The organism is Pseudomonas hydrolytica (assembly GCF_021495345.1).
GTDB classification, from domain to species: Bacteria; Pseudomonadota; Gammaproteobacteria; order Pseudomonadales; family Pseudomonadaceae; genus Aquipseudomonas; species Aquipseudomonas hydrolytica.
The window spans coordinates 3,617,692-3,672,556 of the sequence record NZ_CP099397.1 but is presented as its reverse complement, the minus strand read 5'-3'; the positions used below and the strand labels follow the sequence as shown (position 1 = coordinate 3,672,556).

The 54,865-nt window shown below is 61.5% G+C and carries 56 protein-coding genes and 1 pseudogene (2 of these 57 running past the window's edge); 34 read left to right on the top strand and 23 right to left on the bottom strand.

Translation table 11 applies throughout. From position 1 onward, the window contains the following. A protein-coding gene (locus L1F06_RS17150; RefSeq protein ID WP_230090059.1) for an OprD family porin crosses the window boundary here: on the bottom strand, nt 1-948 show its 5' portion. It extends 318 nt beyond the left edge of the window; 948 of the gene's 1,266 nt are visible here — the first part of the coding sequence; it begins with the start codon at nt 946-948; its stop codon lies beyond the left edge, outside the window. Nucleotides 949-1,215: 267 nt separating this feature from the next. Between L1F06_RS17150 and L1F06_RS17145 the strand changes: the two genes are divergently transcribed. Together L1F06_RS17145 and L1F06_RS17140 are read left to right on the top strand one after the other, a co-directional pair. Next, entirely contained in the window at nt 1,216-1,887 is a 672-nt protein-coding gene (locus L1F06_RS17145; protein ID WP_003245486.1) for a response regulator, read from the top strand. Beyond that, complete coding sequence (locus tag L1F06_RS17140) at nt 1,884-3,281, top strand: sensor histidine kinase (RefSeq protein ID WP_129481533.1); 1,398 nt, start codon at nt 1,884-1,886, stop codon at nt 3,279-3,281. Before L1F06_RS17145 ends, L1F06_RS17140 begins: the two co-directional genes overlap by 4 nt. On the opposite strand, the gene L1F06_RS17135 is transcribed toward L1F06_RS17140, so the two are convergent. The 3 genes from L1F06_RS17135 to ygfZ form a co-directional block, all read right to left on the bottom strand. Continuing rightward, the gene (locus L1F06_RS17135; protein ID WP_129481532.1) at nt 3,264-4,019 is read right to left on the bottom strand and encodes a substrate-binding periplasmic protein; all 756 of its coding nucleotides are present in this window, start codon (nt 4,017-4,019) and stop codon (nt 3,264-3,266) included. The genes L1F06_RS17140 and L1F06_RS17135 overlap by 18 nt on opposite strands. A gap of 65 nt (nt 4,020-4,084) precedes the next feature. Next, nucleotides 4,085-4,921 (bottom strand): HDOD domain-containing protein, encoded by an 837-nt coding sequence (locus L1F06_RS17130; RefSeq protein WP_129481531.1) that lies wholly within the window; start codon nt 4,919-4,921, stop codon nt 4,085-4,087. Between the two features lie 46 nt (nt 4,922-4,967). Continuing rightward, nucleotides 4,968-5,909 (bottom strand): CAF17-like 4Fe-4S cluster assembly/insertion protein YgfZ, encoded by a 942-nt coding sequence (gene ygfZ, locus L1F06_RS17125; RefSeq protein ID WP_129481530.1) that lies wholly within the window; start codon nt 5,907-5,909, stop codon nt 4,968-4,970. Between the two features lie 145 nt (nt 5,910-6,054). Between ygfZ and L1F06_RS17120 the strand changes: the two genes are divergently transcribed. After that, nucleotides 6,055-6,309 carry an FAD assembly factor SdhE gene (locus L1F06_RS17120; RefSeq protein ID WP_003245478.1) on the top strand — a complete coding sequence of 85 codons (255 nt, stop codon included), beginning with the start codon at nt 6,055-6,057 and terminating at the stop codon, nt 6,307-6,309. Continuing rightward, complete coding sequence (locus tag L1F06_RS17115; protein ID WP_129481529.1) at nt 6,293-6,760, top strand: protein YgfX; 468 nt, start codon at nt 6,293-6,295, stop codon at nt 6,758-6,760. Before L1F06_RS17120 ends, L1F06_RS17115 begins: the two co-directional genes overlap by 17 nt. Here L1F06_RS17115 and nadB read toward each other — a convergent pair. Beyond that, nucleotides 6,714-8,345 carry an L-aspartate oxidase gene (gene nadB / locus L1F06_RS17110; RefSeq protein ID WP_003245475.1) on the bottom strand — a complete coding sequence of 544 codons (1,632 nt, stop codon included), beginning with the start codon at nt 8,343-8,345 and terminating at the stop codon, nt 6,714-6,716. The genes L1F06_RS17115 and nadB overlap by 47 nt on opposite strands. A 377-nt stretch (nt 8,346-8,722) precedes the next feature. On the opposite strand from nadB, the gene rpoE reads away from it, so the two are divergent. The 12 genes from rpoE to pdxJ all read left to right on the top strand — a co-directional run bounded on the left by rpoE (nt 8,723) and on the right by pdxJ (nt 19,120). After that, a complete protein-coding gene (rpoE, locus tag L1F06_RS17105) occupies nt 8,723-9,304 on the top strand; it encodes an RNA polymerase sigma factor RpoE/AlgU (protein ID WP_003245473.1) in 582 nt (193 codons plus the stop codon). Between the two features lie 30 nt (nt 9,305-9,334). Further along, entirely contained in the window at nt 9,335-9,910 is a 576-nt protein-coding gene (locus tag L1F06_RS17100) for a sigma-E factor negative regulatory protein (protein WP_012018035.1), read from the top strand. A gap of 8 nt (nt 9,911-9,918) precedes the next feature. Further along, nucleotides 9,919-10,866: a MucB/RseB C-terminal domain-containing protein gene (locus tag L1F06_RS17095; RefSeq protein WP_012018036.1), complete on the top strand. Its 948-nt coding sequence runs from the start codon at nt 9,919-9,921 to the stop codon at nt 10,864-10,866. Next, nucleotides 10,863-11,318, top strand: coding sequence for a SoxR reducing system RseC family protein (locus tag L1F06_RS17090; RefSeq protein ID WP_003245466.1), 456 nt, complete (start codon nt 10,863-10,865; stop codon nt 11,316-11,318). Before L1F06_RS17095 ends, L1F06_RS17090 begins: the two co-directional genes overlap by 4 nt. 35 nt (nt 11,319-11,353) lie before the next feature. Continuing rightward, nucleotides 11,354-12,778 (top strand): DegQ family serine endoprotease, encoded by a 1,425-nt coding sequence (locus L1F06_RS17085; RefSeq protein WP_003245464.1) that lies wholly within the window; start codon nt 11,354-11,356, stop codon nt 12,776-12,778. A 151-nt stretch (nt 12,779-12,929) separates the two neighbouring features. After that, nucleotides 12,930-14,729, top strand: a complete 1,800-nt coding sequence (lepA, locus tag L1F06_RS17080; RefSeq protein ID WP_129481528.1) for a translation elongation factor 4 — start codon at nt 12,930-12,932, stop codon at nt 14,727-14,729. Between the two features lie 6 nt (nt 14,730-14,735). Continuing rightward, nucleotides 14,736-15,590, top strand: coding sequence for a signal peptidase I (gene lepB, locus L1F06_RS17075; protein ID WP_003245461.1), 855 nt, complete (start codon nt 14,736-14,738; stop codon nt 15,588-15,590). An 88-nt stretch (nt 15,591-15,678) separates the two neighbouring features. Beyond that, nucleotides 15,679-16,056: a DUF4845 domain-containing protein gene (locus L1F06_RS17070; protein ID WP_012018040.1), complete on the top strand. Its 378-nt coding sequence runs from the start codon at nt 15,679-15,681 to the stop codon at nt 16,054-16,056. Next, nucleotides 16,053-16,742 (top strand): ribonuclease III, encoded by a 690-nt coding sequence (gene rnc / locus L1F06_RS17065; RefSeq protein WP_003245458.1) that lies wholly within the window; start codon nt 16,053-16,055, stop codon nt 16,740-16,742. Before L1F06_RS17070 ends, rnc begins: the two co-directional genes overlap by 4 nt. Next, nucleotides 16,735-17,634, top strand: coding sequence for a GTPase Era (era, locus tag L1F06_RS17060; RefSeq protein ID WP_003245455.1), 900 nt, complete (start codon nt 16,735-16,737; stop codon nt 17,632-17,634). The genes rnc and era overlap by 8 nt, the downstream gene beginning before the upstream one ends. Before the next feature lie 57 nt (nt 17,635-17,691). Beyond that, nucleotides 17,692-18,381, top strand: a complete 690-nt coding sequence (gene recO / locus L1F06_RS17055) for a DNA repair protein RecO (RefSeq protein WP_129481527.1) — start codon at nt 17,692-17,694, stop codon at nt 18,379-18,381. Then, nucleotides 18,374-19,120 carry a pyridoxine 5'-phosphate synthase gene (pdxJ, locus tag L1F06_RS17050; RefSeq protein WP_003245452.1) on the top strand — a complete coding sequence of 249 codons (747 nt, stop codon included), beginning with the start codon at nt 18,374-18,376 and terminating at the stop codon, nt 19,118-19,120. Before recO ends, pdxJ begins: the two co-directional genes overlap by 8 nt. 103 nt (nt 19,121-19,223) lie before the next feature. Here pdxJ and L1F06_RS17045 read toward each other — a convergent pair whose 3' ends face one another. Next, nucleotides 19,224-20,108: a LysR substrate-binding domain-containing protein gene (locus tag L1F06_RS17045; RefSeq protein WP_129481526.1), complete on the bottom strand. Its 885-nt coding sequence runs from the start codon at nt 20,106-20,108 to the stop codon at nt 19,224-19,226. A gap of 117 nt (nt 20,109-20,225) precedes the next feature. On the opposite strand from L1F06_RS17045, the gene L1F06_RS17040 reads away from it, so the two are divergent. Next, nucleotides 20,226-20,489: a hypothetical protein gene (locus L1F06_RS17040; protein ID WP_129481525.1), complete on the top strand. Its 264-nt coding sequence runs from the start codon at nt 20,226-20,228 to the stop codon at nt 20,487-20,489. A 27-nt stretch (nt 20,490-20,516) separates the two neighbouring features. On the opposite strand, the gene cmoB is transcribed toward L1F06_RS17040, so the two are convergent. The 3 genes from cmoB to L1F06_RS17025 form a co-directional block, all read right to left on the bottom strand. Further along, entirely contained in the window at nt 20,517-21,485 is a 969-nt protein-coding gene (cmoB, locus tag L1F06_RS17035) for a tRNA 5-methoxyuridine(34)/uridine 5-oxyacetic acid(34) synthase CmoB (protein ID WP_129481524.1), read from the bottom strand. Further along, nucleotides 21,482-22,225 (bottom strand): carboxy-S-adenosyl-L-methionine synthase CmoA, encoded by a 744-nt coding sequence (gene cmoA, locus L1F06_RS17030; RefSeq protein WP_012018045.1) that lies wholly within the window; start codon nt 22,223-22,225, stop codon nt 21,482-21,484. The genes cmoB and cmoA overlap by 4 nt, the downstream gene beginning before the upstream one ends. 100 nt (nt 22,226-22,325) lie before the next feature. After that, nucleotides 22,326-22,964, bottom strand: coding sequence for a lysoplasmalogenase (locus L1F06_RS17025; protein ID WP_129481523.1), 639 nt, complete (start codon nt 22,962-22,964; stop codon nt 22,326-22,328). Nucleotides 22,965-23,117: 153 nt separating this feature from the next. Here L1F06_RS17025 and L1F06_RS17020 point away from each other — a divergent pair, with 153 nt between their 5' ends. Then, on the top strand, nt 23,118-24,353 hold the full coding sequence (locus L1F06_RS17020) for an RNA polymerase sigma factor (RefSeq protein WP_129481522.1): 1,236 nt from the start codon (nt 23,118-23,120) through the stop codon (nt 24,351-24,353). Between the two features lie 89 nt (nt 24,354-24,442). Here the strand turns inward: L1F06_RS17020 and rapA are convergent, their stop codons facing one another. Both rapA and L1F06_RS17010 read right to left on the bottom strand, forming a co-directional pair. Further along, on the bottom strand, nt 24,443-27,286 hold the full coding sequence (gene rapA / locus L1F06_RS17015; RefSeq protein ID WP_129481521.1) for an RNA polymerase-associated protein RapA: 2,844 nt from the start codon (nt 27,284-27,286) through the stop codon (nt 24,443-24,445). 722 nt (nt 27,287-28,008) lie between these two features. Further along, complete coding sequence (locus tag L1F06_RS17010; RefSeq protein WP_129481520.1) at nt 28,009-28,683, bottom strand: hypothetical protein; 675 nt, start codon at nt 28,681-28,683, stop codon at nt 28,009-28,011. 106 nt (nt 28,684-28,789) lie between these two features. Here L1F06_RS17010 and L1F06_RS17005 point away from each other — a divergent pair, with 106 nt between their 5' ends. Beyond that, a complete protein-coding gene (locus L1F06_RS17005; protein ID WP_129481519.1) occupies nt 28,790-29,116 on the top strand; it encodes a hypothetical protein in 327 nt (108 codons plus the stop codon). Between the two features lie 227 nt (nt 29,117-29,343). Here L1F06_RS17005 and L1F06_RS17000 read toward each other — a convergent pair whose 3' ends face one another. From L1F06_RS17000 to L1F06_RS16970, 7 genes are all read right to left on the bottom strand, one after another. Next, the gene (locus L1F06_RS17000) at nt 29,344-29,883 is read right to left on the bottom strand and encodes a recombinase family protein (RefSeq protein WP_129481518.1); all 540 of its coding nucleotides are present in this window, start codon (nt 29,881-29,883) and stop codon (nt 29,344-29,346) included. Between the two features lie 1,152 nt (nt 29,884-31,035). Further along, nucleotides 31,036-31,323, bottom strand: a complete 288-nt coding sequence (locus L1F06_RS16995; protein ID WP_129481517.1) for a hypothetical protein — start codon at nt 31,321-31,323, stop codon at nt 31,036-31,038. After that, nucleotides 31,320-33,509: a tape measure protein gene (locus L1F06_RS16990; RefSeq protein ID WP_252576682.1), complete on the bottom strand. Its 2,190-nt coding sequence runs from the start codon at nt 33,507-33,509 to the stop codon at nt 31,320-31,322. The genes L1F06_RS16995 and L1F06_RS16990 overlap by 4 nt, the downstream gene beginning before the upstream one ends. 83 nt (nt 33,510-33,592) lie before the next feature. Further along, nucleotides 33,593-33,919 carry a hypothetical protein gene (locus tag L1F06_RS16985; RefSeq protein WP_129481515.1) on the bottom strand — a complete coding sequence of 109 codons (327 nt, stop codon included), beginning with the start codon at nt 33,917-33,919 and terminating at the stop codon, nt 33,593-33,595. A 13-nt stretch (nt 33,920-33,932) separates the two neighbouring features. Further along, nucleotides 33,933-35,219 (bottom strand): hypothetical protein, encoded by a 1,287-nt coding sequence (locus L1F06_RS16980; protein WP_129481514.1) that lies wholly within the window; start codon nt 35,217-35,219, stop codon nt 33,933-33,935. 349 nt (nt 35,220-35,568) lie between these two features. Next, nucleotides 35,569-36,075 (bottom strand): hypothetical protein, encoded by a 507-nt coding sequence (locus L1F06_RS16975; protein WP_129481513.1) that lies wholly within the window; start codon nt 36,073-36,075, stop codon nt 35,569-35,571. Nucleotides 36,076-36,894: 819 nt separating this feature from the next. Next, the gene (locus L1F06_RS16970) at nt 36,895-38,478 is read right to left on the bottom strand and encodes a recombinase family protein (protein WP_129481512.1); all 1,584 of its coding nucleotides are present in this window, start codon (nt 38,476-38,478) and stop codon (nt 36,895-36,897) included. A gap of 218 nt (nt 38,479-38,696) precedes the next feature. On the opposite strand from L1F06_RS16970, the gene L1F06_RS16965 reads away from it, so the two are divergent. The 7 genes from L1F06_RS16965 (at nt 38,697) to L1F06_RS16940 (ending at nt 43,363) form a co-directional block, all read left to right on the top strand. Then, nucleotides 38,697-38,990 carry an aspartate-semialdehyde dehydrogenase gene (locus tag L1F06_RS16965; RefSeq protein WP_100547471.1) on the top strand — a complete coding sequence of 98 codons (294 nt, stop codon included), beginning with the start codon at nt 38,697-38,699 and terminating at the stop codon, nt 38,988-38,990. A gap of 36 nt (nt 38,991-39,026) precedes the next feature. Further along, a complete protein-coding gene (locus L1F06_RS16960) occupies nt 39,027-39,626 on the top strand; it encodes an alpha-ketoglutarate-dependent dioxygenase AlkB family protein (protein WP_096826043.1) in 600 nt (199 codons plus the stop codon). Continuing rightward, nucleotides 39,623-39,784: a hypothetical protein gene (locus L1F06_RS16955; RefSeq protein WP_177490988.1), complete on the top strand. Its 162-nt coding sequence runs from the start codon at nt 39,623-39,625 to the stop codon at nt 39,782-39,784. The genes L1F06_RS16960 and L1F06_RS16955 overlap by 4 nt, the downstream gene beginning before the upstream one ends. A gap of 201 nt (nt 39,785-39,985) precedes the next feature. Then, a complete protein-coding gene (gene ccoM, locus L1F06_RS24950) occupies nt 39,986-40,102 on the top strand; it encodes a cytochrome c oxidase subunit CcoM (protein WP_012018052.1) in 117 nt (38 codons plus the stop codon). A gap of 213 nt (nt 40,103-40,315) precedes the next feature. Next, nucleotides 40,316-42,304, top strand: a complete 1,989-nt coding sequence (locus tag L1F06_RS16950; protein ID WP_129481511.1) for an FUSC family protein — start codon at nt 40,316-40,318, stop codon at nt 42,302-42,304. Beyond that, on the top strand, nt 42,291-42,494 hold the full coding sequence (locus L1F06_RS16945; RefSeq protein ID WP_003245425.1) for a DUF1656 domain-containing protein: 204 nt from the start codon (nt 42,291-42,293) through the stop codon (nt 42,492-42,494). Before L1F06_RS16950 ends, L1F06_RS16945 begins: the two co-directional genes overlap by 14 nt. A 14-nt stretch (nt 42,495-42,508) precedes the next feature. After that, nucleotides 42,509-43,363: an efflux RND transporter periplasmic adaptor subunit gene (locus tag L1F06_RS16940; RefSeq protein WP_129481510.1), complete on the top strand. Its 855-nt coding sequence runs from the start codon at nt 42,509-42,511 to the stop codon at nt 43,361-43,363. Between the two features lie 34 nt (nt 43,364-43,397). Here L1F06_RS16940 and L1F06_RS16935 read toward each other — a convergent pair whose 3' ends face one another. Both L1F06_RS16935 and L1F06_RS16930 read right to left on the bottom strand, forming a co-directional pair. Next, nucleotides 43,398-43,868, bottom strand: coding sequence for a MaoC family dehydratase (locus L1F06_RS16935; RefSeq protein ID WP_003245420.1), 471 nt, complete (start codon nt 43,866-43,868; stop codon nt 43,398-43,400). Continuing rightward, nucleotides 43,865-44,815: an alpha/beta hydrolase gene (locus L1F06_RS16930; RefSeq protein WP_129481509.1), complete on the bottom strand. Its 951-nt coding sequence runs from the start codon at nt 44,813-44,815 to the stop codon at nt 43,865-43,867. Before L1F06_RS16930 ends, L1F06_RS16935 begins: the two co-directional genes overlap by 4 nt. Nucleotides 44,816-45,190: 375 nt before the next feature. On the opposite strand from L1F06_RS16930, the gene fadD2 reads away from it, so the two are divergent. Both fadD2 and fadD1 read left to right on the top strand, forming a co-directional pair. Further along, a complete protein-coding gene (fadD2, locus tag L1F06_RS16925; RefSeq protein WP_129481508.1) occupies nt 45,191-46,879 on the top strand; it encodes a long-chain-fatty-acid--CoA ligase FadD2 in 1,689 nt (562 codons plus the stop codon). A gap of 405 nt (nt 46,880-47,284) precedes the next feature. Beyond that, nucleotides 47,285-48,973: a long-chain-fatty-acid--CoA ligase FadD1 gene (gene fadD1, locus L1F06_RS16920; protein WP_012018056.1), complete on the top strand. Its 1,689-nt coding sequence runs from the start codon at nt 47,285-47,287 to the stop codon at nt 48,971-48,973. Between the two features lie 120 nt (nt 48,974-49,093). Here the strand turns inward: fadD1 and L1F06_RS16915 are convergent, their stop codons facing one another. Further along, a complete protein-coding gene (locus L1F06_RS16915; protein WP_129481507.1) occupies nt 49,094-49,996 on the bottom strand; it encodes a DMT family transporter in 903 nt (300 codons plus the stop codon). A gap of 85 nt (nt 49,997-50,081) precedes the next feature. Here L1F06_RS16915 and L1F06_RS16910 point away from each other — a divergent pair, with 85 nt between their 5' ends. The 5 genes from L1F06_RS16910 (at nt 50,082) to L1F06_RS16890 (ending at nt 53,053) form a co-directional block, all read left to right on the top strand. Then, complete coding sequence (locus L1F06_RS16910) at nt 50,082-50,582, top strand: MarR family winged helix-turn-helix transcriptional regulator (protein ID WP_096826053.1); 501 nt, start codon at nt 50,082-50,084, stop codon at nt 50,580-50,582. A 116-nt stretch (nt 50,583-50,698) separates the two neighbouring features. Next, entirely contained in the window at nt 50,699-51,001 is a 303-nt protein-coding gene (locus L1F06_RS16905) for an ArsR/SmtB family transcription factor (protein ID WP_003245404.1), read from the top strand. A gap of 148 nt (nt 51,002-51,149) precedes the next feature. Next, complete coding sequence (locus tag L1F06_RS16900) at nt 51,150-52,124, top strand: zinc-dependent alcohol dehydrogenase family protein (protein WP_129481506.1); 975 nt, start codon at nt 51,150-51,152, stop codon at nt 52,122-52,124. Nucleotides 52,125-52,167: 43 nt separating this feature from the next. Further along, a complete protein-coding gene (locus L1F06_RS16895; protein ID WP_129481505.1) occupies nt 52,168-52,512 on the top strand; it encodes an antibiotic biosynthesis monooxygenase family protein in 345 nt (114 codons plus the stop codon). A 283-nt stretch (nt 52,513-52,795) separates the two neighbouring features. Further along, entirely contained in the window at nt 52,796-53,053 is a 258-nt protein-coding gene (locus L1F06_RS16890; RefSeq protein ID WP_129481504.1) for a DUF2790 domain-containing protein, read from the top strand. A gap of 174 nt (nt 53,054-53,227) precedes the next feature. Here the strand turns inward: L1F06_RS16890 and L1F06_RS16885 are convergent. Then, nucleotides 53,228-53,491: pseudogene (locus tag L1F06_RS16885) on the bottom strand (hypothetical protein); the annotation flags it as partial. A 155-nt stretch (nt 53,492-53,646) separates the two neighbouring features. Here L1F06_RS16885 and L1F06_RS16875 point away from each other — a divergent pair. Then, on the top strand, nt 53,647-54,813 hold the full coding sequence (locus L1F06_RS16875; protein ID WP_129481503.1) for an MFS transporter: 1,167 nt from the start codon (nt 53,647-53,649) through the stop codon (nt 54,811-54,813). Nucleotides 54,814-54,856: 43 nt separating this feature from the next. On the opposite strand, the gene L1F06_RS16870 is transcribed toward L1F06_RS16875, so the two are convergent. Further along, on the bottom strand, nt 54,857-54,865 hold the final stretch of the coding sequence (locus L1F06_RS16870; RefSeq protein WP_129481502.1) for a carboxymuconolactone decarboxylase family protein. Its footprint extends 441 nt past the window's final position; only the last 9 of its 450 coding nucleotides appear in the window; its start codon lies off the right edge, out of view; it ends in the stop codon at nt 54,857-54,859.

Here is a 54,865-nt window from a genome sequence, read left to right as displayed (position 1 = left end):
GATCAGGAACGGATCGCTGCCGTCGATGTAGGCAAAGCCGGTATCGCCGCTCATGTCCTGGAAGCCCAGGCCGAACTTGTGTGCGCCGATGCCGTAGCTGAGCATGGCATTGACGGCGCGGTTGTCGACCTTGCCGGCGTTGGCCGCACCACTGTCGCGGCTGACGATGTAACGCAGGTCGCTGCTCAGGGTGCCGGCACCGAGCTTGTGGCTGCTGAGCAGGCCGAAGAAGTGCTGGCGGTAGATGTCGTCCAGATCGGCGAAGTAGTAGCGGCCGGTGAAACCGGGAGCGAACTGGTAGTCGACGCCGGCCAGGTCCAAGTGGTCGGCGCTGACGCCGCTGGTGAAGCGGCGGTTCTTGGCGTTGAGCACCAGGTCTTCGTCATCGGTGGAGGCGCGGTCGATGACCTTGTCCAGGCGGCCGCCGGTGAAGGTCAGGCCGTCGAGTTCCGAGGAAGTCAGCAGGCCGCCTTCGAACACCTGCGGCAGCAGGCGGCTGTCGCTGGCCTTGACCACCGGCAGCTCGGGCACGTGCGAGCCGTAGCGCAGCTCGGTGGCGGAGACCTTGACCTTGGCGGTCAGGCCCAGGCGGCTGAATTCGTCGGCGGAGCGCCCATCGTCGTGTACCGGCAGCAGATCGGTACCGGTGCGGCCGCGGCCCGAGTCGAGCTTGATACCGAGCAGGCCCATAGCGTCGAGGCCGAAACCGACGGTGCCTTCGGTGTAGCCCGATTGCAGGTCGAGGCGAAAGCCCTGGCCCCATTCTTCGCGCTTGTTCTGGCCGTCGCCTTCACGAAAGTCGCGGTTCAGGTAGATGTTGGTGGCGGTGAGGCTGGCCGTGCTGTCTTCGATGAAGGCGGCGCTGGCGAGAGGGGCTGCGCCGGTGGCGGCGATAGCCAGGCAGAGCAGGCGTACAGGCGGCAAAGCCTGGCGTGAGGCTGCGAGCATCATGTGGTCTCCGTTCTTGTTCTTGTAGCGACCCAGCACCACTGCAGGGTCACTTGAGCAGGTGGATCGAGCCACCATGAGACGATGCTATGAGGGCAAGCTTTCGCCAGGCTTTCATGCCAGCAATTTTTTCCGGCGCCATCTACGATGCGTTCTGGCGATGCCCCGGCGCCGGATTCGCTTGCCATCATGGCAATTGGGCAATTCACAGCGGCCATGGCGGCGCTACACTGCGCGCCTCGAACGATGCTGCAGCTGGAGGTGGCAGTGCGGATTCTGCTGGTCGAAGACCACCCGCAATTGGCGGAAAGCGTGGCCCAGGCGCTGAAAGGCGCCGGCTGGACGGTGGACGTGCTGCATGACGGAGTGGCCGCCGACCTGGCGCTGTCCAGCGAGGACTACGCCCTGGCGATTCTCGATATCGGGCTGCCCAGGCTGGACGGCTTCGCCGTGCTGGCGCGCCTGCGCGACCGCGGCCAGCGCCTGCCGGTGCTGATGCTGACCGCCCGTGGCGAGGTCAAGGACCGCGTGCACGGCCTCAACCTCGGCGCCGATGACTACCTGGCCAAGCCCTTCGAACTCTCCGAACTGGAGGCGCGGGTCAAGGCGCTGCTGCGTCGCAGCGTGCTCGGCGGCGAGCAGCTGCAGCGCTGCGGCGATCTGGTCTACGACCTCGGCGCGCGTCGCTTCAGCATGAAGGGCGAAGCCCTGAGCCTGACCGCCCGCGAGCAGGCGGTGCTGGAGGCGATGATCGCGCGGCCCGGACGGGTGATGAGCAAGGAGCAGTTGGCGGCCCAGGTGTTCGGCCTGGATGAGGACGCCAGCCCCGATGCCATCGAGATCTACATCCATCGTCTGCGCAAGAAACTCGAAGGCAGCGGCGTGCGCATCGTCACCTTCCGCGGCCTGGGCTATCTGCTGGAGGCGATCGAGGCATGAGCCGCAGCGTCAGCCTGCGCGGCCGCCTGCTGCGGCGCCTGGCGCTGTTGCTGTCGCTGATTCTGCTGCTGAGCAGCCTGAGCGCCTATTGGAGCGCGCGGCGCGCGGCGGACACCGCCTATGACCGTACCCTGCTGGCCTCGGCGCGGGCGGTGGCCGACGGCCTGTATGCCGACGATGGCCGGCTCAGGGCCAATATTCCATACGTGGCGCTGGATACCTTCGCCTACGACAGTGCCGGGCGCATCTACTACCAGGTGCTCGACCTCGACGGGCAGCAGGTCTCGGGCTACGAGGACCTGCCCCCGGCACCTGCCGGCACGCCCCGTACCGATGACTACCCCGCGCTGGCGCATTTCTACGATGCCGAGTACCGCGGTCAGGGCGTGCGGGTGGTGAGCCTGTTGCAACCGGTGAGCGAGCCGCAGCTCAACGGCATGGCGGAGATCCGCGTGGCCGAGACGCAGGGCGCGCGCGAGCGCATGGCCCGCGAGCTGCTGGTGGGGACCCTGTGGCGCATGGGGCTGCTGTCGGTCAGCGCGCTGCTGCTGGTGTGGCTGGCAGTGAGCCTGGCCCTGCGGCCACTGGAGGCGCTGCGGCGTGAGGTGGCCGAGCGTGCCAGCGACGATCTGCAACCGCTACCGGACACCGGCCTGCCTCGCGAGGTGTTGCCGTTGGTGGAGGCGCTCAACCAGTTCAACGAGCGGCTGCGCGGGTTGTTCGAGCGTCAGTCGCAGTTCATCGCCGATGCCGCCCATGAGCTGCGCACGCCACTGGCGGCGCTCAAGGCACGTATCGCCCTGGGCCTGCGCGCCGAGCAGCCGCAGGAATGGCGCAGCACGCTGGAGCAGGTGGCGCAGCAGGGCGATCGGCTGACCACCCTGGCCAACCAGCTGCTGTCGCTGGCACGCATCGAAAGTGGCGCGCGGGCCATTACCGAGGGGGGCGCGCAGCGGATCGATCTCAGCCAGCTGGCGCGCGAACTGGGGCTGGCCATGGCGCCGCTGGCGCATTCACGAGGTGTGGCGCTGGCGCTGGAGGCCGAACAGCCGGTGTGGATCGACGGCGAGCCGACCCTGCTCAACGAGCTGCTGAGCAACCTGCTCGACAACGCCCTGGCGCATACGCCGTCCGGTGGCAATCTGATCCTGCGGGTACTGGCGCCGGCGATCCTCGAGGTGGAGGACGACGGTCCTGGCATTCCCGAGGCCGAGCACGACAAGGTGTTCGAGCGCTTCTACCGCCGCGGCACGCAGGGCAACGGCGCCGGGCTGGGGCTGGCCATCGTCGGCGAGATCTGCCGTGCGCACCAGGCCCGGGTCAGCCTGCATCAGGCCGTACCGCACGGTTTGCGCGTACGGGTGGAGTTTCCGGTTTCAGTGACTGAGGGTTAGCGGCTGCTGAATCTCCAGCAGGTATTGCGCCACCTTGCCGCTTTCGCGTAGCTGCGCCAGGCCGCGGTTGAAGCGTTCGATGAGTTCGGCGTTGCCGGGGACTTCACGCGACAGCAGCAGATGCAGGTTGTCGCTACGCAAGGGGTGCGGGTGGACGCTCAGGCGCGCTCGCTCGGCGGGGCTGAAGTGGCGGTGGAGCATGTCGAAGCCAACCACCTTGTCCATCGGGAACAGGTCGACCCGCCCGGCCAGCAGTTGGCGAAAACCCTGTTCATCGTTGGTCAGACGCACCACCTGCAGTTCGCCGGCTGCCTCGGCGTGCTGGAAAGCCTCGCCGTAGTCGTAGCCGCGGGTGGCGGCGATGCGCAGATCGCGCAGGTCCTCGATGCTGGTCCAGTCGAAGTCGCGCGTCTTGCGATGAAACAGATAGTAGCCGCTCTCCACCACCGGATCGCTGATATGGAAGAGCCGCTCGCGCTCGCTGTTGTGCAGCCATACCGCACTGCCGTCGCGCTCACCCCTTTCCGCCATCTTCAGCGAGCGTGCCCAGGGGTGGAACTCCCACTGCACCTTGACGCCCTGCAGGGCGAAGGCTTCGGCGACGATGCGCGAGGCGACGCCGTGGTGGGGCAGGTGCTCGCCCAGGTAGGGTGGCCATTCGCCGTTGGTCAGCCGCACGCTGTCGGCAGCCTGGGCGCTGCCGCATAACAGGACGAATAGGAGAAGTGCGAAGCGCATGGCTCTACTTCCTCAGGCGATTGACCTGAGTGTAGAGGCGGTTTGCCATCCGTGGCGAGTCGCTTTTACTGCAGCATGCTCATGGCCGCTTCCATGGCGGCGGACATGTCCTCGTCGGCCTGCATGTCGACCTGTGGGTCCAGGCCGAGCTTGGTGAACGCCGGCACCTTGCTCCAGTCGAGCTGGGTGTAGGGGTGCTCGCTGCCGAGATAGCTCTGCAGGGTAGCGACCTGGACGATGTCCACGTAGTCGGCCTTGGCCGAGTCGCGGGTGAAGTCCAGATACTGGCTGGGCACGATGGCGATGGGCTCGGGGAACTCCCAGGTACGCAGGATCTTGTCGCCGATGATCGGATGGATCTGCTCGATCACGTGGTTGAGGCTGATGGAGTCGGCCAGCAGCTCGTTGTGCTCTTCGGCATAGGTGAGAATCGGCAGTACGCCGATCTGGTGCACCAGGCCGGCGAGGGTGGCCTGGTCGGGCATCAGACGCGTGTAGTGGCGGCACAGTACATGGCAGATGCCGGCGATCTCGGTGCTCTTGTTCCACACTTCGCGCATCTTGCGGTCGACGACGTCGCTGGTGGCCTGGAACATCTGCTCCATCGCCAGGCCGGTGGCCAGGTTGCAGGTGTAATTGATGCCCAGGCGGCTGACCGCCATCTGCAGGTCGGTGATTTCCTTGTTGCTGCGCAGCAGCGGGCTGTTGACCACCTTGATGATGCGCGCGGTGAGGGCGGCGTCGTTACCGATTACCTTGCTGATCTGCGGTATGCCCACATCCGGGTCTTCCGCCGCTTCGCGCACCCGCAATGCCACTTCGGGCAGGGTGGGCAGCACCAGTTCATCGTTCTCGATGGCGTGGATCAGTTCCTGTTGGACTTTTTCGGCAAGCTTGCTCATTTAGGGGCTCTCTTAGGCAAACCGGTACGGCGCCAGGGAAGTTTAGTCAGCGCTGGATTTCCTTGTCGGCATCCAGCTGATAAGGCAGGTCGAGCAGGGCAAGTGTCGGACCTTCACTGCTGCCGAGCTGGATGCGCCCGTCGGTGACGGCGTCCTCCTGCAGAACGGCGAGCAGTTCCACGCCATCTTCGGCCTGTGCCGCCAGTACCACCTCACCGACGCTGGAGGCGTGTACCGGGGAAAACAGTTCGGTGCCGGCAGACGGTACCTCGGTGCCGCCCAGACGCAGGCGATACAGGCGGCGCTTGAGTTTGCCCAGGTATTGCATGCGCGCGACGATTTCCTGGCCGGTATAGCAGCCTTTCTTGAAGCTCACGCCACCCAGGGCCTGCAGGTTGATCATCTGCGGGATGAACAGCTCGCGGGTGGCGCCGAAGACCTGACCGACCCCGGCGCGCACCTGGGCCAGCAGCCAGAGGTTCAGCGGCGCCTGGGGCAGATGTCGGCTCAGCACGGCGTGCAGATGCTCGGCCTTGTCCACCGCTGCCCAGAGTTCGACGCGGCCGTCGCCAAGGCGCACGGCCAGCAGACCCTCGGCACTGGCCAGGGCATCGGCGTGATCGCCCGGAACCAGGCCAAGTTCGCTCAGCACGGCGTCGCCACCGCTCAGGCCGAAGCGTACCCAGGCCGCGCTTTCGTCGCCGAGCTTGGACTTGGAGAACACTGCGTATTTCTGCAGGTCGGTCATCTGCGGTTCGATCAGCTCGCGGGCCATGGCCAGCAGGTAGCCGTCTTCCACCGGCACGATGCGAAAGCTCGATAGCATCCGGCCCTTGGGCGTGCAGCGAGCGCCCAGACTGGTCTGGCTGGCGGAAAGGTAGCTGAGGTTGCAGGTCAACTGGCCCTGGAGAAACTTGCCGGCATCGGGGCCGCGCACGGCCAGCAGGCCTTCGTGGTCGAGGAGAGTGAAATACGCGCTATCGGCCATGGTGGGAATCGAGTCGCTGGATGAAAGTCAGGGGCGTCATCATAGAGGGCGTGGTAGGGCCTTGTCAGCGCAATTGCACAGGGTTGCGGTGAACAGTGAGGCAAATCGCCGTTATACTGCCGCCCTCGTTCGAGGAGTCCGTTGCATGGTTGAGCAAAGTGAACTGAATCGTCTCTTCTGGCATAGCCGTCGCGGCATGCTGGAGCTGGACGTACTGCTGGTGCCCTTCGTCAAGGAGGTCTATCCCAGCCTGGACGCCGAGGATCAGGCGCGCTACCGCAAGCTGCTGGAGTGCGAGGATCAGGACATGTTCGGCTGGTTCATGCAACGCGGCGAGCCGGAAGATGCCGATCTCAAGCGCATGGTGCGCATGATCCTGGATCGTGTCCAACCCAAGTGACGTGTTCGAGTGCCGCTGGCAGCCCTCCCGCGGGCTGCTGAGGCTCTATCTGTGCGTTCTGTTTCTGGCTCTGCTGGCGCCTTGGCTGGCAGAGATTCCCGTCTGGCTGCAGGTGCTTTCACTGCCGTTGTGCCTGGCGCATGCCGGCTGGGTGCTGCCGCGGCATTTCCTGCTCAGCTCGCCTGAAGCCATTCGCGGTTTGCGCCGCGATGCCTGCGGTTGGCACCTGTGGAGTGCGGCCAAGGGTTGGCAGGCGGTGCAGCTGCGCCCCGACAGCCTGGCGTTGCCGCTGGCGGTGGTGCTGCGTTATCGCCTGCCGGGTCAGCGCTTCAGTCGCGGGCTATGCATCGCGCGCGACGCGCTGGCGCCGGAGCAGCATCGGCGCCTGCGCTTGCGTCTGAAGTTCAGCAGGCGACGCTGGGCTGAGCCTGGGGTGTCGGCACCAGAATAGTGTCTTGGGCTTCGGCCAACTGCTCGGGGTAATCGAGGGTGTAGTGCAGGCCGCGGCTTTCATGGCGCTGCATGGCCGAGCGGATCATTAGCTCGGCGACCAGCGCCAGGTTGCGCAGCTCGATCAGGTCGCGACTGACCTTGTAGTTGCTGTAGAACTCATCGATCTCGTCCAGCAGCAGGCGTACGCGATGCTGGGCGCGCTGCAGGCGCTTGTTGGTGCGCACGATGCCCACGTAGTCCCACATGAAACGGCGCAGCTCGTCCCAGTTGTGCGCGATGATCACGTCTTCGTCGGAGTCGGTCACCTGGCTGGCGTCCCAGCAGGGCAGGTTGGTCGGCATGTCCACTGCATCGAGCTGGGCGATGATGTCGGCACAGGCCGAGCGGGCGTACACGAAGCACTCCAGCAACGAGTTGCTGGCCATGCGGTTGGCGCCGTGCAGACCGGTGAAGCTGGTTTCGCCGATGGCATACAGACCCGGCACGTCGGTACGGCCGTACTGGTCGACGACCACCCCGCCGCAGGTGTAATGCGCGGCCGGCACCACCGGGATGGGCTGCTTGGTGATGTCGATGCCGAAACTCAGGCAGCGCTCATAGACGGTGGGGAAGTGGCTGGTGATGAACTCGGCCGGCTTGTGGCTGATGTCCAGGTACACGCAGTCTATCCCCAGGCGCTTCATCTCATGGTCGATGGCGCGCGCGACGATATCGCGCGGCGCCAGCTCGGCGCGTTCGTCGAAGCGCGGCATGAAGCGCTCGCCGTTGGGCAGCTTGAGCAGGCCGCCTTCGCCACGTACGGCTTCGGTGACCAGAAAGCTCTTGGCTTGCGGGTGATACAAGCAGGTGGGGTGGAACTGGTTGAATTCCAGGTTGCCTACCCGGCAACCGGCGCGCCAGGCCATGGCGATGCCGTCGCCGCAGGCGCCATCGGGGTTGCTGGTATAGAGGTAGACCTTGGCTGCGCCGCCGGTGGCGAGTATCACGAAACGCGCGGCGAAGGTGTCCACTTCGCCCTTCTCGCGATCCAGCACATAGGCGCCCAGGCAGCGCTCGCCATCCAGGCCGAGCTTGCGCTCGGTGATCAGGTCGACCGCCACACGCTGCTCCAGCAGCTCGATGTTGGGGCGCTGCCGTGCCTGTTCCAGCAGGGTATTGAAGATCGCCGCGCCGGTGGCATCGGCCGCATGAATGATGCGCCGATGGCTGTGGCCCCCTTCGCGGGTCAGATGAAATTCGAAGCCGCCGTCCTCGCGGGCGGTTTCCGCCTCGCGGGTGAAGGGTACGCCCTGATCGATCAGCCACTGGATGGCTTCGCGGCTATGCTCCACGGTAAAGCGCACGGCATCGGCACGGCACAGACCGGCACCCGCGTTGAGGGTGTCGGCGACGTGGGATTCCACCGTATCGGTGTCGTCGAGTACTGCCGCTACACCGCCCTGGGCCCAATAGGTCGAACCGTTGGCCAGACTGCCCTTGCTCAGCACCGCGACACGCAGGCTGGGAGGCAGGGTAAGAGCGAGGGTCAGGCCGGCAGCGCCGCTGCCGATGACCAGAACGTCGTGCTGGAAATGATGACTCATGAGCGAATTCCGCGGGGAAGCGGGCCCTAGTATATAGAGAGGTCCGGCGGCACAATAGCCGGCTTATGACCGACCGCGGTGCTCGGGAACTTTCTTAGTCGTTAAGGTTCAAAGAGGGGTCGCCCATATAAGGGAGAACGCTTGTGCGTGCCCGTAATCAACCTCGACATAGCCGTCGAATTATCGGGCAAACAGGGGCAATAAGATTTATTCGCGCGAATTGGGAAGGGTCCCATTGGCGCCATTCCTTGTAGAGAAAAAGAACTCTGCAGGAAGCTTGCTTGGAGGGGAGAACTTTTGCGAAAGGCCCGAGTCTATCTTGGCAAGCTGATTCGCTCAGGGACGCAAACCTCCTCCAGGCATCATGAGGAGAATGCATGCTAACCCAGGAAGATGATCAGCAACTGGTCGAGCGAGTGCAGCGTGGTGACAAGCGTGCCTTCGATCTGTTGGTGCTGAAGTATCAGCACAAGATCCTCGGGTTGATCGTGCGATTCGTGCACGATACCCACGAGGCTCAGGATGTCGCTCAGGAGGCTTTTGTAAAGGCCTATCGGGCGCTTGGAAACTTTCGCGGTGACAGCGCGTTCTATACCTGGCTGTACCGCATCGCCATCAACACGGCGAAGAATTATCTGGTGTCTCGCGGACGTCGACCGCCAGATAGTGATGTCAGTAGCGATGACGCGGAGTTCTACGATGGCGACCACGCCCTCAAGGACATCGAGTCACCGGAACGGGCATTGCTGCGCGACGAGATCGAGGCCACCGTGCATCGAACCATCGCCCAGCTACCGGATGATTTGCGTACGGCACTGACTTTGCGCGAGTTCGAAGGTCTTAGTTATGAGGACATCGCCAGCGTCATGCAGTGTCCGGTAGGTACGGTGCGTTCGCGGATTTTCCGTGCACGCGAGGCAATTGATAAGTCCCTGCAACCCCTGTTGCAGGAAGCCTAAGGCAGCGGCGACAGCCAAGAGAGGAACACCATGAGTCGTGAAACCCTGCAGGAATCGCTGTCCGCGGTGATGGATAACGAAGCGGACGAACTGGAACTGCGGCGTGTGCTTGTAGCAGCCAGTGAGGATGGCGAGCTGCGTGGGACCTGGTCGCGTTACCAGATCGCCCGTGCAGCCATGCACCGCGAGTTGCTGGAACCCCGTCTGGACATCGCAGCAGCGGTTTCCGCGGCGCTGGCCGACGAGGCCATCCCGGCTCGCAAGGCATCCATGTGGCGCAGCGTCGGGCGCGTGGCAGTGGCCGCTTCGGTCACCGTCGCCGTGCTGGCAGGCGTGCGCTTCTACAATCAGGACGATTTGAGTGGTGCTCAACTGGCCCAGCAAGGCGCTTCTCCGGTAATCTCGGCCCCGCAAGTGCAGGGCCCCGCATTGCTCGCCGGCTACAACAGCGGTGAAGAAGCTGGCGAAGCAGCCAAGCCGGGCACTGCCAGTTGGCATGAGCAGCGTCTGCCTACCTATCTGCGCCAGCATGCTCAGCAGGCGGTGATGGGTACCGGCGAGACTGCGCTGCCCTATGCGCGAGCCGCGAGTCTGGAAAATCGCTAAGGAGCCACATGCGCGCGATACCCCTCTGTTTGCTCAGTGGTCTGCTCGCACTCCCGGTGCAGGCCACTGAAGTGCAGGATTGGCTGAGGCGCCTTGCCGAGGCCGAGCGCCAGCAAAGCTTTCAAGGCACCTTCATCTACGAGCGTAACGGCAGTTTTTCCACCCATGGCATCTGGCATCGGGTGGAGGAGGGGGGTGAGGTTCGCGAGCGCCTGTTGCAACTCGATGGGCCTGCCCAGGAAGTGCTCAAGGTCGATGGTCAGGCCCAGTGCGTCAGCGGTGCCCTGGCCGACCAGGTCAGTGAGGAGCAGGCCTGGCCCGCTCGGCATCTCGATGCCGAACAGCTGAGCAACTGGTACGACATTCGCGTGGCCGGCCAGTCGCGTGTCGCTGGCCGCAGCGCAGTAGTGCTGGTGCTGGCGCCGAAGGATCAGCACCGCTATGGCTTCGAGCTGCACCTGGACCGGGCAACCGGCCTGCCGCTGAAGTCGCTGTTGCTCAACGAGCGCGGTCAGCTTCTTGAACGCTTTCAGTTCACCCAATTCAATACCGCCATCCCCGACGCGGCTGCGATGCAGCCCGGTTCGCGTTGCCGTCCGGTGCATTTTCGCACCGTCGATACGATGGCCGAAGGCAGTTGGCGCTCCGACTGGCTGCCACCCGGTTTCACCCTCAACACCGCTCAGCTACGACGCTTGCCGGCCTCGGATGCGAAGGTTGCCTACCTGATGTACGGCGATGGGCTGGCGCGTTTCTCGGTTTTCCTCGAGCCCTTGCAGGGCAACGTGGTGGAAGATGCGCGCAGCCAGCTAGGGCCTACCGTGGCGGTGTCGCGGCGCATGGCTACCGAAGCTGGCGACGTCATGGTCACCGTGGTCGGAGAGATTCCGCTGGGTACCGCCGAGCGTATCGCCTTGTCCATGCGTGCCGGGGTGCCTGAACAGGCCAGCCAATGATCGAAGAACAGGGGCGTGTGGTGGCGCTCGAGCCCGGCGCCGTCTGGGTGGAGACGCTACGCAAGAGCACCTGCTCGAGTTGTTCGGCCAATGCCGCTTGCGGTCAGGGGCTGATGGATCGCCTGGGTGTCGGGCGTCAGCGCGGCTATGTGCGCGCCCTCAGCGACAGTCCGCTGTCGGTTGGCGACACCGTGGTGATCGGTGTGCGCGAAGATCTTCTGGTGCGTAGTTCCCTCCTGGTTTATCTGCTGCCTCTGTTGGGGCTGCTGGCTGCTGCACTGGCGGCGGATGGCCTTGGGCTGAGTGAGCCGCTGGTCATCCTGGCCGGTCTGCTCGGCCTGTTCTTCAGTTGGCTACTGGTTCGCTGGCGCGCTTCGCGCGTTGCCGAGAACCCCGCGTTGCAACCGGTTGTCCTACGTACGCTGCTGGTATCCGTGCCAGCGGCGGGTTGAGTGTGTGCGCGTTTTATATGGGGAGTCGTAGTTCGATGAGAAATCTCAAATCCGTAACGCCGCTGCTGATGGCAGCGCTGCTCTGGGGGCAGAGTCTGCTGGCCCAGGCCAGCCTGCCGGACTTTACCGCTCTGGTTGAGGAGGCCTCGCCTGCGGTGGTCAACATCAGTACTCGTCAGAAAATGCCGGAGCGCTCCGTGGCTGCTCAGCCCGGGCTGCCCGATCTGGAAGGCCTGCCGCCGATGTTCCGCGAGTTCTTCGAGCGCAGCATTCCGCAGATGCCTCGCAATCCGGGCGGTCGTCAGCGTGAGGCGCAGTCGCTGGGTTCCGGCTTCATCATCTCCGCCGATGGTTACGTGCTGACCAACAATCATGTGGTGGCCGATGCCGATGAGATCATCGTGCGCCTGTCTGACCGCAGCGAGCTGGAGGCCAAGCTGATCGGCGCCGATCCGCGCAGCGACGTGGCACTGCTCAAGGTCGAGGGCAAGGGGCTGCCCACCGTGCGCCTGGGCAAGTCCGACGAACTCAAGGTCGGCGAATGGGTACTGGCCATCGGCTCGCCTTTCGGTTTCGATCATTCGGTGACCGCCGGTATCGTCAGCGCCAAGGGGCGCAACCTGCCGAGTGACAGCTACGTGCCCTTCATCCAGACCGATGTGGCGATCAACCCCGGCAACTCCGGCGGGCCGCTGTTCAACCTCAAGGGCGAGGTGGTCGGCATCAACTCGCAGATCTTCACCCGCTCGGGCGGCTTCATGGGCTTGTCCTTCGCCATCCCGATGGAAGTGGCCCTGCAGGTTTCCGAACAGCTCAAGGCCGACGGCAAGGTCACTCGCGGCTGGCTCGGCGTGGTGATCCAGGAAGTGAACAAGGATCTGGCCGAGTCCTTCGGCCTGGATCGCCCGGCTGGTGCCCTGGTGGCGCAGGTGCTGGAAGATGGTCCGGCGGACAAGGGCGGTCTGCAGGTCGGTGACGTGATTCTCAGCCTCAACGGTAAGCCGATCGTCATGTCGGCGGATCTGCCGCATCTGGTCGGTGGCCTCAAGCCGGGCGAGAAGGCCGAGATGGACGTGGTGCGTGACGGTTCGCGCAAGAAGCTCAAGGTGACCATCGGCACCTTGCCGGAAGAAGGTCAGGAACTGGCTGCTGCCGGTTCGACCAAGGGGGGCGAGCGCAGCAGCAACCGCCTGGGTGTGACGGTGGTCGAGCTGACCGCCGAGCAGAAGAAGGGCCTGGACCTGCGCGGTGGCGTGGTGGTCAAGGAAGTGCTCAGCGGTCCGGCGGCCATGATCGGTCTGCGACCGGGCGATGTGATCACCCACCTGAACAACCAGGCCATCGATTCGACGGCCACCTTCGCCAAGGTGGCGCAGGAGCTGCCGAAGAACCGTTCGGTGTCGATGCGCGTGCTGCGTCAGGGGCGCGCCAGCTTCATTACCTTCAAACTGGCCGAGTAAATCGCGGCGCAGGTCAGACAAGGGCGCTTTCGGGCGCCCTTGTCATGTGTGCGGCCGGTGCGCCAGACGTGACGTGGAGGCGCTTGATCGGGTACACTCCGCGGCTATTTTCGGCGGGCATATGGCCCGTGGCCTCTTCGAGTGTTGATCTGTGAGTGACCTGAGTCATATCCGCAATTTTTCCATCATTGCCCACATTGACCACGGCAAGTCCACCCTGGCTGACCGTTTCATCCAGATGTGCGGCGGCCTTGCCGCGCGCGAAATGGAGGCTCAGGTCCTGGACTCCATGGACCTGGAGCGTGAGCGCGGCATCACCATCAAGGCCCACAGCGTCACCCTTCACTACAAGGCGAAGGACGGCAAGACCTATCAGCTGAACTTCATCGATACACCCGGCCACGTCGACTTCACCTACGAAGTCTCGCGTTCGCTGGCGGCCTGCGAGGGCGCGCTGCTGGTGGTCGATGCCGGTCAGGGCGTCGAGGCGCAGTCGGTCGCCAACTGCTACACCGCCATCGAGCAGGGCCTCGAGGTCATGCCGGTGCTGAACAAGATGGACCTGCCGCAGGCCGATCCGGACCGCGTCAAGGACGAGATCGAGAAGATCATCGGCATCGACGCCACCGACGCCGTGGCCTGCAGCGCCAAGAGCGGCATGGGCGTGGACGAGGTGCTCGAGCGCCTGGTGCAGACCATTCCCGCACCGACCGGTGATATCGAAGCGCCGTTGCAGGCGCTGATCATCGACTCCTGGTTCGACAACTACCTGGGCGTGGTCTCGCTGGTGCGCGTGCGCCAGGGTCGCGTCAAGAAAGGCGACAAGATCCTGGTCAAGTCCACCGGCAAGGTGCATTTGGTCGACAGCGTCGGTGTCTTCACCCCGAAACATACCGCCACCGCTGACCTCAAGGCCGGTGAAGTGGGCTTCATCATCGCCAGCATCAAGGACATTCACGGTGCGCCGGTGGGCGACACCCTGACTCTGTCCTCGACCCCCGAGGTCGAAGTGCTGCCGGGCTTCAAGAAGATCCAGCCGCAGGTCTACGCCGGTCTGTTCCCGGTCAGCTCAGACGATTTCGAGGACTTCCGCGATGCGCTGCAGAAGCTGACCCTCAACGACTCGTCGCTGCAGTACATACCGGAAAGCTCCGATGCCCTGGGCTTCGGTTTCCGTTGCGGTTTCCTCGGCATGCTGCACATGGAGATCATCCAGGAGCGCCTGGAACGCGAGTACGATCTGGACCTGATCACCACCGCGCCGAGCGTGATCTACGAGCTCGAGCTCAAGACAGGTGAAACCATCACCGTCGATAACCCGTCCAAGCTGCCGGACGTTTCGTCCGTCGCCGATTTCCGTGAGCCGATCGTTACCGCGACCATTCTTGTGCCGCAGGAGCACCTGGGTAACGTCATCACCCTGTGCATCGAGAAGCGCGGCGTGCAGCGCGACATGCAGTTCCTCGGGTCTCAGGTACAGGTTCGCTACGACCTGCCGATGAACGAGGTGGTGCTGGACTTCTTCGACCGTCTGAAGTCGACCAGCCGTGGTTATGCGTCGCTGGACTATCATTTCGACCGCTACCAGTCTGCCAACCTGGTCAAGCTGGACGTGCTGATCAACGGTGACAAGGTCGATGCCCTGGCATTGATCGTGCATCGCGACAACGCGGCCTATAAGGGCCGTGCGTTGACCGAGAAGATGAAGGAACTGATCCCTCGGCAGATGTTCGACGTGGCGATCCAGGCAGCCATTGGCGGCCAGATCATCGCGCGGACCACTGTCAAGGCGCTCAGAAAGAACGTACTGGCCAAGTGCTACGGTGGCGACGTGAGCCGTAAGAAGAAGCTGCTGGAGAAGCAGAAGGCCGGTAAGAAACGCATGAAGCAGGTCGGTAACGTGGAAATCCCACAGGAAGCCTTCCTCGCTGTGCTCAGGTTGGATAGCTAAGGCTCTATGTCGATCAATTTCCCGCTCCTGTTGGTTATCGCAGTCGCCGTTTGCGGCTTTCTGGCTCTGGTGGATCTGATTCTGCTGGCTCCGCGCCGTCGTGCGGCCATCGCGGCGTATCAGGGGCGGGTCGACGATCCCGATGACAGGGTGCTGGAGCGCCTGAGCAAGGAGCCCTTGCTGGTCGAGTACGGCAAGTCATTCTTCCCGGTGCTGGCCATCGTTCTGGTGCTGCGCTCGTTTCTGGTCGAGCCGTTCCAGATCCCGTCGGGCTCGATGAAACCGACCCTGGAAGTGGGCGATTTCATTTTGGTCAACAAGTTCGCCTATGGCATTCGCCTGCCGGTACTGGACACCAAAGTGATCGAGGTGGACAACCCGCAGCGCGGCGATGTGATGGTGTTCCGCTACCCCAGCGATCCCACCATCAACTACATCAAGCGGGTGGTGGGCCTGCCGGGTGATCGCATCCAGTACACCCAGGGCAAGCGCCTGCTGATCAATGGCGAGCCGGTAGCCGAAAAGCTGGTCGGCGAAGAAACCGGCAGCCTGGGCAGTGCGATGCTCTATCAGGAGCGTCTTGGCCAGGTCGAGCACACCATCCGCAAGGAAATGACCCGTATGCGTCGTGAGCCCGGTGGTGAGTGGGTGGTCCCGCAAGGGCACTACTTCATGATGGGTGACAACCGCGACAACTCCAACGACAGCCGCTACTGGCGCGACCGTCATATCCCTCAGGAGCTGTGGGGCATGGTTCCGGACGACCATATCGTCGGCAAGGCGTTCGCCATCTGGATGAGCTGGCCGGAACCCAAGACCAGCAATCTGCCCAACTTCTCGCGTGTCGGCCTGATTCATTGAGCACTGGCGCGCTGCTTTCGGCAGCGCCGCAGGCTATAAATAGTCTGGCCGTCAGGCTTTCCAACAAGACCGTCTATTGGGGATATACATGAATTTCGCGCGCTCGCAGCAAGGGCTTTCCATTCTGGGCTGGCTGGTGGTTCTGGCCGTGGTGGCGTTCTTCGCCAGCACGGCATTCAAGGTGATGCCGCACTATCTCGACTACATGTCGCTGGAAAAGATCATTACCTCGGTGGAAACCGACAAGGCATCGAACGTGCGTACCGTGGGTGAGTTCTACAACCACGTCAGCAAAGGCATGCAGGTCAACAACATTCGTGACCTGAACATGCGCGAGGCCATGCAGGTGAAGGTGGAAAACAACGAGTTCCTCGTCCACCTCAAATATGAAAAACGCGAGCCGCTGATCGAGAACCTCGATCTGGTGGTGAATTTCGACAAAGAATTTCGTGTACGGATGCCGTGAGTCCCAATCTGTCCCGCCTCGAGCGTAAGCTCGGCTATAGCTTCAAGGACCAGGATCTGATGATCCTGGCCCTGACCCATCGCAGTTTCGCCGGTCGCAATAACGAGCGTCTGGAATTTCTCGGTGATGCCATCCTCAACTTCGTTGCCGGCGAGGCGCTGTTCGAGCGCTTTCCGCAGGCCCGCGAAGGTCAGCTGTCGCGCCTGCGTGCCCGCCTGGTCAAGGGCGAGACCCTGGCCGTGCTGGCGCGCGGTTTCGAGCTGGGCGAATACCTGCGCCTGGGCTCCGGCGAGCTGAAGAGTGGCGGTTTTCGCCGCGAATCGATTCTCGCCGATGCGCTCGAGGCGCTGATCGGCGCCATCTATCTGGATGCCGGCATGGACGCAGCGCGAGAGCGCGTGCTGGACTGGCTCAGTGGCGAGCTCGATGGCCTGACACTGATCGACACCAACAAGGATCCGAAGACGCGCCTGCAGGAGTTCCTGCAGTCGCGCGCCTGCGAACTGCCCCGTTACGAGGTGGTGGACATTCAGGGCGAGCCGCACTGCCGTACCTTCATGGTCGAGTGCCAGGTGGCCCTGCTCAATGAAAAGACCCTGGGCCAGGGCGGCAGCCGGCGTATCGCCGAGCAGGTCGCCGCGGCTGCGGCGCTGATCGCCCTCGGGGTGGAGAACGGCAATGACTGATGCACCTGTGAGCCGCTGCGGCTATGTCGCCATCGTCGGCCGCCCCAACGTGGGCAAATCGACGCTGCTCAACCATATTCTCGGGCAGAAGCTGGCGATCACCTCGCGCAAGCCGCAGACCACCCGGCACAACATGCTCGGCATCAAGACCGAGGGCGAGATCCAGGCCGTCTACGTCGACACCCCCGGTCTGCACAAGCACAACGACAAGGCGCTCAACCGCTACATGAACCGCAGCGCCTCCAGCGCACTGAAGGACGTCGACGTGGTGGTGTTCGTGGTCGACCGCACACGTTGGACCGACGAGGATCAGCTGGTGCTGGAGAAGGTGCAGCACGTCAAATGCCCGATCCTGCTGGCGGTGAACAAGGCCGACCGCCTGGAAGACAAGAGCGAATTGCTGCCGCACCTGAACTGGCTGGCCGAGCAACTGCCGCAGGCCGAAATCGTGCCGATCTCCGCGTTGCAGGGGCAGAACCTCGATACGCTGGAGAAACTGGTGGGCGAGCGCCTACCGGAATCCGAGCATTTCTATCCCGAAGACCAGATCACCGACCGCTCCAGCCGTTTCCTGGCTGCCGAGCTGATCCGCGAGAAGATCATGCGCCAGCTCGGCGCCGAGCTGCCCTACCAGATCACCGTGGAGATCGAGGAGTTCAAGCAGGACGGCCCGATCCTGCATATCCACGGTCTGATCCTGGTGGAGCGTGACGGGCAGAAGAAGATCATCATCGGCGACAAGGGCGAGCGTATCAAACGCATCGGCCAGGACGCGCGCAAGGACATGGAGACCATGTTCGACTCCAAGGTGATGCTCAACCTCTGGGTCAAGGTCAAGGGCGGCTGGTCCGACGACGAACGCGCCCTGCGTTCGCTGGGTTACCTGGATTGATCGCGGCGCCGTGCGCATCCTCGGTGTTGCGCGTGGCGCATTCTGGCGGTTACTGACATGACTTCTGCCGCCTACGTTCTGCACAGCCGCCCGTACAAGGAAAGCAGCGCCCTGGTGGATTTCTTCACCGCCCAGGGCCGCGTGCGTGCGGTACTGCGCGCCGCGCGCGGCAAGGTCGGCAGCATTGCCCGGCCATTCGCCCCACTGGAGCTGGAGCTGCGCGGGCGGGGCGAGCTGAAGACGGTGGGGCGTCTGGAAAGCGCCGGCATTCCGCTGTTGCTGAGCGGCGAGGCGCTGTTTTCCGGGCTCTATCTCAACGAACTGCTGATCCGCCTGCTGCCGGCCGAAGATCCGCACCCTGTGATGCTCGAACACTACGGTCTGACGCTGCAGGCTCTGGCTGCCGGTCGTGCGCTGGAACCGCTGCTGCGTGCATTCGAATGGCGCCTGCTGGACGAGCTGGGCTATGGTTTCGCCCTGGATCGCGATCAGCATGACCAGCCCATCGACCCTGCGGCGCTGTACCGCTGGCAGCAGGACATCGGCCTGGTGCCGGTGATACAACTGCAGCCTGGCGTGTTTCAGGGCCGCGAGCTGCTGGCCATGGCCGAAGCCGACTGGCAGACGCCGGGCGCGCTGGCTGCCGCCAAGCGCCTGATGCGCCAGGCGCTGGCACCCCATCTCGGCGGCAGGCCACTGGTCAGCCGCGAACTATTCATGACGCTCAAGGAGTCCAAGCGTGACTGAGGCCAATCGTATTCTGCTCGGCGTGAACATCGACCACGTCGCCACCCTGCGCCAGGCTCGTGGCACGCGCTACCCGGACCCGGTCAAGGCCGCGCTGGACGCCGAAGAAGCAGGTGCCGATGGCATCACCGTGCACCTGCGCGAAGATCGCCGACACATCCAGGATCGCGACGTGCGCGTGCTGGCCGATGTGTTGCAGACGCGGATGAACTTCGAGATGGGCGTTACCGACTTCATGCTCGGTTTCGCCGAGCAGATTCGCCCGGCCCATGTCTGCCTGGTACCGGAGACCCGTCAGGAGCTGACTACCGAAGGTGGCCTGGACGTCGCCGGTCAGGAAGCCCGCATTGCCGCGGCGGTGGAGCGTCTGACGCTGGCCGGTTGCGAGGTGTCGCTGTTCATCGACGCCGAGGAGCGGCAGATCGAGGCCGCCATGCGCGTCGGCGCGCCGGCCATCGAGCTGCACACCGGCCGTTATGCCGATGCCCATACGGCGGAAGAGGCCGCGCAGGAACTGTCGCGTATTCGCGATGGCGTCATCTGCGGCCTGAACCACGGGCTGATCGTCAATGCCGGCCACGGCCTGCATTACCACAACGCCGAAGCCGTGGCGGCGATTCCCGGCATCAACGAGCTGAACATCGGCCATGCCATCGTCGCCCATGCGCTGTTCGTCGGCTTCAAGCAGGCAGTGGCCGAGATGAAGGCGTTGATCGTCGCGGCAGCCTACCGCGGCTAACCTTATGCCGCCGATCAACGACCGGTCGGATGGCTTCTTGTAGGGTGCGCCGTGCGCACCGGCCAGGCTCCGCGGTATTCCCGGTGCGCATGGCGCACCCTACCTAGCCTTGCGCAAAGGCTTGGATCATCTGCGTAGCGAGGGCCTCGACAGCCTCGTTACGCTGATGACCGCGTATCAGCTTGATGTGATATTCGCCCAGCGGCGGCAGCCCCTGTTCTGCGCCGAGTCGGCGCAGTGGCGGCTTGACCAGGCTGCGCGGGAAGGGGGCGATGGCCAGGTCGGCGGTCATTGCCGCTTCCTGGCCAGCGCACTGCTCGCAGGAGTAGGCAATGCGGTAGGCCACCCCCTGGCGATCCAGTGCATCGAGCGCAGTCCTGCGCCAGGCGCAGCCGGGGTTGGCCAGTGCCAGCGGCAGGGGCGAGCGCTGTATGGCCAGGCCTCCATCACGCCCGGCCCAGACCAGCTCCTCGGAATAGATCACTTCGCCGCGGGCATCATCCAGGCCGTCATTGCCGGCGTTGATCAGGGTCAGATCCAGCTCGCCGGCATCCAGCTTGGCCACCAGATCCACGCTGCGCCCCACGTTCACCTCGACCTCCACCGCCGGATGGCTGCGGGCGAACAGGGTCAGCACGCCCGGTAGCACGCGGTCGCCGATATCGTTCGGCGTGCCGAAGCGCACGCGGCCAGTCAGCGTCGGGGTGAGAAAGCGTGCCACCGCCTCCTCGTTGAGCTTGAGCAGGCGCCTGGCATAGCCCAGCAGCACCTCGCCTTCAGCGGTCAGGCGAACCTGTCGTGCCTCACGGATAAACAGGCGCTGGCCGAGAGTTTCCTCCAGGCGCTTGATCTGCAGGCTCACCGCCGCCGTGCTGCGAAATACCTGTGCGGCGGTGCGTGTAAAGCTGCCGCTGTCGGCGATGGCGACGAAGGTGCGCAGCACATCGCTTTCCAGAAGCGGCAGAGCAGTCGGAGTGGTGGCGTTCATGATTGTTAAAAATTACTTAACCTTGACTTTGGTATTTGTCGTTTGTTTGAACGATAGGTGCGTTTCATCCTGATCGCAAGCCCGGCAAAAAGCCGGCTGCGAAACGGAGGAAAGGTCATGAAAGGTTCGAGCAATTGCAACGAGTCGCATCCGCCCATGCCCGAGTTCTATATGCCGGCCATGTGGCCGCTGGATCTGCAGAACGCCATAGTCGACTGGATCGGCGCCTGGTTCTGGCGTCGGCGCATGCGCCGCCTGCTGGCGCAGGACATCGAGGGACGGATTCGCCTGGGCAGCGCCCGCGGTGTGGTGGAGCAGGGTGCTGGTGAGCCGCTGCGGCTCATTGCACAGCGGCGGGCTTACTGGTTGCGCGGGCGGTAACGCCCATTCATTGGTGCAGGTAGTGCGCTACGGCTTGCGTGCAATCAGCACGGCGCGGGTCGGTGCCGGCAGGCCTTCGACGGTGCGGCTGTGATCGGCCGGGTCGAGAAACTCCGGCAGCGACTGGAAGCGCATCCACTCGGTGGCGCGTTGTTCGTCCACCGAGGTGGTGCTGACATCCACGCAACGCACGTCCTCGAAACCGGCGCGGCGCAGCCAGCGTTCCAGCGCCGGCACCGAGGGCAGGAACCAGACGTTGCGCATCTGCGCGTAGCGGTCTTCAGGCACCAGCACCTGTTCGGCATCGCCTTCGACCACCAGGGTTTCGAGTATCAGTTCACCGCCCTTGACCAGCGCGTCCTTCAGATCGAGCAAGTGGTCGATGGGCGAGCGACGGTGGTAGAGCACGCCCATGGAGAACACCGTGTCGAAGCCCTGCAGCTTGGCCGGCAGTTCCTCGAAGGCCAGCGGCAGGTGCCACACCGGTTGCTCCGGCAGGTAGCGCTTCATCGCCAGGAACTGGCAGAGGAACAGCCAGTTGGGGTCGATGCCGACCACGCTGCCCGCACCCGCACCGAGCATGCGCCACATGTAGTAACCGTTGCCGCAACCGACATCGAGGATGCGCTTGCCGGCCAGGTCCAGGTGCGGGGCGACGCGCTGCCATTTCCAGTCCGAGCGCCATTCGGTGTCGATGTGCACGCCGAACAGTTCGAACGGCCCCTTGCGCCAGGGAATCAAGCCCTGCAGAGCAGCCTTCAATTGCGCGCGGCTGGCCTCGTCGCAGGCGCCGCCAAAGGCGAAGCGTTGAACCAGTTCCACCTCGCTCACCGCCAGGTCCGGCAGGGCCTGCACCGCGCCATACCAGCGCGCCAGGTCGCCGTGACCGATGGCCAGCTTGGCATCGAGTTGGCCCGGCAGGTCGGCTGTCCATTCCTGCAGCGGGCTGCCGGCCAGTTGTGCCTGCAGGGCGTCGAGATCCAGATCGCGCATCATGGCAGGGCCACCAGCGAGGCGAAGTTCAGGCACTGGAACCAGGGCACTACCTTGCTGAAGCCGGCAGCCAGCAGGCGTTCGCGATGCTGCTCGAGGCTGTCGGGCAGCATGACCTTCTCGATGGCGCTGCGCTTCTGCGCGATTTCCAGTTCGCTGTAGCCATTGGCGCGTTTGAAGGCGACATGCAGCTCGGTGAGCAGCTCATGCTCGGCGGCGTCCTCGAAGCGCAGCTTCTCCGAAAGGATCAGCGCGCCACCGGGCAACAGTGCCTGGCGAATGCGCGTGAGCAGCTCCAGGCGCCGCTCCGGCGGGATGAACTGCAGGGTGAAGTTGAGCGTGACCAATGAGGTGGGCTGCAGGTCGAGGGCGAGAATATCGGCCTCGATCACCTCCACCGGCAGCAGCTCCTGGAACATGGCGTCCTGGGCATGCAGGTATTCGCTACAACGCGCGACCATGGCCGGGGAGTTGTCCACGGCGATGACCTTGCAGCCATCGATGCGCACATGGCGGCGCAGCGCCTGGGTCACCGCACCGAGCGAGGCGCCGAGGTCATACAGGGTGGTGTGCGGCTGGGCGAACTGGCCGGCGAGCACGCCGATGTTCTCGACAATGGTCGGATAGCCGGGCACCGAACGCTTGATCATGTCGGGAAACACCCGCACCACATCCTCGTTGAAGACGAAGTCGGGCACCTCGGCCAGTGGCTGGGCAAATAGGCGATCGGGTTCTTGGCTCACGGCAGTCGCAACGGGTAGCGGAAAAGGCCGGCATTTTAGCCAAGTGCGGGCGAACAGTCAGGGCTTTCCCGACTGCTCGCTGCAGGGCATTAACGGCCTGCTAGGCCTTGGTGCGTTGGAAGGCCGAAGCGGTGATGCCCCACTGGCCGAGCCAGTAGGTGAGGATGATGGCGTAAGGCGCGGCGTCGAAGCTGGCGACGAAGCGGTCGATGCCGATCAGGCTGTCGGACAGCACGAAGAGCGCCGCACCGCCGGCGGCCAGCCAGGTGGAGCGCGGCTGCAGACCCGGGTGGCCGATGCGGGCCAGCGCGCGCCACAGCATCAGGCTGATCGCCGTGGCATAGCAGGCCACCGGGATCAGCAGCTCGCCCAGGCCGCTGCTGGCCAGCACGGCGAACATCGCGCCACCGGCGATCAGCGCCAGCAGCAGAGCGGGCAGGGCCGGTTGCCGGCTGTCGGAGACGTAGGCGCGCAGGTAGGCCAGATGGCCGAGCAGAAAGGCGCCGAGGCCGAACACGAACAGATCGCCGGGCCAGTCCAGCAGGATGTCGCCGGCCAGGGAGAATACAAGACCAACGGCGATCCAGCGGCGGTAGGTGCCGGCCGGCGCCTGGCGCAGCCAGAGCAGCAGGGCGATCACCGGGATGCCCTTGGTCAACAGGCTGAGCTGGGCATCGCCGGTAATCCGACCGTAGAGAAATACCGCAGCCCCCGCCAGGCCGAGCAGCAACCAACGCATAGCAAGACTCCCTTCGTTCTTGGAATGGCGCGACTATGCCCAGCGACCGAACGGCTGCCAATGCGACGGGCGCCAAATCGAGGGGCGGATCGTGCCGCCACTCGACGCCGCCGGCGGTATTGGGCACCGTATGCGTTCGTTCAGGAGAAGCGCATGTCGATATCGCCACCTGTCACCGAACTGATCGAGCGCCTTTACCGCGAGGAGTCGCGCCGCGTGCTCGCCACCCTGATCCGTCTGCTGGGCGATTTCGACCTGGCCGAGGAGGCGCTGCACGAGGCGTTTCGCAGTGCGGTCGAGCAATGGCCGCAAGGCGGTGTGCCGGACAACCCGCGCGCCTGGCTGGTCTCTGCCGGGCGCTTCAAGGCCATCGACAACCTGCGTCGGCAGCGCCGCTTCCAGCCGCTGGATGAACAGGCCGAGTTGCCCGACGAGGGTGACGCCGAAGGGGGCGAACTGCTCGAGGACGACCGCCTGCGCCTGCTCTTCACCTGCTGTCACCCGGCGCTGGCCAGTGATGCCCAGGTGGCTTTGACCCTGCGCGAGGTGTGCGACCTGACCACCGAGGAGATCGCCCGCGCTTTCCTCTCCAGCCCTGCGACCCTGGCCCAGCGCATCGTGCGGGCCAAGGCGAAGATTCGCGACGCGCGCATCCCTTACGAGGTACCGGGGCGTAGCGAGCTACCCGAGCGGCTGGAGGCGGTGCTGCGGGTGGTTTATCTGGTGTTCAACGAAGGCTACTTCGCCAGCTCGGGTGATTCGCTGACCCGCAGCCAGCTGTCCGACGAGGCCATACGCCTGGGCCGCTTGCTGCTGGAGTTGCTGCCCGAGCCGGAAGTGCAGGGGCTGCTGGCGTTGATGCTGCTGCACGAGTCGCGACGCGCTGCGCGCAGCGGCGTCGATGGTGAGGTGATTCTGCTGGAAGCCCAGGATCGCAGTTTGTGGAATCGCGAATTGATCGCCGAAGGCGAGGCGCTTGTGTTGCAGGCGCTGCACTCGCGGCGTTTCGGCCCCTACAGCCTGCAGGCGGCGATTGCCGCGGTGCATGCCGAGGCGGCCAGTCTGGAAGAAACCGATTGGGCGCAGATCGTCGGCCTGTATGACGAGTTGCTGCGCCTGAACCCCTCGCCGGTGATCGAGCTCAACCGCGCCGTGGCACTGGCCATGCGTGACGGTGAGCAGGCGGGGCTGTTGGAGATCGACCGTCTACTGGCCGCGGGCGAACTGCAGGGTTACCACCTGGCCCATGCGGCGCGGGCCGATCTGCTGCGCCGGTTGGGCCGCCGCGAGCAGGCGATCGCTGCCTACCGCCAGGCCCTGGCGCTGGCGCAACAGGGGCCGGATCGGCAGTTTCTGCAGAGCAGGCTGGAGGAGTTAGGTGACCCGTAGGGTGCGCTGTGCGCACCACATACGAGTGATAGGCGCTGCGGTCGTGTGCACCGAAATTCTTCGGTGCGCACGGCGCACCCTACGTACGGTTAGCCCGCGACCAATACGCGAATCGCTTCCAGGCGCAGGGCGGCCTTGTCGAACATCGCCAGGCTTTGTTCGCGCTGCTCGCGCAGGGCCTCGATCTCGCTGTCGCGTACGCTCGGGTTGACCGCGCGCAGGGCGATCAGACGGGCCAGTTCTTCGTCCAGTTCGGCGATCAGGCGACGCTTGGCCTCGGCCACGCGCTCGACATGGCGCGGCATGACCTTGGCTTCGGCGTCATTGATCTGCTTGGCCAGCACATCGCGCTGGGCCTGGACGAACTTGTTGGCGCTGGCCCGTGGCACGCTTTCGAGCTGGTCGTTGAGGGTCTCGAAACCGACCTTCGGCGCCAGGTCGTTGCCATTGGCGTCGAGCAGGCAGCGCAGCGCGGCTGGAGGCAGAAAGCGTCCCAGCTGCAGCTTGCGCGGGCCGACCACTTCGCTGACGTAAAGCAGCTCCAGCAGCACGGTACCGGGTTTGAGCGCCTTGTTCTTGATCAGCGCCACCGCGGTGTTGCCCATCGAGCCGGACAGCACCAGGTCCATGCCGCCCTGCACCATGGGGTGTTCCCAGGTGACGAACTGCATGTCCTCGCGGGCCAGAGCCTGCTCGCGGTCGTAGGTGACGGTCACCGCTTCGTCGTCGCCCAGAGGGAAGCTGGCATCGAGCATCTTCTCGCTGGGGCGCAGGATCAGGGCGTTGTCGGAGTGGTCTTCGCTGTCGATGCCGAAGGCGTTGAACAGCTCTTCCATGTAGATCGGCAGGGTGAACTGGTCGTCCTGCTCGAGGATCGCCTCGACCAGCGCTTCACCTTCGCCGGCGCCGCCGGAATTCAGCTCCAGCAGGCGGTCGCGGCCGCTGTGCAGTTCGCCTTCCAGGCGAATGCGCTCGGCGGTGGCTTCGTCCACCAGTTGCTGCCACTGGCCGTCGTCGCCGCTTTCCAGCAGCGGCAGCAGGCGCGGGCCGAACTGGTGCTGCAGGGCGTTGCCGGTGGGGCAGGTGGCGAGGAAGGCGTTCAGCGCCTGGTGGTACCACTGGAACAGGCGCTCTTGCGGGCTGTTCTCCAAGTACGGCACGTGCAGCTGGATGCGGTGCTTCTGGCCGATGCGGTCGAGACGGCCGATACGCTGCTCGAGCAGGTCCGGGTGGGCCGGCAGGTCGAACAGCACCAGGTGATGGGCGAACTGGAAGTTGCGGCCTTCGGAGCCGATTTCCGAGCAGATCAGCACCTGGGCGCCGAATTCCTCATCGGCGAAATAGGCCGCCGCGCGGTCGCGCTCGAGGATGCTCATGCCTTCATGGAACACCGTGGCGGGGATGCCGGAACGCACGCGCAGGGCGTCTTCCAGATCCAGCGCGGTCTCGGCATGGGCGCAGATCACCAGCACCTTGAATTTCTTGAGCATCTTCAGGGTGTCGATCAGCCACTCGACGCGCGGGTCGATGCGCCACCAGCGTTGCTCGTCGTCGATCTCTTCCTGTGCCTGGTAGCTGACTTCCGGGTACAGCTCGGCGTGCTCGCCGACCGGCAGCTCGAGGTATTCGTCCGGGCTCGGCAGCGGGTAGGGGTGCAGCTCGCGCTCGGGGAAGCCCTGCACGGCGGCGCGGGTGTTGCGGAACAGCAGGCGGCCGGTGCCGTGACGATCCAGCAGTTCGCGCACCAGGCGGGCGCGGGCGTCGTCATCGCCGCTGTCGACGGCGTCGAGCAGCTCACGGCCTTCATCGCCAAGGAAGCCGCCAATGGCATCGCGTGCCTGGGCGCTGAGCTTGCCCTGGTCGAGCAGTTCCTGCACCGCTTCGGCCACCGGGCGGTACTGGCTGCTTTCGGCGCGGAAGGCTTGCAGATCATGGAAGCGATTGGGATCGAGCAGGCGCAGACGGGCGAAGTGGCTGTCCTGGCCGAGCTGTTCCGGGGTGGCGGTGAGCAGCAGCACGCCGGGGATGACCTCGGCCAGTTGTTCGACCAGCGAGTATTCGGGGCTGGCCTGCTCCGGGTGCCAGACCAGGTGGTGGGCTTCGTCGACCACCAGCAGGTCCCAGCCGGCTGCGAACAGCGCGTCCTGCGCCTTTTCGTCGTCCTTCAGCCACTCCAGGGCGACCAGCGCCAGCTGGCAATCCTCAAAGGGGTTGCTGGCGTCGCTTTCCATGAAACGCTCGGCGTCGAACAGGGCGACGTCGAGGTTGAAACGCCGGCGCATTTCCACCAGCCACTGGTGCTGCAGGTTTTCCGGCACCAGGATCAGCACGCGGCTGGCGCGGCCGGAGAGCAGCTGGCGATGGATCACCAGGCCGGCTTCGATGGTCTTGCCCAGACCTACTTCGTCGGCCAGCAGCACGCGCGGTGCGATGCGGTCGGCCACTTCGCGGGCGATGTGCAGCTGGTGGGCGATCGGCTGGGCGCGCGCACCACCCAGGCCCCAGAGGGACGACTGCAGCAGGCGGCTGTTATGCTCGAGGCTGTGATAACGCAGGGCGAACCAGGCCAGCGGGTCGATCTGGCCGGCGAACAGGCGGTCGCTGGCCAGGCGGAATTGGATGAAGTTCGACAGCTGGGTTTCCGGCATGGTCACCGGTTTATGCTGGGCATCGAGGCCGTGGTAGACCAGCAGGCCGTCGACGTCTTCGACCTCCTGCACGGTGAGCTTCCAGCCCTCGAAGTGGGTGATTTCGTCACCCGGGGCGAAGCGCACACGGGTCAGCGGGGCATTGCGCGTGGCGTACTGGCGGGTTTCGCCGGTGGCCGGGTAGAGCACGGTGAGCAGGCGGCCGTCCTCGGCGAGGATGGTTCCCAGACCCAATTCCGCTTCGCTGTCACTGATCCAGCGTTGCCCCGGTTGATACTGCGCCATGCCTGTAAATCTCCGCAAAATAACAATGTCACTGCACCCGCTGAATTGGGTGTAGGTAATCGACCATTGTAACTCGGCGGCGCTTGGCTTGCCGACCTCGAAGCTGGGGAAATCTTGACGAGGCTTGGCGTTAGAACTCTATACTTGAACTGTATGTATAAACAGTATTGGTGGTGAGTCGTGGGCGGTGGCATGTGGCGCCGGAAGGCATTGGCACAGGCTGTGGTGATCGAGCAGCTAACCCAGGAGCTGGAACGGGCACGGATGCAAATCGGGAAGCTCGTGGCTGATCACAAGATGCACGGGATGCTTATGGCTGAACTGGAGCGGAAGCGCTGGCAGCTATCAGCGGCCAACCTGCGGAGCACGGAGCTACTAAAGGAAGTCGATGCTTTGGAGAGGGTGCGGGGTGCGCTGGAAGCTCGGCTAGCGCAGGAACAAAATAATATATAACTATAAAGTATATATATTCAGACGTTTACGTCTGATTAGTTATATTCTAGAGTTTATAACTATATCTAGTAGGTTCGTTACACTCACAATACTAGATGTTGTTTTATATCTTTTAGTTAGGTTACTAATCAAAGCTCTCGCTTTGGGTGTATCGCGTAGCTCTCTCGGCTTCGCCTCGGTCGCTACGCTCTTATTATATGGGTGTTTCTGTTTCTGTATAGTGCCGTTCGTCAGATTTGTCTTGACGGTGCAGGATTGTGCAATTTCTTTCACTGCGTGACGTGATCGTTCAGTGTCTGGCCCTGCTGTAAGATGTTGCGATACACGGTGTATGCCTCCTCTAACAGGTCGTGCGCCCAGCAGCAGGGAAAGGTGGTCTCAGGCTCATGCTTTTTGAACTGGTACGAGAACTCTTCTACCCGTAGGCCGGTCACGTTGTCCGCGAAAGTAGTCGTGGGCTTGCTTTGCAGTAGACGGCGGTGCTTCGAAATGTTGCTGAAGGCTGCTAGATAGCGGAACCAGTAAGAAGCGTTCAGTTCCTGCATTTTTGTCTTCAGGTCGGACGTCGGTAATCCATTCGCTACCTTGCCGAAATCGCAGTCTCTAATTTCTAACGGTTTCGGCATGGCCAGTGTGTTGGCTAGCTGGGCGAAGATATCGGCGTAATTCCGAACCGTGTGGATTGCTGCAATGACGTTGGCCTCGTGGACTAGGGCAGCTCTGGCAAACTTGGGGTCAAAACTCGCCATGGCTGCGAACATCTCGAAGCCGTCGCTGCCTGTGGGCTGGAATTCCGCGAATGCATCTCGCGCTTGTGTTAGGTGGTAATCGAGAATGTACGCTGATCGGCGGAGGGAGTGGGGAAGCTCGGCAGCGTGCTTGTCGTTCGGGTGATTCGCTTCGATCCAATCCTGTAGTGGTGCCAGATTCCAAGTCGTACCCATGTCCTGATCGGCTTCCTGTGCGTTACCTGCGATAGCCGGATGCTACCAGTGCGGGTGGGAATCTGGGAGACTGGCGGCGTCTGACCTAACACGAAAGGAATTCGTTATGCGGAATATGATCGTTGTTGCTGGCTTGGTTGCTGGGCTGGCTGCTGGTAGTGCACAGGCTGAGTGGGTTGATGTGAGTTACACCGCCACACTCCCAAACGAAGCTGTGTACTGTGAGGGGCAGAAGAACCTCAGAAGCTTTATAGGGTACGTGCAGGATCAGGATGAACGCGGCGCCATGCGGATGATCAGCACAGGGGATTGCCGTATGACCAATGGTCCTCTGAAGATCAGCGTCTTTCAGGAGGAAAAGGACGACGAGTTGATTACCTTCCTCACGCCAAGCGGGAAAGCCTTCTATACGCTCAAGGGCTATGTGAAATAGGCCCAGGTCGGGCGGGGAATAATTACCCAAGACCCCGCCCGCCAGAAAACAGCGCTACAACCGAAGTATTAAGCTCAGCAGCAGGGGGCGTACCCTGAACCGGATATTTGGCCAAATATCTGCACGTCACAGGGCGCTCTGTGAGGCGTTTACAGCGTGTTTCTGCTGAGGTGATACACCGCCAGCACGAGGCAGAGAAAGCCCCGCAACGGGGCTAATTGCTGGCTTTACGCACGCATCGCACGCTGAACAGTGGACAGTGATACACCCAGCTTCTCAGCAGTCTTACGGAATGACGAACCAGCAGCAATCTCTGCACGAATAGCATCGTCATCTACCGTCTTCACGCGCCCTTTGTAGACGCCTTTAGCCTTAGCCTTGGCAATGCCTTCTGCTTGACGTTCCTTGATCATCGAACGTTCAAACTCAGCGAAGCTGCCCATCATCGAGAGCATGAGCTTTTGCATGGCGTTGTGCTCGCCAGTGAAGTGAAGCTGTTCCTTGTGGAAGCGGATGGCTACGCCCTTGGCTGTGAGGGATTCAACCAAGCTCAGGAGGTCAGCCAGGGAGCGAGCGAGGCGGTCAATGGAGTGGACGTGGATGCAGTCACCCTCCCGCACGTAGTCGAGCATGGCCAGGAGCTGGGGGCGGTCTGTGGTGGCGCCGGATACTTTGTCAGTGAAGACCTTGTCCAGGGCGATGCCATCAAGCTGACGATCAGTGTTCTGATCAACCGAGCTAACGCGAACGTATCCAACCTGTGCCATGCCTTGCCTCTTTGTATTCATTTGGGTCTAGATGCAAGCATGGTAGGTGTATTCATTGATTAAGGCAAGTCAAATGAATACGGAATTGTGGTGGTGCGTGTATTCAGCGACAGGTGGTCGTGCGGGTACACCTATATGAATACGGTTAGGTAGAGGGGCGGGTGAAGCCTCGCACCACCCAGCCAATGAGCCAGCCACTGATTAGCAGTAACAGGGAGGGGACGAACCAGAAGAGTGCCGACCGTATAAGGTGGCGGCGCTGATCACGCTCTAAGTTGTTCACTCCCTCACGGTGTTTAGCAACGGCCTCTGCCTTACGCTGGGCAACCACCGCAGGGGCTAACGGGGGACGCCCCCACATATCAGCTCGGCGCTTGTTCGCGTCTGGACTGATCAGAGATAGCTGGAACTCTAGATTGCTATCAAGACGTGCTTTAGTGGGGAATCCGTCGCTAGTTAGCACGACAACTACAACTGCCCACACCATGCAGCACAGCACCCATAGCCGAAGCCAGCCGGCACTGCTGCGAATGTTGAATGCCATGGTGTGTCCTCCGTGATCTTGTGGGAATGGCAGCTATCGTGCCGAAGCGGGAGCTTGCTTGCTAGTGGCTTCTGGCCATCTGGAGTCAAAGTGCGAAAACAGGAGGGAAAACGCTTTGGTTAAATTTTGTACAGGTACATGTAGCGTATTTGCTGGGCTCCAATGAAAAGCCCCAGCTCAACTAAGAGCCAGGGCATAGAGTATTGATCAATTTTTTAACAATTAAACAGGGTGTTTTCTGGGCCTTCCTGGGCCGCGTTTAACGTGGGGCTTGTACTCGCCACGTAGGGCAATCCCGGCGCCTGCAAACAGAGCATCAACGTAGACTGCTGGTTCGCAGTCGTCTGATGGATCGTCAGCGGCTAGACGTACTAGCGGGGTTGCCTGTTTGTAATCCGCGTACCACGCCTGTTGCTGTTCCAGGGTTGGAAACTGGCGCTGGCCGGCGGCGTAAAAGTTTTCTGTAGTCATCTTGAATCCTTGAATATGTTTGTCTGTCACGCATGACGTGACGAATAGGAGGTTGCTCCTAATGAGCGTTACTACCCCGAGGCTCGTTATCCTGAAATTAGCGGGACATTTTAGGAGCACCCCATGGTTGCTGGTTCTCAGCGTTGAATGTTGCTGTCGTTGATCTGAACATCGTGTGAGCCTGTGCGAATGTTCAGGCTTGGAGGGCTGGCGCATAACATCGGAGATTGTAAGATTCCCAGCACCCTGGAAAGCTGCTCACTTTGAATGTCACGCGTGAGGATGAACGCAGCCTCAAGACTGCGTTGGTTATCCTCGATTAATGCTAGCCTCGTGTTAAACGTGTTTGTGGCGATAACTGCAATAACCAAGGCCCCAGCGAATACCACGCTTTGTGCAAATTGTAAGATTTGAAAAATGGTCATTTCTTCGTTTGCACCAGACTGGTTTTAGCTTTATCCAGAGTTTGCTGGAGCATTCCGCGATAAGCATCCTGTGCCATACCCTGAAGCTTGCTTTCAAGTTGGGTGACAACTTCAGCAGCGTCTGCATTTTCAGCGTGGACGGTGATAATCGGGTTAAACTGTAGGACGCCTGTAGTGTTTACAGTTTTATTGTCGATTGCATTCTGTAGCGCTTGGGATGGGCCGGATAGCTGGCTAATACTACGTTGTAACTCTGGTGTGATAGGGGCCGACATGAATGGAAGCTTACTTTGTTGTTCGACATTAGAAGCAATCTGTCTACCTTGTTCCCGCTCCTGTTGGTGCTTTCTCCAACGATCACCCAAGCCCACCATATCGAGAAGCTTGGCTATCATGTTGCGGATGTGATCAACAAATTGTTGTACGGCGTCCGGTATGGTATCGAGGAGTCCTTGCATACTATCTAAGCCATCGGCAAACGTTCCGAAGAATGTTTTCCAACTCTCTGTAAGGGTATCAATGGCAATACCAGCCATGAACGTTACAACGTCACTCAGGAGCGTTAGTACTGGTTCAAGGGCAACATAAAACTTCTGTAAAGTAGAATCGACAGCTTCAACAAATCGCAAGAACTCCGGGGATGGTTCGAAGCTATCAAGCTTAGTTTGGATCATGGCCAACCATTCAACAAAACTAGACGATAGTTCGTAGAATCGTTGTTCAAATCGTAGGCTTGCACTCTCCAGGCTGCTAAATGTCGGGACAAGTTTGTTTAAGCTCTTCTCCAGCTTTTCACGAGCTTGGAGCATCTCATTAGATGCTTTCTTTAGCCTGCCATCGTCAAACTCTGCTGTAGCGATGCTACGGGCTTCTTTCATATTCTGGAGACGTGCGGCGTGTGCATCTGCACTCTGCCTGATTTCATCCAGACGGCCACCAGCGTTAGCCTGTTCTTGTAGGCGAGCGCCGAATACTTTCCAGAATTCAACCAGTTTATCGCCACGAATCTGACGGTCTTCCATTGCATCCGAAAATGCTTGAGATGCCTTATCACCAACTAGACCGGATTTGGTGAGTTGTGCCCAACTGTCGGCCATGGCCTGCCATGCGCCTGGGAGGCGCTCTGCAAGCTGTTGACGAGCTTCTTCGCTCATCAGCTGACCTTTGGACAGGGATTGCTGAATCGCTCTTAGAGCGCCTGCCTGATCGTCTGTAGAGACGCCTGCACCACGACCAAACGACAGCAAGCCTTGAAGCATCTTCGCGGCTTCATCGGGACTCATACCGGCAGCCGCAAGGTTTACCGTGGCCATGGTGTATGGCTTGGCGATCTCACTGCGGACGATGCCCAAATCATCAGCTAGGGCCGACAGGCGAGCCTCTGCTTTTGCGGCTGCTTCCGGGGAGCCCGTAGCCACTTTGAAGTTGGCGCGTTCAACCTTGCGTTCATCCAGGGCTTTCACGTCCTGCTTGGCTAGCTGGTTAAGCTTTGCTGCGGCTAGCGTGGCCGCTGTAGCAACTGCACCGATTGCGATGGCTGCGGGGTGTAGGCCAGCACTGAACATGGCCAGTCCTGGGATGGATGCACCAACTCCAACACCTGCACCACCAGCCAGAACATGGCTCATGCTGGAACCAAACCCGCGACTACCACCACGCCATGGGCTGGCAATGCTGCGAGATGGCCGACGTGCGTCTCCCTGCAAGCTCCGTGGGAGGCTCTTGGAGAGGCGTTCTTCTAGTCGGAGTCCGGTGATACGGGCACGGTCTGCTGCGGCTTGTGTACGGGCTCTGGTGGCTTCCAAGCGGCTGTTGGAAGCTGCCAGCCGGTTTTGTTCTTGGGCGAGACGTAGACGGCTCTGTTCCTGACGCATGCTGAATGTCTGGGCTGCCTGTTCAGCTTTGATATGACCCAGACGGGCCTTGTGTTCGGCCTGTGCTTGCTTGGCCTGGAGGGTCGATGCTTTCGCCTGAACGCTTTGGAGCTTCAACTTATTCTGATCAACTGCAAGTTGGAGCTTCGAAGCCTTCAAGGAATCTTGGAATTGCTGCTTGGTCAGTTTTTGCTGCTGGGCTAGCTGGCGCTGGATGTTTGCTGTGCCCTTTGGGGCGATGCCTAGTTTCTTTTGTAGGCGAGTGGCTTGCTTGTCGAGGGCTGCCATTTTTGCATGGATGCTATCAAGCATCTTTTCGAATCGGCGTAGCCCCGTGGAGTCAACGTCAAATCGGAGCTTGCCGACAAGGGAGGCAATTACTCTTTCACCGGACATTAGGCCCCCTTAACGTATTGTTGAATTAAAGATAGTTCGAAGGTTTTACGGGCTTTGCGAATAACTTCGTCTCGTGTGGAATCATCGAGGGTTGACAAGGTTTCTTCGTGCTGCTCTAACCATTGTTCGAATGTGCGGAATGTCCCAGCACTCTTATATACGCCCTCGGATACTGGGCGAGATACTGCATCTCCGATATCAATATCGGCTTTACGTGGTATCTCTAAAAGACTGGCCAGAAGCTTGTCATACGTCGTTTGCTCTACGGTGTACTTCGATTTTAATAGGGCTGCTGTCTGGGCTTTAGATTCTTGGAAGTTGTACATTAAAAATCTCCTGTCACCCGGTTAGGAACCGGGCAAAAGCTGTTTGCTGTGTTTGTTTTGTCTTGTGGCCTACGCCACGGAATGCGGTTTCCAACTCAGCTTCGCTGAAACATTGGCCGTCTTCTTCATAAAGGTATGCTTGCATGCCTGCGGCCTGCTCTAACGCTTCCAACTCTGCATAATCGTCTTCAGCGAAGACAGGGATTGTTAGCGCTCCTGGCGAGTTACTACTGGCCAGCTTGTTTTCCTCTTTCTTAGCGGGACAAGTTTCAGGAGCAGTAGGCAGCACTAGGCTTTCAGAGGTGAGGAGGGTATTCAGCACAGTTAGAAAATCTTCTACTTTGCCACCGTGCAGCAAATCGAACTGAGCTTGGCGAAGCGGGGCGATAGGGGCGAGGGCTTCCCGGTATTCAGATTCAGACCCGCCAGCTTTTGGACGTGACCAATGCAGAGCATGGAAGTAACCGACGATATCCGGCATAACCTCTAACCAACGTTCTGCCACTTGCTCGAATTCTGGGCGGGAGTGAGAGAGGCGCTTTAACTCTGAGAGGAACACGTCGTTGGCATTGACCCCAGAATCTGGCAGGTATCCGCCAGACTTGCCGCTAATCTCAGACTTCAGTTTGGTTAGAGCTGCGGTTGTCATCTGCTCTAGTTCGGCATGAGCTGGCACGCGGGGATCGTTGCATTGTGTCAACCAATCAAGTGAGGCTTGGCGTTTGGCTGGTTGTAGTTTGAGCTTAACGGCAATGGTTGCGGTAAAGTCTTCGCCGTAGTATTCAACGATTTTCGCCACTACAGAGGACTTTTTGTCCTCAGCCCCTACTTGCCACTTGGCTGACAAATCTAAACGGCTGATCTTGTGACCAGCCGTATGCACGAAAGCATTCCCATGCTTGGCGTTAAGGTCGCGGTAACTTACAACGAGATTATCGGCGTGCATGGTGCCGATGTAGTGCGGATGTTTTACGGGGAACAGGTGGCATAGGCTGAATTGATCGTCTTCACCGTAGCCGTTGGCCTTCAATGAAAACTTGTAGAGGGTGTGCAGCTTTTCAAGTCCGCTCAGGGTTTTTGGTAATACTTGAATAGTGCCACTTCTGCGGCAAGCATCTGCAAGATAAAACGTAAAGGCGCTGGTGCTGAACCGATATTTGCGTTGCTTGTCTAGTCGATTTGTTCTAGCACGTTGCCAAGCTTTCTTGTGGGCTTCTGTGCAGAACTCAGCGGTTTTACGTTTGAACTCGAAAAGCTGGTTGCAGTATTTACACGGCTTTGTTTTGTGTTCGGTGGACATTGGCAGTTCCTTCTAGGTTCACTGTTGGTTTTGGATTGATTAATGTGTAAGCGCGACGGCAAGCACCCGAGCAGAACGGGTAAATCTTGGTTGCGGTGAAGACATGACCGCAGTTTCGGCAAGTGCAAACTTTCATATCTTTATCCTCTGAGGTTGGTCGCTTATGCAGCGGCTTTGTAATCTACTCGGCACCAATAGCTGCAAAACTCAGTGCCGGTTTTATGTGGGTTCGAACAGTTCAAACATTCTCGTTCGTTTGCTTCCGGCTCTGGAGCGTGCCAGCTTTGAATCGGTACGCGGTGGAGATACTGGTTTTCGCCAAGACAACGAAGACGTTTATTCGTAATCATCAAGCAAACTCTCCGCCGAGTGCCTCGGTAGCTTCACGCTCTAACTTTGCAATCAACTTCGCTTCAGCTTCGGCCGCCTTCTTTGCTTCCGCACGTCGAGCCCTCTCTAGCGACTCGGCAACGATAGTGGCTCTGTGGGCTTCAAAGGCTTGACGACGTTGCTCGTTATAGGAGTCGGTCACTTCTGCTTTGATAGCTTGAAAGTCGCGTGCCTGAGCTTCAGCGGGTTTAGCCATATAACAAGAGAATGTACCGTAACCCCCAGTCTGCATTACTGTAACGGGTAACCGCTTATTGAGCGTGTAACCCTGTTCAAGCTTTTCTTGAAAAGTCAGCAGCAATTGAAGCGGGCTATCTGCTTGTACATACTCCAATGCTCCATAAGCAGAACGGCCGGCGCGGTGCGAATCCTCTGGGGTATCTACGGCATAAAAGGACAGTCGATTTTCAATCAACTTATCGACTGTGGCTTGATCGTAAACGTGAGTTATAAGATGCTTGCTCATTGGTTTGTCTCCTGTGTCAGTTGTTGTAGTAGAGCGTCGAGAACTGGGGCGCGTTCATCGTTCGGGTAGTGTTGGGTGTAGTTAAGTGGGGTTTCTTGTAGGATCGTTTTCACGCTTGACCACTGACGTTTAACTTCGGCCCACTGAGCTCTAAGCTGGGCGATTGCAAGTTGCATCTCAGTCATCTGGCGTTCTCGCTTCGGAGCTTCTTTAGCGCGTTTGGCACGGAATGCCCGTAAGTTGCAGTTAGGGGAGCAACGCTTATGGCGGACGTTACGTGGTACAAAGTGTGTGCCACAAACAGGGCATGAAATTTCTATAGACATAGTTTTACCTCGATTGATATCGTGAATTTCGGAAATAGTGAGATTGAAAACAAAGGGCACAGAAGTGCCCGATGCAAACACACAGGAGGAGGAGGTGTTTATAAGTTGGAGTTACAGCCGACTCATGCTGCCCATTCGCAGTAGTCAGTGTCGGCGCTGTGCAGTAACGCGCCCAACAAGAGCCGAGCTGTAACCCCGAACAAGGTAATTAGGTGCCATGTTCAACAGCATGCATGGCGCATGGCTCTCCCAAGCTACCGAGAGGACGAGTCCGGTACTGTCGATTGGAAATCTGGAATTTTGCTAGGAGGGGAGGTGGCGAAGAAAGTTGCTGTTTCTCATTGCGAGAACAAAACCACTTCCACATTTATATATTACCATAGATATCTGTGGTGTCAAGCTTTATTTCGGAAAGTCAAGAACTTTTTCCAATATTTTCAGCTGCCGGAATATAACTAAGCCCCACAACTACAGCGGGGCTTTTTATTGCTGTTCACAGTTCCTCTACATTCTCTCCGGTGGCATCGTCTATCAACTGGCCGTTGCGGTAGGTAATGGTGCGGGTTGGTGCCTTCTCCAGGGCTGCGAGTTCTTCCGCCTCTCGTTCTGGATCGGGTAGTGCCAGATAGAGCTGTTCTCCGTTGTGCTTGAGGCTGTAGGCATTCTGTTTCCGGTCATGGCCGAGATATTCGAATACGTGGGGGCCGGGACGCTCGTAGAAACTGTCAGCTGTGGTTAGCGTTCTACCGTCACACACCAGCGCATAATCGGCGCTCTGAAGCATGGCATTGAGCTTCATAGGGTCGTCGTCTAGCTGGTCCTCGCTCCAATCCATTGTGCTGTCGAAGTCGATCTGAGCGGGGGTGCTGACCACCGCTGCCAACTGGGTTTCCAAGACTCTTCGGCGCTCTACTGCCGCGTCTAACTGCTGCTGCACTTCCGGGATTTCATGCTGTGCCAGGAGTGTCACAAGGCGAGTGATAGTGCGGCCGATGGCTTCAATATCGCCTTCCAGCTCAATTCGGCGTTTGTCATCCGCTGTCGTCTGGCTATGGGCTAAAGCACGTTGAACGGCACTGGCGTAGGTCGTTGACCGGATGTACTCCAAGACGGAAACAGGCCAATTCGTTCTGTTGGTACAGCCAGAATTGCCCAATCGTGCACGCTTACCACAGGCCATGACGTGTGGTGAATGGCTGAGGGCCTTGTAAATGAAGTTCGTCCCGCAGGCTCCACACCGTACCAAACCTGTGAGTAGGTGTTGGGTGGGGGCTGCCTTCTTGCGGCCTCTGTTCCCGATTGCCCGTTGCACGCGGTAGAACAATTCTTTAGATACGACTGGCGGGTGAGCGTCTGGAATGTCGCCCCAATACCCGATGGCCGTGGTGTTGGTGAGCCACCGCTTGACCGTGCTGGGGTTCATCTTGGCAAGGGCTGGGTGCTTGTCCTTGATCCGAAGATAGATTCGGCGCTCGCCCAAGCCGGCTGCATAGTCCTCGAAGGCTGACACGATGATCGGCACCAGTTCGGGAATCAGATTTCCTTCTTTATCCAGCCATACAGGGGTTGAACGTTTCACGCGCTCGCCTGCTGCGGCTTTGGTTCGGCGGTCTTTGTAGCTAGCCCTAATGCGGCGGGAGAGGGCGTCCGAATATTGGTGGGCCTGCTGCACCTTGGCGACTAGAAGAAACAGCCTGTCGTTGTTGGCTGAGGCGCGGTCGTAAACCGCACCGTCGTCGAGAGTGACCACGGAGACGTTTGCTCGGACGATTTTGGTCAGCTGCGTCAGCATCTCTAGCGGCTCCAGCCGGCCTGTTCGGTCGATTGCTTCAACCAGCACAACGTCGCCGGCTTTGATAGCGCCAGCCTCGATAGCAGCCAACAGCTTGCCGAATCCGTTTTCGAGGTGTTGGCCGGAGTAGCCAGACTTGCCCAAATCTTCGAATCGCAGGCCGCTAAGGGTGTAGCCTGGATTGGCTAGGAGCCATTGGCCAATAGCTTCGTTCTGACGTACAAGGCTCGAACCGTGTTGCTGTTTGGCGCTGCTGAATCTGACGTAGGGGATGGCGTTCGGCATGGCTAACTCCAATCAAGGAGGCCCATTATCACATTGCCGATTAATGCCTGTCTCCCGCGTGAAAAAGCCGGCTATGGTAACGGATGCGGCGCCGCGGCCAAAGCGGTCGTGGCACTATTGCCGTTCGGCTTAGTCGAAAGTGTAGCGAGCACCGGCTAACAGGCTGTTAAAGTCGCGGATGACGGGGCCGACAACCCGACCAAAGGAGGTGCTGAAACGTGCTACCGCCTATCCCCCACAGCCTGGTGCCGGTCACTGCCTCGCAGGACGTGATCAAGCCCAAGCCCGAGATTCCTCCGGTGACCCCGGCCGAGGGCAGCGCCAAGGAAAGTGCGCTGAGCCTGGACAAGCGCCATCCGCAGGAAACCGAAGAGCTGCTGCGCGATGAACAGCGTCGGCGGCAGCGCCGTGGCTACACCCCCGAGCAGCTGGCCGAAGCCGAGCCGGAAGAGGTGGAACAGGCGCTGGGCGATCTGCCACGAAAGGGACTTTGGGTGGATGTGGAAGTCTGAGACACTGATTTCATCCTCTTCTTCATAGACCTCACGATGCTGTTCGCCGACCCCTTGCCCGCACTTGCCGATGCCGAGCTGGACTATCTACCCGGCTGGGTCGACGCCGCACTTGCCGACAGCTGGCTGCAAGCCCTGGTCGAGCAGACGCCCTGGCAGCAGCCGGAGCTGTTCATCCATGGCCGTTATCACCGCACGCCGCGTCTGACTGCTTGGTATGGCGAGCCGGAGGCGCGCTATCGCTACTCCGGCAAGCTGCATGAGCCGTTGCCTTGGACGCCGCTGCTCGACGAGATTCGTCAACGGGTCGCGAAAGAGGTCGGTCAACCGCTCAATGCCGTATTGCTCAACTATTACCGCGACGGCCAGGACTCCATGGGCTGGCACAGCGATGCCGAACCCGAGCTGGGGCGCAACCCGCTGATCGCCTCGCTGAACCTGGGCGGCAGCCGGCGCTTCGACCTGCGCCGCGTTGGCAGCACGCGCATCGAGCATTCGCTGACGCTGCAGCACGCCTCGCTACTGGTCATGCGCGGGCCGACCCAGCATCATTGGCAACATCAAGTGGCGAAGACGCGCCAAGCCTGTGCGCCGCGCCTGAACCTGACCTTTCGCCTGATCCGGTTTCCGCTATGAGCAATGACGACAAGCTGGTCGATTTCGCCGCCGAGCGCGACAAGCGTATCCACGACCTCAACGACAAGCGCCTCAACGAGATGCGCCAGGCGTTCGAGCAGGTGCTGCCGCTGGGCAAGGCCAAGAAGAAGTCGAAGAACAAACCGAAGAAGCGCTGATTCTCCCTCCTGAGTTCCGCCCCTGGCGGCCGCTTGGCCGCGTCCGCTGCCGTCGTACCCTCCCGTTTTCTTGACCTGCGTCAGTATTCCCGGCGCATCGATCCCGGCTGCTCCGCCGCGATTGATCCAGGTCAATTTTCCCGCCCCCGGCGCTGCTAACGTGAAGCCATCCCAGACAGACAGGCACAACAGGAGGCAGCCATGTTCGTCGATACAGTGGTTCTCGCCGGAGTCGGCACCGTACTTCTGATGATCGCCTTTTGTGGGGGCGTTGGTTACTTCATCTGGAAGGATGCGCACAAGCGCAAGCAGAGCTGATCCTTCCAGCTCACAGGGCACGCAAGGCAATTTGGGCGACTTCGGTCGCCCTTTTTTTGTTTCCGCGGTTGAGGTCCGGCTTGGCTTTCAGCAAAGCCGTGCAGAAAAGATGGAATTCCATTAATATTGGTAGCTACCTAATAATTAGGTTGGTCTGTAGGCCGGTCATCCGCTCGTCTACGCTTTCCATCTGAACCATAAAGCTGCATTTTCATGCGCAATACCTTGCTGCTCTTCCTGGCCCCCAGTGCGCAGGCCGCACAATTTGCCATCAAGACCCTGCTGGGCGGTGGTCTGGCGCTTTGGCTCGCCTTTCGCTTCGGTCTGCAGCAACCGCAGTGGGCGCTGATGACGGCCTTCATCGTGGCTCAGCCGCTGTCCGGCATGGTGGTGCAGAAGGGCCTGGCACGTCTGCTGGGAACGCTGGTGGGCACCTGCATGGCGGTGTTGATGATGGCCCTGTTCGCTCAGGCGCCCTGGTTGTTCCTGCTTGCCCTGGCGGCCTGGCTCGCCCTGTGTACCGCCGCCTCGACCATGCTGCGCAGCGCCTGGAGCTATTCCTTCGTACTGGCCGGTTATACCGTGGCGATCATCGGTCTGCCGGCCATCGATGCGCCGCTGACGGTTTTCGATCAGGCGGTGGCGCGTTGCACGGAGATCTGCCTGGGCATTATTTGCGCCACGGCAGTCAGTGCCATCCTCTGGCCGCAGCGGGTCGAGCGGCAGTTGGTGCAGCAGGCACGTAGTGCCTGGCAGGCGGGGGTAGGGGCGGCCGCTGCGGCGCTGGCCGGCCAGGCATCGGCGCGTCAGGGGCTGCTGGAGGTGCTGGGCCGTATCGTCGCGGTGGATGCCCAGCGCGAGCATGCCTGGTTCGAAGGCAGCCGCGGCCGCCAGCGCGCCCGTGCATTGCGTGGTCTGAGCCGCGATCTGCTTACCCTGCTGCGTCTGGCACGTGGCGTGGCACGGCAATGGCGGCAGTTGAACGAGGCGCAAAGTCATGCCCTGGCGCCCTGGCTGGAGCAGGTGCAAGCGCAGCTGCAGGCAACAGAGCGCGATCAGTTGCCTGCATTGGCCTCTCGCCTGCGCGAGGCTGCGGAGGATGATGCGCTCGACGCCGCGCAGCGCTTCTGTCTGGAGCGCCTGGCGCTGCTGGTGCTGCGACTGGATACCGCCGGTCATTCTCTGGCGGCGGTGGAGCGCGGTCAGGTGACCGGCGAGGTGCCGCCGGCCTTGTCCTGGCACAGCGATTGGCAGACGGCGGCGGTCTACGGTGCGCGCAGCGCTCTGGCGTTTCTCGCGCTCTCGGCGTTCTGGCTGGCCACCGGCTGGACCGCTGCCAGCGGTGCACTGCTGCTGACCTGCGTGGTCTGCAGCCTGTTCGCCAGCCGCGAGAATGCCGCGCAGATCGGCCTGCTGTTCATGCGCGGGATCTTCTACGCGTTGCCGGTGGCCTTCTTCGTCGGCCAGATCCTGCTGCCACAGCTGAACGGCTTCGCCATGCTCTGCCTGGCGCTTGGCGTGCCGCTTTTCTTTGGCGCGCTGGGCATGGCCAGCCCGGCGCTGGGGGCGACGGCCACCTCGTTCAGCCTGCACTTCATCGTGCTGTGCGCCCCGCAGAACGATATGCACTACGACGTCGCCTTCTTCCTCAACGAGTCCCTGGCCATGCTGATAGGCGTCGGCTGTGCGGTGCTGGCATTCAACCTGGTGGTCCTGCGCAATCCCCGCTGGCATGGCCGCCGCTTGCTGCGCGCGACGCTGCAGGATCTGGCCCGGCTCACGCGGCAGCCGCTGGTCGGCGCCGAAAGCTGGTTCGGTGGCCGCATGGCCGATCGCCTCCTGCAGCTGGCCCGGCACTATCCGGTGCTGCCCAGCCAGAGTCGCAGCCGTTGGGATGACGGCGTCGCCAGCCTCGACCTGGGCGACGAGCTGCTGCATCTGCGCGCCTGTCTGGCAGCGGGAGATCGCGCGCTGGGCGCGGCCGAGACCCAGTTTCTCGAGCATCTGCGCCGGCAGCTGCTGCTCGGGCCGGCACCACAGCGCAGCGCCGCGCTCGACGACGCGCTGAGCGACCTGCTGCAGGCACTGCGCGCTGCGCCGCCGAGCATCGACCGGCGCCTTGCCGAGGCGGCCCTGCTGCAATTGCGCCAAGGCTGGCAGCACTGGTGCGAACAACAAGGGGAAAACCATGGGGTTGCGTGAATGGTCGCTGGGCGGCGTGCTGCTCAGCCCGATGCTGCTGTATGCACTGCTGGCGCTGCTGCTCACCGGGCTGCTGCGTCTGGGCTTGCAGCGCCTCGGTGTGGCGCGCTGGATCTGGCATGAGGCGCTGTTCGACTGCGCCCTGTATGTCTGCGTATTGGCGGCCGTGGTGGCCGTGCTGGGATATTGAACGAGGAGAGTGACATGCGATTCACCCTGCGTGTCGGCATTACCCTGAGCCTGGTGGCGGTGGCCGTGCTGGCCGGCGCCTGGTTATGGCAGCACTACCTGTATTCGCCGTGGACGCGCGACGCGCGGGTGCGCGCCGATGTGGTGACCATCGCCCCCGATCTGGCCGGCTGGGTACGCGAGCTGAAGGTGCGCGACAACCAGCATGTGGCGGCGGACGAGTTGCTGATGAGTCTGGATCGCGAGCGTTACCAGGTCGCCCTCGAACAGGCGCAGGCCGTGGCCGAGACCCGCCGCCAGCAGTTGCTGCTGCGCGAGCACGAGGCCGGCCGTCGTATGCGCCTGGGGCCGCAGGCGATCAGCGCCGAACTGCGCGACAACGCCCAGATCAGCGCCGAGATCGCCCGCGGCGAGTATCGCCAGGCGCAGGTGGCGGTCAGGTCCGCCGAACTGGACCTGGCGCGCAGCGAAGTGCGGGCGCCACGCGCCGGGCAGGTGACCAACCTGCGCCTGGCCGAAGGCAACTACGTGCGAGCCGGCGAGCCGGTGCTGGCCCTGGTGGACGAGTCGTCCTTCTATGTGCAGGCCTATTTCGAGGAAACCAAACTGCCGCGCATCCGCATCGGCGCGCCAGTGGAAATCTGGTTGATGAGTGGCGATCAGCCGCTGCGCGGCGAGGTGGAGAGCATCAGTCGCGGCATTGCCGACCGCAATGCCAGCCCGGATGGACAGCTGCTGGCCGATGTCGAACCGACCTTCAACTGGGTGCGCCTGGCGCAGCGCATTCCGGTGCGGATCAAGCTCGATGAGGTGCCTGCAGGCGTGGTGCTGAGCGCAGGCATGACCGCCAGTGTGCGGGTGATGGAGTAGGGGCGGACGCCGCTGGCAGCGGCGTCCGCGGGGCTCAGCCGACAGTCACTTGCGGCATGGCCGGCATGGTCACGGTCTGTTCGCTCGCCGGGGCGAGGACTTCGGCTTCGCCGTCGACCACCTGCTTGTTGTCCTGGTTGAACACGCGGGTGGCGATGCGCACGCGATTCTTCGGCAGTTTTTCCAGTACTTCCAGCTGCACGGTCAGGGTATCGCCGAGTTTCACCGGGCGAGTGAACTTGAGCTGCTGGCCGAGGTAGATGGTGCCGGGGCCCGGCAGGCGGCAGGCGATGGCCGCGCTGATCAGCGCGCCGGTGAACATGCCGTGGGCGATGCGCTCCTTGAACATCGTCTCGGCGGCGAAGTCGGCGTCCAGGTGCACCGGGTTGTTGTCGCCCGAGACGGCGGCGAACAGTTGCACGTCGCGCTCCTGCACATGCTTCTCGAAACTGGCCTGCTGGCCGATGCTGAGGGCGTCGTAGGGGATGTTGGTGACCTGAGTCATGGACACTCCTTGGTTGGCTTGCGACCGTGGCCGAGCGTCTGCTGCAGCCAGTCGATCAGCTGGGCGGTGACCTCGTCGCGATTGCTCTCGTTGAGCAGCTCATGGCGGGCCTCGGGGTAGATCTTCAATTGCACGTCACGCACACCGGCCTCGCGCAGGGCGCCAGCCAGATCGGCCAGGCGCTTGCCGTCGCTGACCGGGTCGCGCGAGCCGCCAATCACCAGCAGCGGCAGGTCGGCATCGATCTGCGCCAGGTTGCCGGGTGGCGTGATGTGCTGCAGGCCGTCGAGCAGGTCGCACCACAGCTGCGTGGTGCAGACGAAACCGCACAGCGGGTCGGTCACGTACTTGTCCACTTCCGCGGCATCGCGGCTGAGCCAGTCGAAGGCGGTGCGGTTGGGCTTGAAGGCCTTGTTGAACGAGCCGAAGGACAGAAAGTCGATGACCTTGCTGCGCCCCTTGGGGCCCAGGCGCCAGCGTTCGAAGCCGGCGATCAGTCGCGCGGCCTTGTACAGCGCTACCGGTTGGTAATTGGAGCCGGAGAGCACGGCGCCCTGCAGGCTGCAGCTATGGCCCATCAGGTAGGCCATGCCGATGTAGCTGCCCATGCTGTGGCCGAAGAGAAAGATCGGCGTGTGCGGGTGTTGCTGACGGATGTGATGGTTGAGTGTGGAAAGGTCGCCCACCACCTTGTTCCAGCCGTCTTCATCGGCGTAGTGGCCAAGGGTGCCGTGTTCGGCGCTACGGCCATGGCCGCGCTGGTCCAGCGCGTAGAGGGCGAAGCCCGCCGCGACCAGCGCTTCGGCCAGGCGTGCATAGCGCAGGCTGTGTTCGGCCATGCCATGGGCCAGCATGACCGTCGCGCGTGGCGGCGCGTCGCTGTGCCAGTGGTTGACGTGCAGTGGAGTGCCATCGCTGGCGCTGAGAATGAAGGCGTCGTGGCGCATGGCGAATCCTTGTGCCGGGAGTTGCCGCATTGTGCACCTTGGCCGGCATCTGGCAAAGCGCCACGAGGTCGCGCGTTTTCGTAAAGATCGGAAACGAATCGCCGCATTTATATCGAGATTCAGCCCATCAATGACGCCTTCGAGCTATAGGCGACAGGGCTCTGAACTGCTACTTTCCGGGGCAGTCCCGCTGGGCATCCTGAAAAAATCACCTGCGTCGTCAGCGCGGCGTTGCAAGCAGTCTCGTGCACGAGTCCGATGCCCTCATCGAGCACTCATGGGCCTGGCGTGCTGGCTGGCGCTGACTGCCTCGCCAAGGTTTTCAGGACGTGCCTCCTGCGGGCCAGATCACTTCAGGGGAAGAGGACAAGAACAATGCAACCTGATTTCTGGAACGACAAACGCGCGCCCGGTGTGCCCAACGAGATCGACCTGTCCAGCTACAAGTCGGTGATCGAGGTGTTCGAGCGTTCGTGCAAGCGTTTCGCCGACCGCCCGGCGTTCAGCAACCTGGGTGTAACCCTGAGCTACGCCGAGCTGGATCGCCTCTCGGCGGCCTTCGCGGCCTATCTGCAGAAGCACACCGACCTCAAGCCGGGCGACCGTATCGCGGTACAGATGCCCAACGTGCTGCAGTATCCCATCGCCGTGTTCGGCGCCATGCGCGCCGGGCTGATCGTGGTCAACACCAACCCGCTGTACACCGCCCGCGAGATGCGTCACCAGTTCAAGGACGCCGGTGTGCGTGCACTGGTGTACCTGAACATGTTCGGCAAGCTGGTGCAGGAGGTACTGCCGGATACCGAGATCGAGTACCTGATCGAAGCCAAGATGGGCGACATGCTGCCCAGCCTCAAGGGCTGGTTGGTCAACACCGTGGTGAAGAAGGTCAAGAAGATGGTGCCCGACTACCATCTGCCCCAGGCCATCGCCTTCAAGCTGGTGCTCAAGCAGGGCCATGGCCAGGCGCTGACGCCGGTCAAGGCCAGTCACGACGATATCGCCGTGCTGCAGTACACCGGCGGCACCACCGGCGTGGCCAAGGGCGCCATGCTGACTCACGGCAACCTGGTGGCCAACATGCTGCAGGTCGACGCCTGCCTGGCGCAGCTCGGTGACGACGGCAAGCCGCTGATGAAGCAGGGCCAGGAGATCATGATCGCGCCGCTGCCGCTGTACCACATCTATGCCTTCACCGCGAACTGCATGTGCATGATGGTCAACGGCAACCACAACGTGTTGATCACCAATCCGCGCGACATTCCGGGCTTCGTCAAGGAGCTGGGCAAGTGGAAGTTCTCCGCGCTGCTGGGTTTGAACACCCTGTTCGTCGCGCTGATGGATCATCCGGAGTTCAAGAATCTCGATTTCTCCAATCTCAAGGTGACCAACTCCGGCGGCACCGCCCTGGTCAAGGCCACCGCCGAGCGCTGGCAGCAGATGACCGGTTGCACCGTGGTGGAAGGCTACGGCCTGACCGAAACCTCGCCGGTGGCCAGCACCAACCCCTACGGCAACAGAGCGCGCCTGGGCACCGTGGGTATTCCGGTGCCGAGCACGGCGTTCAAGGTGATCGACGACGATGGCAACGAGCTGCCGCTCGGCGAGCGGGGCGAGCTGTGCATCAAGGGGCCGCAGGTGATGAAGGGCTACTGGCAGCGTCCGGAGGCCACCGCTGAGGTGCTCGACGCCGAGGGCTGGTTCAAGACCGGCGACATCGCGGTGATCGACCCCGACGGCTTCGTGCGCATCGTCGATCGCAAGAAGGACATGATCATCGTCTCCGGCTTCAACGTGTACCCGAACGAGATCGAGGACGTGGTCATGGCCCACCCGAAAGTCGCCAGCTGCGCGGCCATCGGCGTGCCGGACGAGAAATCCGGCGAGGTAGTCAAGCTGTTCGTGGTGCCGCGTGACGGCGGCGTGACCATTGAAGAGCTCAAGGCCTACTGCAAGGAGAACTTCACCGGCTACAAGGTTCCCAAGCACATCGTCCTGAAGGACGCCTTGCCGATGACCCCGGTCGGCAAGATCCTGCGCCGCGAGCTGCGCGACATCGCCTGATGTCCGAGCCCCTCCGCTGTTCTGGCGGAGGGGCTTTCCCGTCTTCTGCTGCCGCTACGGCAGTTCAATTGTGGTGATTTCGTAACCGGGCGGACGAGCCCGCAGGCGTTTCATCGACCGCAGCACTTCACCTCCAGCAGATCCAGGCTAGGCTTGGCGCGCCGAGATGGGCGAGCTAGAGGCTTTCTGCCACATTTCGTGACAGATGACGCTTTGTGACTGATACTTTTATTCTGGTCACTTTGCTGACTGCGCAGGCCATGTTTGGTGCTGGTCGGCCTTTGGCAAAGCTGCTACTCTCGGCGCGCTTTCAGGCCTGAAGGCCAATGGAAAAGCGAGCTAAACACACAACAAACAACCGCCTGCGCGCGGTGAAGATCAGCTGTTGCTTAGGAGTGGGCTTCCATGACCGAAAACTTCTGGAAGGACAAGTATCCCGTTGGGGTTGCTGCCGAAATCAATCCCGACCAGTACCCGAACATCCTCGCGGTACTGAAGGAGTCCTGCCAACGCTTCGCCGACAAGCCTGCTTTCAGCAACCTGGGCAAGACGCTCACCTACGGCGAGATCTACAAGCTTTCCGGTGACTTCGCCGCCTACCTGCAGAAGCACACCGATCTCAAGCCCGGCGACCGCATCGCCGTGCAGCTGCCCAACGTCCTGCAGTATCCCATCGTGGTATTCGGTGCCATGCGTGCCGGCCTGGTGGTGGTCAACACCAACCCGCTGTACACCGCGCGGGAAATGGAGCACCAGTTCAACGACTCCGGGGCCAAGGCGTTGATCTGCCTGGCCAACATGGCGCACCTGGCCGAGCAGGTCGTGCCCAAGACCGGCGTCAAGCACGTGATCGTCACGGAAGTGGGCGACATGCTGCCGACCTTCAAGCGTCTGCTGGTCAATGCCGTGATCAAGCACGTGAAGAAGATGGTGCCGTCCTATCACCTGCCGCAGGCGGTCAAGCTCAACGATGCGCTGGCCAAGGGCCGCGGGCAGAGCTTCAACGAAGCCAATCCGAGCAACGCCGATATCGCCGTGCTGCAGTACACCGGCGGCACCACCGGCGTGGCCAAGGGCGCCATGCTCACCCATCGCAACCTGGTGGCCAACATGCTGCAGGTCAAGGAGCTAATGGGCGCCAACCTTGACGAAGGCTGCGAAGTGCTGATCGCACCGCTGCCGCTGTATCACATCTACGCCTTCACCTTCCATTGCATGGCGATGATGCTGATCGGTGGCCACAACATCCTGCTGACCAACCCGCGCGACCTGCCGGCCGTGGTCAAGGACCTGGCCAAGTACCGCTTCACCGGTTTCGTCGGCCTCAACACCCTGTTCGTGGCCCTGTGCAACAACGAAGAGTTCCGCAAGCTGGATTTCTCCGCCCTCAAGCTCACCGTTTCCGGTGGCATGGCCCTGCAACTGGCTACCGCCGAACGCTGGAAGGAAGTCACCGGCTGCGCCATCTGCGAAGGCTTCGGCATGACCGAAACCAGCCCGGTGGCCACGGTCAACCCGTTCAGCGCCATCCAGCTCGGCACCATCGGCATTCCAGTGCCCTCGACCCTGTGCAAGATCATCAACGACGACGGTCAGGAACTGGCCATTGGCGAGATCGGCGAGCTGTGCGTGAAGGGCCCGCAGGTGATGAAGGGCTACTGGCAGCGTCAGGAAGCCACCGACGAGATCCTCGACGCTGACGGCTGGCTGAAGACCGGCGACATCGGCCTGATTCAGGAAGACGGCTACCTGCGCATCGTCGACCGCAAGAAGGACATGATTCTGGTGTCCGGCTTCAACGTCTACCCGAACGAGCTGGAAGACGTGCTGGCGACCCTGCCGGGCGTGCTGCAATGCGCCGCCATCGGCGTGCCGGACGAGAAATCCGGCGAGGCGATCAAGGTGTTCGTGGTGGTCAAGCCGGGCGAGAGTGTGACCAAGGAGCAGGTGATGGAGCACATGCGCGCCAACCTCACCGGCTACAAGGTGCCCAAGGCCGTCGAGTTCCGCGACGTACTGCCGACCACCAATGTCGGCAAGATCCTGCGTCGCGAACTGCGCGACGAAGAGCTGAAGAAGCTGGGCAAGAAGTGATTCGCCTGCGCTGACAAGAACGCCACCTTCGGGTGGCGTTTTTTTTGTTGCGTCACCTTCCCGTAGGGTGCGCCGCGCGCACCACGCTCTTATAGGGGGGCGAATCGGTGCGCACGGTGTTCAGCCTCTGGCTTCCTTCGCCCCACGCCAGGCCACCAGCAGCACGCCGCTGACGATGCACAAGGCAGCCAGCAGCATGGTCAGGCTGCCGCGCTCGCCCAGCAGACCGATGGCGATGGCAGCGCCGACAATGGCGGCCACCGAGCCGATCTGGCTGAGAAACACTGCGCCGGCCAGCTTCTGCAGCACGAAGAACAGCGCGTAGATCATGGCGAACAGCAGCATCTGCAGGACCAGCAGAACGAGCGCTGACGTGCTGTCCAGGCGCGGTGCCAGGTCGATGCCGAACAGGGCCATGGGTACCAGCAGCAGAGCGCCGCCAAGCAGCATGCCCGGCGCTAGCGACAGCGGGCTGGCGCCTCGTGGCCAATAGCGCGAACGATAGATGTTGCCCAGCGCCAGAAACACCGGCACGCACAGCGCGGCCAGAACCCACAGCGACGGGCTGTCACCTGCATGCAGCTTGCCCAGCGCCAGCAGCAGACTGCCAGCCAGGCCGATGCAGATGCCCAGAAGGCGGATGCGGCTGAGCCCTTCCATGCGTAGCGCCAGGGCCAGCAGATAGGTGATCAGCGGGGGAAAGGCGAGGCACATCGAGGCGAAGCCGGCACCGACATGGCCGATGGAACTGAACAGCAGGCCGTTGGGTATGGCAATGCTGAGCAGGCCCGAAGCCAGATAGTAGCGCTGCAGGCGCGGTCCCAGGCCGGGGCGTTCGCCGCGCAGCCAGGCGAACAGCAACAGCAGCAGGCCGCCGCCGAGCAGACTCCAGAGCAGATAGGCCAGCGGCGACCAGCCGGCATTGCCCGCCAGCTTCACCAGATTGCTGGTCAGCCCCATGAGCGCGCCAATGGCGAACAGGAGCGACAGAGCCAGAAGCGGCCGTGAGTTGGAGCCTGACATGCGGATGCCTCCTCGCTATGAATACGTTACGATGGGAACATTCTTTTTGAAAAGTATCTTGATAACAAGATAAATCGAGGGCGACATGCAAGACCGTGCACAACTGGCTGCCAATCAGTGGCAGCAACAGCGTCCCGACCTGGATGGCTTCTCCATGGCCGTGATCGGGCGCCTGGGCGAACTCAGCCAGGTGATCAGTCGAGACCATCTGCTGCCGTTCTTCGCTGCGCATGGCCTGCAGGCCGGCGAGTTCGACCTGCTCGCCACCCTGCGCCGCTCGGGCGAGCCCTATGCCTTGATGCCCACCACCCTTTACGAGAGCGCGATGATTTCCTCGGGCGGCATGACCAGCCGTATAGACCGACTGGAAAAGGCCGGGCTGATCGAGCGGCGCAAACACCCCAGCGACCGTCGTGGCGTGCTGGTGGCACTGACGCCTGCCGGTTTCGATCTCATCGATGGCATGCTTGCCGCCCACGTCGCCAACCTGCAGCGCGTGCTCTCAGGATTGACCGTCGACGAACAGCAGACGTTGCATGAATTGACCGGCAAGCTGCTGGCGGGCTTGGTTCAGCGAGATGAGTGAGGGGGAGGGCGTGAGCCCGCTCGACCTGGAGGTGGAGGATGGATCCGCCTTTTTCATTCCTGACGAACGGTAGATTCCTGCATTGACATATCGGTAAATCTCGATATTATCGGCCCATGGAACTGATCAACGTATTCAAAGCCCTCTCGAATCCTACCCGCCTTGAAATCCTCAAGGGGCTGAAGGACCCGGTGAAGAACTTTCCTCCGCAGGATGAAGGGGACGTTCATACGGTGGGCGTCTGCGTCAGCAGCATTCAGGAAGGCGTCGGTCTGTCGCAGTCGACGGTTTCCGATTACCTGGCAACGCTGCAGCGAGTAGGTCTGGTCGAAGTGCGTCGTATCGGTCAGTGGACCTACTACAAGCGCAACGAAGCGAACATCCGTGCTCTGGTCGAGCTCATAGGCAAAGAGCTGTAATTTTTTAACTTAAAATATCGGTAATTCCCGATATCCCTTTTTACCGAATCATTCGCGATGGAGAGATCGTAGAAAAGACCCGTTAATTTTTTTGACCCAGTATATCGAAAAATCCCTATATCCCTTTTTCCAGAAACGAGGAACTACCATGAAAGCGCAAATTCTCAACTCATTCGGCGGCCCGAACGCATTTGAACTGAGCGAAGTACCCAAGCCCGTGCCGCAAGCAGGGCAGGTTCTGGTGCGAGTGCACGCAACCTCCATCAACCCGCTGGATTACCAGGTACGCCGGGGCGACTACGTCGACTACGTGCCTCTCCCCGCCATCACCGGGCATGACGTATCCGGCGTCGTCGAAGCCGTCGGCCCAGGCGTGACGAGCTTCGTGCCGGGCGACGAGGTCTGGTACACCACGCAGATCTTCGAAGGCGACGGCAGTTATGCCGAGTACCACGTGGCGTCCGAAAGCATCATCGGCAAGAAGCCGGCATCGCTGAGCCATCTCGAGGCAGCCAGCCTGACGCTGGTAGGCGGGACGGTATGGGAAGCACTGGTCGGGCGTGCGGCGCTTAGGGTCGGGGAAAGCATTCTGATCCACGGCGGCGCGGGTGGCGTGGGCCATGTCGCGATCCAGGTGGCAAAGGCCATTGGCGCGCGGGTGTTCACCACCGTGCGTGAAGCGAACTTCGAGTTCGCCCGGGGCCTGGGCGCCGACGTGGTCATCGACTACGAACAAGAGGATTACGTGGACGCCGTCCTGCGGGAAACGGATGGCCAGGGCGTGGATGTGATCTTCGACACCATCGGCGGCGACACCCTGACTCGTAGCCCCGACGCGCTCGCCCAGCTCGGCCGGGTGGTTTCGATCGTGGACATCGCCAAGCCGCAGAACCTCATTCAGGCCTGGAGCAAGAACGCCAGTTATCACTTCGTCTTCACCCGCCAGAACCGCGGCAAGCTCGATGAACTGAAGGCATTGGTCGAGCGCGGTCAACTGCGGCCCCATGTTGGGGCGATCTATTCGCTCGCCGACATTTCAAGTGCGCACGCCTTGCTGGAGACCCCTAACAACGGTCTTCGCGGGAAAATCGCGATTGCCGTCGAGCCCTCGCTGATTTCGTAAGTTCACACTTTTAATTGTCACACTCACTCTCGAGGAATACCCCATGATTTATGAAATCGCACTGTTGCCGGTTCACACCCAACATATTGAACAGTTCAAGCGCGCATTCGCCGAAGTTGCTCCTTTGCTGATACGCGCAAAGGGTTACGGCGGCCACTTGCTCGCGCAAGGGATCGAAACGCCCCATGTTTTCAACCTGATCGTGCGCTGGGCTTCACTTGAGGATCACACGCCGGGCTTCGAGGCGAGTGAAGACCACCGGGTGTTCATGCTGGGCCTGGAGGAATTTTTTTCCGAAGAGCCGACCGTCTACCACATCGAGGAGGCCGCTTTTGCTGCCGGCGGTGGTCAAGGCAGTGCCTTCGACTTGATTCCGCAAGTTTCCTAGAGGCTCAGTAATTGGCCAGCAAGGCGTGCAGAAACGCTTAGCCAATTGTAACGACCGCACCTGAACTGACAGTTATCTGCATTAGACGACTGTCAGGTCAACTTCAGTTTGCAGTGTGGATATTGAGCGCGACGGAGATCGACAAACTCCATGCGCGAGCATGTCGCCCATCTGCACTCGCACCAGCCGCACTTACCTCAAGCTCGTTTGTTCCAGGAGTAGTGATTGCTTGCTTTCTCTTGGAGGCATCCGAGAATTTTTATCCTTAGTTGGAGTTTGAAATATGATCAGCAAGAAGATTAGCCAATATGTTGTCCTCAGCCTTGGCGTACTGTTATCGTTTAACGTGCTCGCGGAAAGTGCGCCGACAACTTACAAGTACGGCGCAAAGCTTGATATTGCAAAGGTTCTATCCATCTCGACGCCCAAAACCCACAGCTGCAAGCCAGTGGATCAGGTCATGACATACGTGGATTCGGCTGGAAAAGTTCAGGTCCTGAAATATAGAGCCCTTTCAGATGCATGCAGCAAAGGGCACTGACACGATCCCAGGGGCGTCCAAGAGGCGCCCTGGTTTTAAATCACTGCGGCTTCAGCCACTCCTGCATCCATCTCTGATAAGCGTTGTCGTCGTGCTTGCTGCGATGTTTCGGCTGGATGACTTCGCTGCTGTTTCTGTCGGATTGATCTTCTCTATTTTCTGATAGCCACGGTATTACTGACCGTACATGGGCTCGGATGACGAATTGGCCACAAGTGGCCGGTGGCCCGACTCATCCTGTCTCGCCAGCACAACGACTAAACCGCCCACGAACACCGCATGAACTGGCTCCCGATCACCGGGGTTGAAGGCTTGCAGCACCGGTACCAGGTCGCCGCGTTGCAGATCCTCGGCCACGCTGAATTCGCCGATGCGGGCGATGGTCCGGCTGACCGCCGAAGGTGTCAGCCCCTGCGCACGGGTGGCGGCCGACAGGCTGCTTTGCTCCGCCACGGTGGCGAACACCGCCATGTCACCTGATCGGCCGCCTACGTCCATTTTTGCTCCGTAAGCAAAGGTGTTTGGCAGAAAGGCCATCTACCGCCGCCAAGGTTCGGCTCCTAGCATTCGCGGCATTGATGAGGAGCCTTTGCATGCGTATCAATCCACCACTCGTTGCACTCGCCATCGGTGCCTTCGGCATCGGCGTTACCGAGTTCGCCCCCATGGGCATGTTGCCGGGCATCGCCAGCGATCTCGGTGTTTCCATTCCCGCTGCCGGCCTGCTGGTCAGCGCCTACGCGCTGGGCGTGCTGCTCGGCGCGCCGCTGATGACCCTGACCACCGGCAGGATTCCCCGGCGCTACCTGCTGATCGGGCTGATGGGCATCTTCACCTGGGGCAACCTGATGTCGGCCCTGGCCACCGATTACTACAGCCTGATGATCGCCCGGGTGGTGACCTCGCTGAACCACGGCGCCTTCTTCGGCGTCGGCTCCATCGTCGCCGCCAGCGTGGTCGCGCCGGACAAGCGCGCCGGGGCGGTGGCGGCCATGTTCATGGGCCTGACATTGGCGACCATCGGCGGCGTGCCGCTGGCGACCTGGTTCGGCGAGGTGTTCGGCTGGCGTACGGCTTTTGCGGGCATTACCGGCCTGGGCGTATTGGCCATGCTCGCGCTGTGGCTCGCCTTGCCCAACGTACCGCTGCCGAAGAGCGACGGCGTGCTGGCGGAAATCCGCGTGCTGGGCCGTGGCCCGGTGCTGGCGGCCCTAGCCCTGACCGTGATCGGTTCCAGCGCGATGTTCACCGTGTTCACCTACATCGCACCGATCCTCAGCAGCGAGACCCAGGCGTCCACCGCCTTTATCACCGCCATGCTGGTGCTGTACGGCATCGGCCTGACGCTGGGCAATGTGTGGGGCGGCAAGGCGGCGGATCGCTCCGTCGATCGCACCCTGATCGTCTCGCTGAGTGCGCTGATCCTGGTCTTGCTGGCCTTCACCGTGCTGATGCGCTGGCCACTGCCAGCCGCCGTGGCCATCCTGATCTGGGGCATCGCCAGCTTCGCCATCGTGCCGCCGCTGCAGATGCGCGTGATGGAAGCAGCCAAGGCCGCGCCCAACCTGGCCTCGGCAGTGAATATCGGCGCCTTCAACCTGGGGAACGCGATTGGCGCGGCGCTGGGTGGTGCGGTGATCAACGCCGGGCTGGGCTACCCGGCAATCTCCCTGGCCGGCGCGGCGATGGCAGGATTGGGGCTGCTGATGGTGCTGGGGTTTGCCTGGCGCTCCCGAGGTGCAGCGGTGGTAGCGGTTTAAGAAGAGACACCTAAGAAGGGGGGATTAAATCTCCCCTTCCGGTTTACGCCTT

What these genes read in the sequence shown, in the direction of transcription:
- L1F06_RS17140 (WP_129481533.1), top strand. Translation starts at nt 1,884, where the DNA reads ATGAGCCGCAGCGTCAGCCTGCGCGGCCGCCTGCTGCGGCGCCTGGCG.
- L1F06_RS17135 (WP_129481532.1), bottom strand. Translation starts at nt 4,019, where the DNA reads ATGCGCTTCGCACTTCTCCTATTCGTCCTGTTATGCGGCAGCGCCCAG.
- L1F06_RS17130 (WP_129481531.1), bottom strand. Translation starts at nt 4,921, where the DNA reads ATGAGCAAGCTTGCCGAAAAAGTCCAACAGGAACTGATCCACGCCATC.
- ygfZ (WP_129481530.1), bottom strand. Translation starts at nt 5,909, where the DNA reads ATGGCCGATAGCGCGTATTTCACTCTCCTCGACCACGAAGGCCTGCTG.
- L1F06_RS17120 (WP_003245478.1), top strand. Translation starts at nt 6,055, where the DNA reads ATGGTTGAGCAAAGTGAACTGAATCGTCTCTTCTGGCATAGCCGTCGC.
- nadB (WP_003245475.1), bottom strand. Translation starts at nt 8,345, where the DNA reads ATGAGTCATCATTTCCAGCACGACGTTCTGGTCATCGGCAGCGGCGCT.
- rpoE (WP_003245473.1), top strand. Translation starts at nt 8,723, where the DNA reads ATGCTAACCCAGGAAGATGATCAGCAACTGGTCGAGCGAGTGCAGCGT.
- L1F06_RS17100 (WP_012018035.1), top strand. Translation starts at nt 9,335, where the DNA reads ATGAGTCGTGAAACCCTGCAGGAATCGCTGTCCGCGGTGATGGATAAC.
- L1F06_RS17095 (WP_012018036.1), top strand. Translation starts at nt 9,919, where the DNA reads ATGCGCGCGATACCCCTCTGTTTGCTCAGTGGTCTGCTCGCACTCCCG.
- L1F06_RS17090 (WP_003245466.1), top strand. Translation starts at nt 10,863, where the DNA reads ATGATCGAAGAACAGGGGCGTGTGGTGGCGCTCGAGCCCGGCGCCGTC.
- L1F06_RS17085 (WP_003245464.1), top strand. Translation starts at nt 11,354, where the DNA reads ATGAGAAATCTCAAATCCGTAACGCCGCTGCTGATGGCAGCGCTGCTC.
- lepB (WP_003245461.1), top strand. Translation starts at nt 14,736, where the DNA reads ATGTCGATCAATTTCCCGCTCCTGTTGGTTATCGCAGTCGCCGTTTGC.
- L1F06_RS17070 (WP_012018040.1), top strand. Translation starts at nt 15,679, where the DNA reads ATGAATTTCGCGCGCTCGCAGCAAGGGCTTTCCATTCTGGGCTGGCTG.
- era (WP_003245455.1), top strand. Translation starts at nt 16,735, where the DNA reads ATGACTGATGCACCTGTGAGCCGCTGCGGCTATGTCGCCATCGTCGGC.
- recO (WP_129481527.1), top strand. Translation starts at nt 17,692, where the DNA reads ATGACTTCTGCCGCCTACGTTCTGCACAGCCGCCCGTACAAGGAAAGC.
- L1F06_RS17045 (WP_129481526.1), bottom strand. Translation starts at nt 20,108, where the DNA reads ATGAACGCCACCACTCCGACTGCTCTGCCGCTTCTGGAAAGCGATGTG.
- L1F06_RS17040 (WP_129481525.1), top strand. Translation starts at nt 20,226, where the DNA reads ATGAAAGGTTCGAGCAATTGCAACGAGTCGCATCCGCCCATGCCCGAG.
- cmoB (WP_129481524.1), bottom strand. Translation starts at nt 21,485, where the DNA reads ATGATGCGCGATCTGGATCTCGACGCCCTGCAGGCACAACTGGCCGGC.
- L1F06_RS17025 (WP_129481523.1), bottom strand. Translation starts at nt 22,964, where the DNA reads ATGCGTTGGTTGCTGCTCGGCCTGGCGGGGGCTGCGGTATTTCTCTAC.
- L1F06_RS17020 (WP_129481522.1), top strand. Translation starts at nt 23,118, where the DNA reads ATGTCGATATCGCCACCTGTCACCGAACTGATCGAGCGCCTTTACCGC.
- rapA (WP_129481521.1), bottom strand. Translation starts at nt 27,286, where the DNA reads ATGGCGCAGTATCAACCGGGGCAACGCTGGATCAGTGACAGCGAAGCG.
- L1F06_RS17010 (WP_129481520.1), bottom strand. Translation starts at nt 28,683, where the DNA reads ATGGGTACGACTTGGAATCTGGCACCACTACAGGATTGGATCGAAGCG.
- L1F06_RS17005 (WP_129481519.1), top strand. Translation starts at nt 28,790, where the DNA reads ATGCGGAATATGATCGTTGTTGCTGGCTTGGTTGCTGGGCTGGCTGCT.
- L1F06_RS17000 (WP_129481518.1), bottom strand. Translation starts at nt 29,883, where the DNA reads ATGGCACAGGTTGGATACGTTCGCGTTAGCTCGGTTGATCAGAACACT.
- L1F06_RS16995 (WP_129481517.1), bottom strand. Translation starts at nt 31,323, where the DNA reads ATGACCATTTTTCAAATCTTACAATTTGCACAAAGCGTGGTATTCGCT.
- L1F06_RS16990 (WP_252576682.1), bottom strand. Translation starts at nt 33,509, where the DNA reads ATGCTTGATAGCATCCATGCAAAAATGGCAGCCCTCGACAAGCAAGCC.
- L1F06_RS16985 (WP_129481515.1), bottom strand. Translation starts at nt 33,919, where the DNA reads ATGTACAACTTCCAAGAATCTAAAGCCCAGACAGCAGCCCTATTAAAA.
- L1F06_RS16980 (WP_129481514.1), bottom strand. Translation starts at nt 35,219, where the DNA reads ATGTCCACCGAACACAAAACAAAGCCGTGTAAATACTGCAACCAGCTT.
- L1F06_RS16975 (WP_129481513.1), bottom strand. Translation starts at nt 36,075, where the DNA reads ATGAGCAAGCATCTTATAACTCACGTTTACGATCAAGCCACAGTCGAT.
- L1F06_RS16970 (WP_129481512.1), bottom strand. Translation starts at nt 38,478, where the DNA reads ATGCCGAACGCCATCCCCTACGTCAGATTCAGCAGCGCCAAACAGCAA.
- L1F06_RS16960 (WP_096826043.1), top strand. Translation starts at nt 39,027, where the DNA reads ATGCTGTTCGCCGACCCCTTGCCCGCACTTGCCGATGCCGAGCTGGAC.
- L1F06_RS16955 (WP_177490988.1), top strand. Translation starts at nt 39,623, where the DNA reads ATGAGCAATGACGACAAGCTGGTCGATTTCGCCGCCGAGCGCGACAAG.
- ccoM (WP_012018052.1), top strand. Translation starts at nt 39,986, where the DNA reads ATGTTCGTCGATACAGTGGTTCTCGCCGGAGTCGGCACCGTACTTCTG.
- L1F06_RS16950 (WP_129481511.1), top strand. Translation starts at nt 40,316, where the DNA reads ATGCGCAATACCTTGCTGCTCTTCCTGGCCCCCAGTGCGCAGGCCGCA.
- L1F06_RS16945 (WP_003245425.1), top strand. Translation starts at nt 42,291, where the DNA reads ATGGGGTTGCGTGAATGGTCGCTGGGCGGCGTGCTGCTCAGCCCGATG.
- L1F06_RS16940 (WP_129481510.1), top strand. Translation starts at nt 42,509, where the DNA reads ATGCGATTCACCCTGCGTGTCGGCATTACCCTGAGCCTGGTGGCGGTG.
- L1F06_RS16935 (WP_003245420.1), bottom strand. Translation starts at nt 43,868, where the DNA reads ATGACTCAGGTCACCAACATCCCCTACGACGCCCTCAGCATCGGCCAG.
- L1F06_RS16930 (WP_129481509.1), bottom strand. Translation starts at nt 44,815, where the DNA reads ATGCGCCACGACGCCTTCATTCTCAGCGCCAGCGATGGCACTCCACTG.
- fadD2 (WP_129481508.1), top strand. Translation starts at nt 45,191, where the DNA reads ATGCAACCTGATTTCTGGAACGACAAACGCGCGCCCGGTGTGCCCAAC.
- fadD1 (WP_012018056.1), top strand. Translation starts at nt 47,285, where the DNA reads ATGACCGAAAACTTCTGGAAGGACAAGTATCCCGTTGGGGTTGCTGCC.
- L1F06_RS16915 (WP_129481507.1), bottom strand. Translation starts at nt 49,996, where the DNA reads ATGTCAGGCTCCAACTCACGGCCGCTTCTGGCTCTGTCGCTCCTGTTC.
- L1F06_RS16910 (WP_096826053.1), top strand. Translation starts at nt 50,082, where the DNA reads ATGCAAGACCGTGCACAACTGGCTGCCAATCAGTGGCAGCAACAGCGT.
- L1F06_RS16905 (WP_003245404.1), top strand. Translation starts at nt 50,699, where the DNA reads ATGGAACTGATCAACGTATTCAAAGCCCTCTCGAATCCTACCCGCCTT.
- L1F06_RS16900 (WP_129481506.1), top strand. Translation starts at nt 51,150, where the DNA reads ATGAAAGCGCAAATTCTCAACTCATTCGGCGGCCCGAACGCATTTGAA.
- L1F06_RS16895 (WP_129481505.1), top strand. Translation starts at nt 52,168, where the DNA reads ATGATTTATGAAATCGCACTGTTGCCGGTTCACACCCAACATATTGAA.
- L1F06_RS16890 (WP_129481504.1), top strand. Translation starts at nt 52,796, where the DNA reads ATGATCAGCAAGAAGATTAGCCAATATGTTGTCCTCAGCCTTGGCGTA.
- L1F06_RS16875 (WP_129481503.1), top strand. Translation starts at nt 53,647, where the DNA reads ATGCGTATCAATCCACCACTCGTTGCACTCGCCATCGGTGCCTTCGGC.